53 protein-coding genes (2 of these 53 cut by a window edge) are annotated in these 57,671 nt (G+C 48.9%); 21 read left to right on the forward strand and 32 right to left on the reverse strand.

Annotated elements, in window-relative coordinates:
- The 8 genes from B0I18_RS02470 to B0I18_RS02505 all read right to left on the reverse strand — a co-directional run.
- A protein-coding gene (locus B0I18_RS02470; protein WP_106521055.1) for a hypothetical protein crosses the window boundary here: on the reverse strand, positions 1-1,959 show its 5' portion. Its footprint begins 69 nt before the window's first position; 1,959 of the gene's 2,028 nt are visible here — the first part of the coding sequence; the start codon lies at positions 1,957-1,959; the stop codon falls past the left edge of the window.
- A gap of 5 nt (positions 1,960-1,964) precedes the next feature.
- A complete protein-coding gene (locus B0I18_RS02475) occupies positions 1,965-2,642 on the reverse strand; it encodes a hypothetical protein (protein ID WP_106521056.1) in 678 nt (225 codons plus the stop codon).
- A 137-nt stretch (positions 2,643-2,779) separates the two neighbouring features.
- Positions 2,780-3,886 (reverse strand): AAA family ATPase, encoded by a 1,107-nt coding sequence (locus B0I18_RS02480; RefSeq protein WP_106521057.1) that lies wholly within the window; start codon positions 3,884-3,886, stop codon positions 2,780-2,782.
- Positions 3,883-4,584, reverse strand: coding sequence for an RNA ligase family protein (locus B0I18_RS02485; RefSeq protein WP_106521058.1), 702 nt, complete (start codon positions 4,582-4,584; stop codon positions 3,883-3,885). The genes B0I18_RS02480 and B0I18_RS02485 overlap by 4 nt, the downstream gene beginning before the upstream one ends.
- Positions 4,585-4,605: 21 nt before the next feature.
- Positions 4,606-5,223, reverse strand: a complete 618-nt coding sequence (gene prfH / locus B0I18_RS02490; protein ID WP_106521059.1) for a peptide chain release factor H — start codon at positions 5,221-5,223, stop codon at positions 4,606-4,608.
- Positions 5,224-5,233: 10 nt separating this feature from the next.
- On the reverse strand, positions 5,234-6,634 hold the full coding sequence (locus B0I18_RS02495) for an RtcB family protein (protein WP_106521060.1): 1,401 nt from the start codon (positions 6,632-6,634) through the stop codon (positions 5,234-5,236).
- On the reverse strand, positions 6,621-7,385 hold the full coding sequence (locus tag B0I18_RS02500; RefSeq protein ID WP_106521061.1) for a hypothetical protein: 765 nt from the start codon (positions 7,383-7,385) through the stop codon (positions 6,621-6,623). Before B0I18_RS02500 ends, B0I18_RS02495 begins: the two co-directional genes overlap by 14 nt.
- Before the next feature lie 392 nt (positions 7,386-7,777).
- Positions 7,778-8,158: a ribosomal maturation YjgA family protein gene (locus B0I18_RS02505; RefSeq protein ID WP_106521062.1), complete on the reverse strand. Its 381-nt coding sequence runs from the start codon at positions 8,156-8,158 to the stop codon at positions 7,778-7,780.
- 203 nt (positions 8,159-8,361) lie between these two features.
- Here B0I18_RS02505 and B0I18_RS02510 point away from each other — a divergent pair, with 203 nt between their 5' ends.
- The gene (locus tag B0I18_RS02510) at positions 8,362-10,920 is read left to right on the forward strand and encodes a YCF48-related protein (RefSeq protein WP_106521063.1); all 2,559 of its coding nucleotides are present in this window, start codon (positions 8,362-8,364) and stop codon (positions 10,918-10,920) included.
- A 281-nt stretch (positions 10,921-11,201) separates the two neighbouring features.
- Here B0I18_RS02510 and B0I18_RS02515 read toward each other — a convergent pair whose 3' ends face one another.
- The 5 genes from B0I18_RS02515 to B0I18_RS02535 form a co-directional block, all read right to left on the reverse strand.
- Positions 11,202-12,749, reverse strand: a complete 1,548-nt coding sequence (locus B0I18_RS02515) for a serine hydrolase (RefSeq protein ID WP_106521064.1) — start codon at positions 12,747-12,749, stop codon at positions 11,202-11,204.
- 168 nt (positions 12,750-12,917) lie between these two features.
- Positions 12,918-13,280 carry a hypothetical protein gene (locus B0I18_RS02520; RefSeq protein WP_106521065.1) on the reverse strand — a complete coding sequence of 121 codons (363 nt, stop codon included), beginning with the start codon at positions 13,278-13,280 and terminating at the stop codon, positions 12,918-12,920.
- A 51-nt stretch (positions 13,281-13,331) separates the two neighbouring features.
- A complete protein-coding gene (locus B0I18_RS02525) occupies positions 13,332-13,865 on the reverse strand; it encodes a hypothetical protein (protein WP_106521066.1) in 534 nt (177 codons plus the stop codon).
- A gap of 187 nt (positions 13,866-14,052) precedes the next feature.
- Positions 14,053-14,361: a thioredoxin family protein gene (locus B0I18_RS02530; RefSeq protein WP_106521067.1), complete on the reverse strand. Its 309-nt coding sequence runs from the start codon at positions 14,359-14,361 to the stop codon at positions 14,053-14,055.
- A 170-nt stretch (positions 14,362-14,531) separates the two neighbouring features.
- Positions 14,532-15,440 (reverse strand): NAD(P)/FAD-dependent oxidoreductase, encoded by a 909-nt coding sequence (locus B0I18_RS02535; RefSeq protein WP_106521068.1) that lies wholly within the window; start codon positions 15,438-15,440, stop codon positions 14,532-14,534.
- 183 nt (positions 15,441-15,623) lie between these two features.
- On the opposite strand from B0I18_RS02535, the gene B0I18_RS02540 reads away from it, so the two are divergent.
- From B0I18_RS02540 to B0I18_RS02550, 3 genes are read left to right on the forward strand one after another with little or no spacing between them, the layout of a single operon-like run.
- Positions 15,624-16,607 carry a hypothetical protein gene (locus tag B0I18_RS02540; protein WP_106521069.1) on the forward strand — a complete coding sequence of 328 codons (984 nt, stop codon included), beginning with the start codon at positions 15,624-15,626 and terminating at the stop codon, positions 16,605-16,607.
- A 30-nt stretch (positions 16,608-16,637) separates the two neighbouring features.
- Positions 16,638-17,387, forward strand: coding sequence for a BlaB/IND/MUS family subclass B1 metallo-beta-lactamase (gene bla / locus B0I18_RS02545; protein ID WP_106521070.1), 750 nt, complete (start codon positions 16,638-16,640; stop codon positions 17,385-17,387).
- A gap of 5 nt (positions 17,388-17,392) precedes the next feature.
- Positions 17,393-17,923 (forward strand): GNAT family N-acetyltransferase, encoded by a 531-nt coding sequence (locus tag B0I18_RS02550; RefSeq protein WP_219905899.1) that lies wholly within the window; start codon positions 17,393-17,395, stop codon positions 17,921-17,923.
- Between the two features lie 30 nt (positions 17,924-17,953).
- On the opposite strand, the gene B0I18_RS02555 is transcribed toward B0I18_RS02550, so the two are convergent.
- Together B0I18_RS02555 and mnmG are read right to left on the reverse strand one after the other, a co-directional pair.
- Entirely contained in the window at positions 17,954-18,244 is a 291-nt protein-coding gene (locus B0I18_RS02555) for a hypothetical protein (protein ID WP_106521072.1), read from the reverse strand.
- Positions 18,245-18,819: 575 nt separating this feature from the next.
- A complete protein-coding gene (gene mnmG / locus B0I18_RS02560) occupies positions 18,820-20,688 on the reverse strand; it encodes a tRNA uridine-5-carboxymethylaminomethyl(34) synthesis enzyme MnmG (protein ID WP_106521073.1) in 1,869 nt (622 codons plus the stop codon).
- 130 nt (positions 20,689-20,818) lie between these two features.
- Here mnmG and B0I18_RS02565 point away from each other — a divergent pair, with 130 nt between their 5' ends.
- The 11 genes from B0I18_RS02565 (at position 20,819) to B0I18_RS02615 (ending at position 34,208) form a co-directional block, all read left to right on the forward strand.
- The gene (locus B0I18_RS02565) at positions 20,819-21,490 is read left to right on the forward strand and encodes a hypothetical protein (RefSeq protein WP_106521074.1); all 672 of its coding nucleotides are present in this window, start codon (positions 20,819-20,821) and stop codon (positions 21,488-21,490) included.
- Positions 21,491-21,906: 416 nt separating this feature from the next.
- Positions 21,907-22,581 (forward strand): hypothetical protein, encoded by a 675-nt coding sequence (locus tag B0I18_RS24895; RefSeq protein ID WP_146146632.1) that lies wholly within the window; start codon positions 21,907-21,909, stop codon positions 22,579-22,581.
- Between the two features lie 1,223 nt (positions 22,582-23,804).
- Positions 23,805-24,857 (forward strand): agmatinase family protein, encoded by a 1,053-nt coding sequence (locus B0I18_RS02575; protein ID WP_106521076.1) that lies wholly within the window; start codon positions 23,805-23,807, stop codon positions 24,855-24,857.
- A 21-nt stretch (positions 24,858-24,878) separates the two neighbouring features.
- The gene (locus tag B0I18_RS02580) at positions 24,879-25,559 is read left to right on the forward strand and encodes a hypothetical protein (RefSeq protein ID WP_106521077.1); all 681 of its coding nucleotides are present in this window, start codon (positions 24,879-24,881) and stop codon (positions 25,557-25,559) included.
- Positions 25,560-25,716: 157 nt separating this feature from the next.
- Complete coding sequence (gene phaC, locus B0I18_RS02585) at positions 25,717-26,772, forward strand: class III poly(R)-hydroxyalkanoic acid synthase subunit PhaC (RefSeq protein WP_106521078.1); 1,056 nt, start codon at positions 25,717-25,719, stop codon at positions 26,770-26,772.
- A 621-nt stretch (positions 26,773-27,393) separates the two neighbouring features.
- Positions 27,394-28,989 carry a dipeptide ABC transporter ATP-binding protein gene (locus B0I18_RS02590; RefSeq protein WP_245882033.1) on the forward strand — a complete coding sequence of 532 codons (1,596 nt, stop codon included), beginning with the start codon at positions 27,394-27,396 and terminating at the stop codon, positions 28,987-28,989.
- A 1,138-nt stretch (positions 28,990-30,127) separates the two neighbouring features.
- A complete protein-coding gene (locus B0I18_RS02595) occupies positions 30,128-30,715 on the forward strand; it encodes a TetR/AcrR family transcriptional regulator (protein WP_106521080.1) in 588 nt (195 codons plus the stop codon).
- 48 nt (positions 30,716-30,763) lie between these two features.
- Positions 30,764-31,123, forward strand: a complete 360-nt coding sequence (locus B0I18_RS02600) for a VOC family protein (protein WP_106521081.1) — start codon at positions 30,764-30,766, stop codon at positions 31,121-31,123.
- A gap of 184 nt (positions 31,124-31,307) precedes the next feature.
- Positions 31,308-31,889, forward strand: coding sequence for an LOG family protein (locus B0I18_RS02605; protein WP_106521082.1), 582 nt, complete (start codon positions 31,308-31,310; stop codon positions 31,887-31,889).
- A gap of 52 nt (positions 31,890-31,941) precedes the next feature.
- A complete protein-coding gene (locus B0I18_RS02610; RefSeq protein ID WP_106521083.1) occupies positions 31,942-33,333 on the forward strand; it encodes a hypothetical protein in 1,392 nt (463 codons plus the stop codon).
- A gap of 44 nt (positions 33,334-33,377) precedes the next feature.
- The gene (locus B0I18_RS02615; RefSeq protein ID WP_106521084.1) at positions 33,378-34,208 is read left to right on the forward strand and encodes a tetratricopeptide repeat protein; all 831 of its coding nucleotides are present in this window, start codon (positions 33,378-33,380) and stop codon (positions 34,206-34,208) included.
- On the opposite strand, the gene B0I18_RS02620 is transcribed toward B0I18_RS02615, so the two are convergent.
- The 5 genes from B0I18_RS02620 to B0I18_RS02640 all read right to left on the reverse strand — a co-directional run bounded on the left by B0I18_RS02620 (position 34,196) and on the right by B0I18_RS02640 (position 39,419).
- The gene (locus B0I18_RS02620) at positions 34,196-35,419 is read right to left on the reverse strand and encodes an MFS transporter (RefSeq protein ID WP_106521085.1); all 1,224 of its coding nucleotides are present in this window, start codon (positions 35,417-35,419) and stop codon (positions 34,196-34,198) included. The two genes, B0I18_RS02615 and B0I18_RS02620, sit on opposite strands and share 13 nt — an antisense overlap.
- Positions 35,420-35,510: 91 nt before the next feature.
- Positions 35,511-36,245, reverse strand: a complete 735-nt coding sequence (locus tag B0I18_RS02625; RefSeq protein ID WP_106521086.1) for a phytanoyl-CoA dioxygenase family protein — start codon at positions 36,243-36,245, stop codon at positions 35,511-35,513.
- An 11-nt stretch (positions 36,246-36,256) separates the two neighbouring features.
- Positions 36,257-36,760: a hypothetical protein gene (locus tag B0I18_RS02630; protein WP_106521087.1), complete on the reverse strand. Its 504-nt coding sequence runs from the start codon at positions 36,758-36,760 to the stop codon at positions 36,257-36,259.
- 20 nt (positions 36,761-36,780) lie between these two features.
- Positions 36,781-37,485 carry an adenine nucleotide alpha hydrolase gene (locus B0I18_RS02635; protein ID WP_181358307.1) on the reverse strand — a complete coding sequence of 235 codons (705 nt, stop codon included), beginning with the start codon at positions 37,483-37,485 and terminating at the stop codon, positions 36,781-36,783.
- Between the two features lie 80 nt (positions 37,486-37,565).
- A complete protein-coding gene (locus B0I18_RS02640) occupies positions 37,566-39,419 on the reverse strand; it encodes a BamA/TamA family outer membrane protein (protein ID WP_146146633.1) in 1,854 nt (617 codons plus the stop codon).
- Positions 39,420-39,516: 97 nt separating this feature from the next.
- Here B0I18_RS02640 and B0I18_RS02645 point away from each other — a divergent pair, with 97 nt between their 5' ends.
- Positions 39,517-40,221 (forward strand): SDR family oxidoreductase, encoded by a 705-nt coding sequence (locus B0I18_RS02645; protein ID WP_106521090.1) that lies wholly within the window; start codon positions 39,517-39,519, stop codon positions 40,219-40,221.
- Here the strand turns inward: B0I18_RS02645 and B0I18_RS02650 are convergent.
- Positions 40,218-40,685 (reverse strand): HAD domain-containing protein, encoded by a 468-nt coding sequence (locus B0I18_RS02650; protein ID WP_106521091.1) that lies wholly within the window; start codon positions 40,683-40,685, stop codon positions 40,218-40,220. The genes B0I18_RS02645 and B0I18_RS02650 overlap by 4 nt on opposite strands.
- Before the next feature lie 334 nt (positions 40,686-41,019).
- Between B0I18_RS02650 and B0I18_RS02655 the strand changes: the two genes are divergently transcribed.
- Positions 41,020-42,702, forward strand: coding sequence for a T9SS type B sorting domain-containing protein (locus B0I18_RS02655; protein ID WP_181358308.1), 1,683 nt, complete (start codon positions 41,020-41,022; stop codon positions 42,700-42,702).
- A 160-nt stretch (positions 42,703-42,862) separates the two neighbouring features.
- Here B0I18_RS02655 and dapA read toward each other — a convergent pair whose 3' ends face one another.
- The 4 genes from dapA to B0I18_RS02675 are packed head-to-tail and all read right to left on the reverse strand — an operon-like array spanning position 42,863 to position 46,666.
- Positions 42,863-43,732 carry a 4-hydroxy-tetrahydrodipicolinate synthase gene (gene dapA, locus B0I18_RS02660; protein WP_106521093.1) on the reverse strand — a complete coding sequence of 290 codons (870 nt, stop codon included), beginning with the start codon at positions 43,730-43,732 and terminating at the stop codon, positions 42,863-42,865.
- 22 nt (positions 43,733-43,754) lie between these two features.
- Complete coding sequence (gene def / locus B0I18_RS02665; protein WP_181358309.1) at positions 43,755-44,360, reverse strand: peptide deformylase; 606 nt, start codon at positions 44,358-44,360, stop codon at positions 43,755-43,757.
- A gap of 12 nt (positions 44,361-44,372) precedes the next feature.
- Positions 44,373-45,323, reverse strand: a complete 951-nt coding sequence (locus tag B0I18_RS02670) for an acetyl-CoA carboxylase carboxyltransferase subunit alpha (RefSeq protein ID WP_181358310.1) — start codon at positions 45,321-45,323, stop codon at positions 44,373-44,375.
- 56 nt (positions 45,324-45,379) lie between these two features.
- A complete protein-coding gene (locus B0I18_RS02675) occupies positions 45,380-46,666 on the reverse strand; it encodes a M16 family metallopeptidase (protein ID WP_106521095.1) in 1,287 nt (428 codons plus the stop codon).
- Positions 46,667-46,770: 104 nt separating this feature from the next.
- Between B0I18_RS02675 and B0I18_RS02680 the strand changes: the two genes are divergently transcribed.
- Both B0I18_RS02680 and dgt read left to right on the forward strand, forming a co-directional pair.
- Positions 46,771-47,538, forward strand: a complete 768-nt coding sequence (locus tag B0I18_RS02680; protein WP_106521096.1) for a phosphosulfolactate synthase — start codon at positions 46,771-46,773, stop codon at positions 47,536-47,538.
- A gap of 125 nt (positions 47,539-47,663) precedes the next feature.
- Positions 47,664-49,064, forward strand: coding sequence for a dGTP triphosphohydrolase (dgt, locus tag B0I18_RS02685; RefSeq protein ID WP_245882035.1), 1,401 nt, complete (start codon positions 47,664-47,666; stop codon positions 49,062-49,064).
- Positions 49,065-49,145: 81 nt separating this feature from the next.
- Here the strand turns inward: dgt and B0I18_RS02690 are convergent, their stop codons facing one another.
- The 4 genes from B0I18_RS02690 to B0I18_RS02705 all read right to left on the reverse strand — a co-directional run bounded on the left by B0I18_RS02690 (position 49,146) and on the right by B0I18_RS02705 (position 52,451).
- The gene (locus tag B0I18_RS02690; RefSeq protein WP_181358311.1) at positions 49,146-50,528 is read right to left on the reverse strand and encodes a zinc-dependent metalloprotease; all 1,383 of its coding nucleotides are present in this window, start codon (positions 50,526-50,528) and stop codon (positions 49,146-49,148) included.
- Positions 50,529-50,573: 45 nt separating this feature from the next.
- Positions 50,574-50,789, reverse strand: a complete 216-nt coding sequence (locus B0I18_RS02695) for a hypothetical protein (RefSeq protein WP_146146634.1) — start codon at positions 50,787-50,789, stop codon at positions 50,574-50,576.
- Positions 50,790-51,164: 375 nt separating this feature from the next.
- On the reverse strand, positions 51,165-51,803 hold the full coding sequence (locus tag B0I18_RS02700) for a SanA/YdcF family protein (protein ID WP_106521099.1): 639 nt from the start codon (positions 51,801-51,803) through the stop codon (positions 51,165-51,167).
- A gap of 27 nt (positions 51,804-51,830) precedes the next feature.
- Positions 51,831-52,451 carry a polysaccharide deacetylase family protein gene (locus B0I18_RS02705; protein ID WP_106521100.1) on the reverse strand — a complete coding sequence of 207 codons (621 nt, stop codon included), beginning with the start codon at positions 52,449-52,451 and terminating at the stop codon, positions 51,831-51,833.
- A gap of 129 nt (positions 52,452-52,580) precedes the next feature.
- Between B0I18_RS02705 and B0I18_RS02710 the strand changes: the two genes are divergently transcribed.
- Together B0I18_RS02710 and B0I18_RS02715 are read left to right on the forward strand one after the other, a co-directional pair.
- Complete coding sequence (locus tag B0I18_RS02710; RefSeq protein WP_146146635.1) at positions 52,581-53,489, forward strand: DUF6263 family protein; 909 nt, start codon at positions 52,581-52,583, stop codon at positions 53,487-53,489.
- Between the two features lie 169 nt (positions 53,490-53,658).
- Positions 53,659-54,351, forward strand: coding sequence for a cell division ATP-binding protein FtsE (locus B0I18_RS02715; protein ID WP_106521102.1), 693 nt, complete (start codon positions 53,659-53,661; stop codon positions 54,349-54,351).
- Here B0I18_RS02715 and B0I18_RS02720 read toward each other — a convergent pair.
- From B0I18_RS02720 to B0I18_RS02730, 3 genes are all read right to left on the reverse strand, one after another.
- Complete coding sequence (locus tag B0I18_RS02720) at positions 54,329-55,447, reverse strand: glycosyltransferase (RefSeq protein ID WP_106521103.1); 1,119 nt, start codon at positions 55,445-55,447, stop codon at positions 54,329-54,331. The two genes, B0I18_RS02715 and B0I18_RS02720, sit on opposite strands and share 23 nt — an antisense overlap.
- 12 nt (positions 55,448-55,459) lie before the next feature.
- Positions 55,460-56,575, reverse strand: coding sequence for a glycosyltransferase (locus tag B0I18_RS02725; RefSeq protein WP_245882036.1), 1,116 nt, complete (start codon positions 56,573-56,575; stop codon positions 55,460-55,462).
- 114 nt (positions 56,576-56,689) lie between these two features.
- Positions 56,690-57,671: the 3' portion of a peptidylprolyl isomerase gene (locus tag B0I18_RS02730; RefSeq protein ID WP_106521104.1), read on the reverse strand. The gene runs 1,142 nt beyond the window's last position; 982 of the gene's 2,124 nt are visible here — the last part of the coding sequence; its start codon lies beyond the right edge, outside the window; it ends in the stop codon at positions 56,690-56,692.

Consider the following 57,671-nt stretch of genomic DNA (forward strand, 5'->3'; position numbering starts at 1 on the left):
TACCTCTGCGATCAGCTCCCCGGAAATACGATCGCCCTTCATCCCGGTGGTCCTGCCATAAAATTTGCCGGTACTGGTCATCCAATGGTTAAACATATTCAACTTGCGGGTGCTGTTAAATTCTTCACGCGGTATCTTGCCGGCCAGCTTGTTCGGATCGAAGAAGGCGGTCATATTGTTTTTAGTCATGAGCTTTTTATGCTCCTTGCTGATATTGCCCTGGAAGCGGTCCAGGCTTATGTTTTCGATATCTTTATAAGAAGTGCCGCAGAATACGATACCGTCTTTGATCAGCAAATGGATATCCAGCGGGCTTTTGGATACATCGCGGTCCAGGGTGTAAATACCGGCTTTTTCTTTTACCACACCTTTGTGCATGCCATAGTTCAGCAGCCGTTTTATTATATAGCTATCGTCTGAAGAAACCATCAGCAGGAATTCGGGCAGGGTTTCCTTCCTGGTACGCATTACATCCTTCTTTTCCCAGTCGTCGTTATACTCATAGGTCTTGTAAGTATATTCTTTCTGCACAATATCTGTAACCAGGAAGAGGGCATCGCCTTTGATCACTTTGGCAATGGCCTTTTCGTCCAGCATAATAGACAACAGCTCCGAAGCGATATCCAGCTCTTCGGTATACTTATGCATATAACCGCCATAAGCATAGTTGAGCATAGCAGGCAGTTCTTTCAGGTATTCTTCGGTATCGAACGAGTAGGAGAGGAAGCCGATCAGCTTATCGCTGTTTACATACTTTGCAAACTTGCTGTTGAGCTTGTGGCTGTAAAGTTTTTTATAAGCGGATGCTTTCTTTTCGTCGACCATCATTTCGCTGGTCATGCGCATCTGCTCTTTGCCCAGGTACAATTGAGCATTCATCCCTTTAAAGCCGGCGAAGGTGCGCCCGAAATAACGATAAGAGAAATACGAGAAGATACCGCGGTACAGGTTGCCGATATCGGCGAGGTACAGCGTTGCACTGGCTTCTTTATCCTGTGCGGCTATAAATTCTTTTTTACCAAGGATGGAAGGCGCGCCGGGCTGGCGGTTAAACACAGCGTTGGCAAAAGTACCGGTCCAGGTCTTTCTCAGCTTCTGGCGGATCTCCCAATTGTCGTTATAAACCCGGCTGCGATAGGCCTCTTCCTCGGAGACCTGCTCCTGGGTATAGGCAACAGGCGGCGCCTCTACCACCTGGACCATTGGCGGTGGTGGTGCATCGATGGGTATGTCTTCGTATGCAGGCGGCTCCATCGTACTGGTTTTTTCTACCGGTTCCTCATCTTCGGCACGTGCAGGCGCGGCGGCGGCTACATCGGCGGCGGCATCCTGTTCGTAAGCGGGCGCGGCAACGGCATAATCGACAGCGGCGGCAGAATCTACAGCAACAGCGGCCACATCCGCCACAATAGTATCGGCGGTTACGGCATAGCTATCATTGTATACGTTTTCTTTAATACCGTAACGGGCAGCTACGGTCGAATCGTCGAAATAACCGCTTTTAAGTTCGCTGATCACCATGCTGGCCATTTCGTTGTTCCAGGTCATACAGGCCTTATCCGAACCGGAAAGGATCTGTCGCGTATCGCCCTGGCGGGTAATCTCCTGGTCGTTATCAAACAGGTGCGCAAACTTGTCCGCGTCGCGTATCGGCAACAACACGCCGTGGTAACTTACACTATCTGTTTGTACATAATAATAATAGCTATTGCCGGCCAGGTTAATGCCCAGGTCTTCGATCCCGGCTATTTTTCCGTCTCTTTTACGCGACAATTCTTTGATCATTTTCTTCCCGATCTCCGAGTTGTTGAATTCGCTTGCAGAAAGCAGTTCCAGCAATTTGTTACCGCGCAGGGTAACAACGGCCCCGGCTTCCTGGGGTATTTTATAGGCCATATCCTGCTGGGCGGTGGCAGATAAAGCGGGTAACAGGCCCAGGGATAAAAACAGTGGTTTCATGGTTCTCATTTTGCTAATTGTATTTGGTTGGATACAGATACCCTGCCATTGATCAGGTCGAGCACACTGCATTTCTGCATAATGGCCTTCTGGCTTTTAGATACTTTTGCCAGTGTATTGCTGTGCCGGCTTATGGCCGCCGGGAAGCGGCAGATGCTGGTATAGGTTGCTGTCTGGAAAATCTCTTTATCTTCTTTCTTTAACTTGTTGTATTCTGCCTTTGCGCTGGCATAGTATTTATAATCGCGGGCAAATGTCGCCGTGCTTTTATTATAAGTATAGGTAGACACATTGGTCGCTTTTACTTTCTGGGCTTCGAGTATGTTTTTGGTAATGTTGTTTACATTGGCCACTTCTTTAAAGGAGAAGCTGATGCTGGCGATATAGTTATTGAAATCGGTTGTACTCTTTACATTACTGATACCGGGCATTTTTTTAAGCCGGGCAACGGCTTCGTCTATTTCGCGCTGTATGGTCTTACGGTCGGGTACCTTATAGCCGTTTATACTATCCATAAGTAATATGGAAGCTACTTTGGTTTTGCTCTGGCTTAAATTAACGGTAAGCACCATATCTCCGCTGCCGTCGGCCTTCATAGTGATCTCCTCGATGATTTCGAAACAGGAAGAGCATAAAAGCGGGATGCAAAGCAGCAGGATGAAGAGCCGGATCTTTTTGAGCATGCGGGTTTTGGTTTGATGAAGTAAAACGTCAAAATTTCGCCCTGCGAAGATAGGCAAGGTTTTTAATCGGGCTTCTACTGGATTTCAGGGATTATTAAAAAGCAGGGAACGCGGCATAATCCGCGTTCCTTCTGCATTTATCCGCATAGGTAAGTTACCCCGTGGGCTTCCGAAAGCTGCGGCACTTCCAGTTTACGCAGCATTTTCTCCAGCACGGCAGCCGGTACTGCGGCCGTGCGCGCGGCATTCTGTTGTTCCCAGCTTGCGCGGGGCCGTTCGATATAAACCAGTTCCACCCTTGCGCCGTAGCTTACAAACAGGTCTACCAGCTGGTTCCGCATCTGCCGGGTTATATTGGTGGCATTCCATACAAAGTCGCGGCCCGCCCTCAGGTTTACCCTCGCCTGCTCTTTGGCCTGCTGGGCCACCCATCCGTTGGCCGAGCGGTCCTCGGGTTTAAGCCGGTGTTGCCGCCTGATCGCATCAGGACATACCTGTGGCCAGTCTTTACAGGTTTTCTGGATATAGTTGTCTTTACCCATACCCGGCAAGCCGCAAAGCACGATCACCGTACAGGTGGTATCGTCGTAAGGCTGGTATTGTGGCGATGCGCTGTTTTGCTGCCGGAAATACCGGAACCGGGCCAGGCCGCTGCTAAAGCTATAGGCCTTAGCCCAGCAATCCTGTTCGATACAATAGGCTTTGAAAAACTCTATCCGTTCCAGCATTTCGCTCTGGTCGGCACAGATCCTGCCCAGTACATCGGCCTGGGCCAGCAGGTACAACAATTCGGTATTTACATGCAAACTGGCTTCCAGTAAGGCTTTCTGCGGATCGGGCTTATGCATTACCCATAAAGGCAAGCCATGGTAACGCACCAGGTTCACGATCTGTTCGCGCATAGTAAAGCCGGTACCGAATTGCGCATACAACAGGTAACGCGCAGTCAGGGCGCCTTTGCGGGCATGGCCCGGCGATACGATACTGCCATCGGGCTCCGTAAACGTCGTACTTCGCTTTTCTACATCGTGCAGCAGGGCTGCCGTCCAGAGTATTTCCTGTGCTTCGGCAGGCAGGGCCTGGTAAGCAGGCAGACTCCTAAGCGCAGCCAGTACCATTTGGGTATGGGTGGCCACATCGCCCTCTGCATGATGAACCGGGCTTTGCGGCACGCCATCCATATCGGCCACCCAGCTGTATTGCCGGCGCAGCGTATCCCAGTCTTTATCTTTTATAATGTTCATGTCTCTTTGTTTTTGTGTTCATAAATCAGCTTTGCGCGTTTCCAGTTGCGGGTCCAGTGTTCATCGGTCTTTACATGTCCTTTGCGTACATATTTAAAAACATTGGCGCCCAGCTCTGTTACCGCAAAGCCATTGCTGTTCCTGGTTACGACACCTTCGAGGGTGCAGGGTTCGCCGCTTATCGCATCCACCGAGCCAAAACCGCTTTCCCGGCGGGTAAAGGCCAGTACCGTATCGCGGAAGGCGGGCTCGTCCTTACCGGGTGCAGCAATATCCAGCACCGGCACGGTAGGCAGGCCGAAGGCGGCCGCATAAAAGCAAACCTCCTCCCAGCTGAGCCACTGGTCGCGGTAACGTACCGCAAACAGGTAGAAGTAATCTTCTATACGCCGGTAGCTTATGGAGTGAATGGCGTATATGTTTTCGCCAAACAGTTCCAGCTCGCCCAGATCGTTTTTTATAAGCGCCCAACGCTGCCGCAGGTGGCTGGTCCAGGCCGATGCGGCCGGCGCTGCATGCGACCGGGCAAATACGCCCAGCCGGTTGAGGCAGTTGTTTTCGCCATCCAGTTTTTCGGTATGGATCACCTGGCTCATCTGTTGCACATAAGCCCAGTAGTCGTATTGTATCCTGTCGTCACTTGTGGTCCCCGGCGAAAAAGGGAAATGATAGGTTCGCCCGTATTTTCTTGCATCCATCGTTTTTTATTTTTTTCAGGTTTAAGTTAAAGGCGCCACGATCGTTCTTACCGGGCTGCCCCTTTCGAGTACATTATGTTCCTGCCAGCGTTGCTGCTGTTCCTTTATCGCCTGTGTCGCCTGCCAGGCCAGCACTTTAGCCTTCAGCCTTTCGATACTGTATTTCCTGTTTTGCAATTGCGGCCGGCTGTCCATGGCCAGCACCTGTATACCCGAGGGCAGGTGCGTGGCCCGCACTGCAGTTTCCACCTTGTTTACGTTTTGGCCGCCGGGCCCCGATGCCCTGCAGGTTTCCAGCTTTATTTCCTTATCGTTCCAAATGGCTTTACCGGGTACGGGAAACAAGGCCACGCCTACGAACCAGTTTTGGCGTTTATGCATTTTGCGGTAAGGGCTTTGTGCAATCCATTGCACGGTACCATTCCAGGTCCTTGCAAAGGCTTCCAGGTCGCGGCCTCCGGCAATTAAGGTAGCCGAGAGCAGGGTACCGTTTATTACGCCCTTTTCCTGTGTGGCTACCTGTATGGTTATCCCCGCCGCACGGGCTTCGCGCAGCATCAGTTCCAGCACTTTGGCCACCGCCCTGCAACACTCTGCCGGACCGCGGCCCGAGGTAATCTGTATGATCATCTTGTCCATATTCTTCCTTTTATTCTTTGTACATACGCACTACTTTGGGCCAGAACTTTCCCTGTACGTCCACCAGGTCCTGCTGCGCCGCTATTACTTTTTCGATATCCTTGTAAGCGCCCGGGAACTCTTCCACGCTACCACCCAGCAGGCTTACACCCGCCGCGGCCAGCATTTTTTTAAGCCCGGATACCGTCATACTTTCCCGTGCACGCTTACGGCTCATGGCCCTGCCCGCGCCATGCGAGGCGGAATAGAGCGAGCCAGGTTCGCCTTTCCCACAAACGATATAAGCCGGCGTGGTCATGCTACCGGGTATAATACCCGTTTCGCCTTTATGCGCGGGTGTTGCGCCTTTACGGTGCAGCACCACTTCACGGCCATCGGGCAGGGTATCGAGCCAGGCGAAATTGTGATGGTTCTCTATCTTGGCGATACTTTGGAGGCCCAGGGCCCGTAACAGGTTAAGGTGTATCCGGTCGTGGCAGGCCTGTGCATATGCTCCCGCAAGGTTCATACTCAGCCAGTACTCGCGGCCGGCCTCGCTGTTCATATCAAGCCAGGCCAGTTGTTGCGCATTACGGGGCAGTTTGCAGGTATCCATGGCAATGGCCGTATAATGCTGTGCAATATTGGCGCCGAGTCCGCGGCTGCCCGAATGCGTAAGCAGGCCGGTGTATTTGCGGGCCGGCAGCCCGAATACGTTATCCTCCCTTAATTCGACCAGGCCAAACTCTACAAAGTGATTGCCACCACCCGAGGTACCCAGTTGCCGTACCGCTTTGGGCTGCAGTTTACGCAGCAGGGTAGTAGCCCGGAAATCGGGGTGGTCCAGTACTTCATGCTCCTGCGGCCGATCCAGGCCACCCTCCATACCGAAATGAGTATGGTCGCCCAGCGCTTTTTTCATATGCCAGGTATGGGTTTCCAGGTAGCGTTCACCTTCGTCTATAATAGATAAGGCCATGCGGCAACCGATATCCACGCCTACAGCATAAGGCACCACTGCCTGTTGCGTAGCCAGCACACCGCCGATCGGCAAACCGTAACCGGTATGCGCATCGGGCATCAGCGCACCCTGCAGGGTTACCGGCAGCGACATCGCCAGCTCCATCTGGCGTTTGGCCGATGCTTCTATCTGTTTCGACCCGTAGAGTTTAAGCGGACCAGTGTGTTGCAGCAGGTCGAAAGACCGTACGCCTGTTTCTTTTTCTGTTGTTATAAAGGCGGCAGCCAGCCTGCCCAGTTGTTCGTCGTTTACATAAGCTTCAGGGTTGTTTTTAAGGTTAGTCAATAAGGCCAGGCATTCCGCTTTGCTGCTGTGTTTATAATATTTGGCAAGCGTAGTAATGGCCAGGCTGCGGGCTACATCATCGGTATAGCCTATTTTACTCAGTTCTTTTGTTTTAAAATTGCTCATCTTCTTCGTTGTCTGCTGTTATACACAGATCCATGATCCGGTGTACGGGTTGTTTAAAAAGTTCCAGCCGGTATTTCAGGTTATAGTCCCGGTGCCGCCAGCTGGTGTAGCAGGAGCCGTCTACCAGCTTGTTCATTTTCGGATTAAGGTGATGGCTTTCGATATAATTGTCGAGTTGCTGTATCTCCTGTTCCAATACTTCATCCACCATTTTTCGATGGGTGATCATATGCGGTTTTACCTGCAGGCGGTAACGCCAGGCTTCGGCAAATACATACCGGATACCGGCCGGCTGGCCTTTCCGGTTTACAAACTCCCTGGGATAGAACAACCGCCGTTCGGCTTCGGTAAGTTTATTGCGCGTGCTGTTCCATTCATAAGTCAGGAATGCGCGCAGCTCCTGCGGGGTATCTACCAGTATCCGTTTGCGTTTTTTCTTTGTACTGATTTTAAAATGTTTGTCGTGGTGGTACATCACCGTGTTGATCTTATCGAGCAGGGCCCGGAAAAAGGGGGCATGCCGGCTGCGTGCAACATCATCGCGTAATACGAAGCTGCGCTTCCAGCCTTTCTGATAAGGCTCGTCGAGGGGTACCAGGGGCAGGTTGTATTGCTTTGTGGCTAAGTCTTCGCGGCGGCGATACAGTTGTAGTACCTGTTTTTCGAAATCTTTCTTTTGCAGCCGTTTCTTTTGTCTTGCCGTTTTTATTTTGCAATAGCCTTCCCCGAACGACCAGGAATTGGTGTCCATAAGACCTTAGTTGAGGTCGTAAAAAATTTTTGTTGGAATCCGGTATTCGTCCTTACGCAAAGGATATATCCCCTGTGGTGATCATCGCGGTGGTAAAAGCATAGGTGTCCCGTTTGCCGTAACGCTTATTGGTTAAGGCATTGGGCCTGTTGCCGACGTACAGATGCCGGGCGGTAAAGGCAGACGGATAGCTATGGCTTACATGGTAAGCATGTTCCGGTTAGCGTATAAAAATGAATAAGGGAACAGCAACGCCCGCCTGTATCAGGCTGCGATGAAAGAGGATGATATGTAGAAACGTTCAGTCATGGGTATTGTGTATTTAAGCAGTTACACAATAAATTTTTGCGTTGCAAAGGTATAGCTATTTTTTAAAGAACAAAATTTAGTCCCTATTTTTTATTTTTTTTAATAACCAGTTTGTAATCGATCAACAGCCCGAAAGCCACGCCCAGCACATAAGCCGGCAGGTCGCTCCAAAGGAATCCTTGTCCCAGCACCAGCCTGCCGGGCAGGGTAGACCTTATCGCATCGATCCAGGGTGCATGGTAAGCCTGGCTCGCTTCCACGGCAAAACAGAGCAACACGCTGAAGAGTGCCGTCCGCTTTATGGGTTGCTGCGGCATAAGACAACGCAGTATAAAATAGATCATCGTTGCCCATAAAGCATCACCTGTAGCCAGTGGTATAACCGCTATCTTACGCGACAGTAAACCAACTCCTATAATAACGATAACCAGTATCGCATAAAGCAACCGTGTTCTTTTTATCATATCCCTCTTTTCTGTTTGCTAAGATAAAGCGAACAGCGCTTTCTTGATTTTTATCAGGAGTATGTTTTTTAAAATAATACATGCGGCCTGAAATGCTTGCCAGATAAGCCTTTTGACACAAAAATGACACAAGTATTACGCTGCGCTGACAAAGCGGAAAAAAGTGCGGTAGAACTTTGCAGTTCTAATTTTTAACCAAGTTTATGAAGCGTAAAGCAATACTTATGGGCCTCGGCATCTTGTCGCAGGTAACCGTCATGGCGCAGACCAACAGGCATAACAACCTGGGAGCACAGGAGCATTTATGGAAAATGAAAAAAATATCGGCGCACGAATTTATCGGTGTAGGCAATAGCGGCTCGGTTGTAAAATACAATGACAGTTGTAACGATTGGCTGCCCCTGCCCGCCGGCACCAGTAACGATGACTTCAGGAATATCTCTTTCCCCACCGGCAGTACCGGTTACATAAGCGGGCCGGCCAATGCATTTTATAAGACCACGAATGGCGGCACCAGCTGGACGGCAATACCAGCAAGCATTACAGGGCTTACTAATGCCAGCATACAATGTGTACACTTCCGTACCGCCACTACCGGTTTTATTGCAGGTAGCCAGATCGGCGTAAGCGGCGGCGGCCGGTTTATTAAAAAAACGACCGATGGTGGTCTTACCTGGACAACCGTTACACCGGCTGCAGGCATGGGCACCAGCACGGTATACGATATGGCTTTTTTTGCGGCTGATACCGGTATCGCCGTTGCCACCAATAACCAGGCCTTCCGCACTACAGATAATGGTAATACCTGGACAGCAGTAGCCACACCCGCCACGGTATATTCGGTAGCGGTAGCCGGCGCCAATACGGCAATAGCGGTTGCTAACGGTAATATCATCAGGAGTACAGACCGGGGCCTTACCTGGGCGTCTGTAAGCGGCGCGGCAACGGGCATGCAAGGGGTACATTTCTACGATGATACGCATGGTATGATTACGGGTTCGGCAGGCGCAGTATTATATACCAGCGACGCAGGCCTTACCTGGACGGCAATACCCACGCTGCTGAGCCAGAAGCTGTACGATGTGCAGATGACCAGCGCCACCACCGCCGTAGCCGTAGGCGCCGAAGGCCAGGCCCTGAGCATCGATATCAATCAACCTTTTCATCGCCTGTTCGAAGAACATTTCTGTCATCCTACCGATAGCATGACGTATACCCGCTATACCAACACGGACAACAGTCTTGCAGCGCCTGCCCGGAAATGGTTCTTCACCAATGTCAACGAAAGCGAGAACGGTCTTGAAGCCGCCGGATGGTTCCCCGGTAAGTTTGCGATCTACGATGCTTACTATTATGAAGAAGTACGGGCGCAACATCACAGCGACAGCGCCTTTATCGAAACCCGCAGCCTTAACCTTGCCGGTACAACACAGTTGTCACTCGACTGGAACGAGGCCTTCTATACCCATCCCGACGGGCTTACCCGTACCCGTGTACAAGGTTTTAACGGCACCGACTGGATTACCTTATACCAGAGCAATGGTCTCGATATGGGCGATGGCGTAGCCTCCGCCGTATTTCCCGATCATAAAAGAGCCATCGATATTTCGGCGCTGGCCGGTGTGGCCAATGCGAAGCTCCGTTTCTCCTATGCTGCACCCAATACCAACGACGGTCTGAAAAACTTCTGGGCCGTAAGCGATATCGTGATCAGTAACCGCAGTGTGGCATTACAGCTGGATAGCTTAAACGCTGCAGGCAATGGTAATGTAACGGAATGCCTGCCGATCGCGGCCCAGGATATTAAAGTAAAAATGAGCAATACCGGCAACCTCGGCGTATTCCCCGTAGAACTCGGCTGGAGCAGCAGCGACGGACAGGCCGGTAAAACAGGTACCTATGGTGAACTGGCAGCTACCAGCAGTGCGAATTATGTACTGATCGACAACTTTACACCCCCTGCAGCCGGCGGTGCGATAACCATTAAAGCCTGGATCCGCAATATGCCGAACCAGAATGCTGTTAATGATACCATCACCAAAACATTTTATTTTACACCGGATGCCGGTACTACAGCACTGCTGGGCAATGATACCGCGATCTGCCCCGGTGGTAGCTATACGCTGCATGCACCCGCTACCCTCAACAGCCCCTTGTGGTCTGACGGCAGTAATGCTGCAAGTTATACCGTTAATGGTGCAGGCACCTACTGGTTACAGGGGGTATATGGTACTACCTGTGCAGTAAGCGATACGATTCATATCACGCTGATCAATGTACCGGTGCCTGTTATTACCGCTACGGGCGACCTGCTCCAGGTGGGTTCCAATGTGTATGCTTCCTACCAATGGTTCCGTAATAACGTGGCCCTGCCCAATAGCAACAGTGCCCAGATCGTGGTAACACAGGCCGGCTCTTATACCGTAAAAGCGATTACCGCTGCCGGTTGTGAAGTTATTTCCACCGCTTATATTTATAATCCTGGCGGTACCGGCACAAAAGATTTGCAAATAGAAAAAGGAATGCTTATCTTGTTTCCTAACCCGGCGTTAACGGAAATAACAGCATATACCGGCGACGAATCGGGCGGAAAATACCAGGTTACCATTATTGATATTATTGGAAAAAATATATTGAACAGTGTATTTCATTCAAAAACAAATAGTATTACATTTGATGTCAGTAATTTGTCCCCCGGTGTTTACCAGGTTATCCTTAGCAATGAAAAGCAAAACCGGACAGGCCGGTTTGTGAAGAAATAGTTTTTTTGTTTTTTGAAAAAGAGGGTCGCTGTTTTCAGCGCCCTTTATTTTTTATACAAAACAGCGGAAAAGCAAGGCGATAAAATTCATTTTCCCCACAGCAGGCACAGTGTGGCAGCGGGATTATAAAACAGCAGCCGCAAGACAACGAAGAACAAAAAACGTAAGGTATAGCAGTATGCTCCAAACGGCACTGCTGATCCGCTTTTCACCATAAAAAAAGAAAGGGGAAAGACCAGTGGTCTTTCCCGTTTCTTATAAAAGCTTTCTTAAGCAGTGTATCAAGGCGCTTTCCGCTCCAGGTCCAGGTCCTGGAAATCGTAACTGAAATCAGTCATCGGCGAAACAGGCTTCATCCGTATGCGCGCCGCCTTACCGTTTTCATCAAGACTAAACATCACGTAAGCATCTGCATCCATACTGCGGTCATCCCATTTCACGATAAAGGTATTGGCTTTATAATACAGCAAGGATCCGCATAAACGCGGCGAGCGTACCGAACGCAGGCGCAGGCCGTCCTTGTTTTTTTCGATTACTACATTACCAAACCAGTTGTCGGTATAAGTGCCCATATAGGCAGCCGTATCCGGCGCTGCTTTGCTGCTTGCTGCCGACGTTGCCGCCCATATTTCTTTGGTGATCTTATCGGCTTCCGCCTGTTCTTTATCCACGCGTTCTTTGGCTTCTTTAATACGGTCCATGCCTTTTATGCCCAGGTAACCATCTTTGATCTGGTTGCTCAGCGAGGTAAATGCTGCGCCCGACTGCTGGTTGGTCAATACGATAATACCCAGCTTCAGTTCGGGGAATAGCGTAACCTGGGTAACCATCCCGGCGAGGCCGCCCGTATGCATCACCTGTTTATAACCGCCCACATCGCTCAGCATCCAACCCAGGCCATAACTTAGAAAATGATTACGGTAGGAGCCACCGCCGCGTGTCGGTATAATGGTTTGCGGCATCCACATAGCTTCCTGCACATCCTTGCTGAACAGGCGTTGCTCCTTGCCGTAAGTGCCGCCATCCAGCTGCATGATCACCCATTTGGACAGGTCTGTGATATTGGTATAAATACCGCCGGCAGCATCCATCAAGGGGTTTACGTCGGGCTGGATCTGTTGTACTTTACCCGCTACAGGCGCATGAGGTGCTGCTACATTGGTGGTATCCTTCAGGCGTAAAAGGTCGGCGGCACTCTCCTGCATACCGAGGGGTTTCATAATCCTGGTTTCGATAAACTCCTGCCAGCTTTTACCGGATACCCGCGTTACCACCTCCCCCGCGACAATGTACAACAGGTTATCGTAGTCGAACTTGCTGCGGAAGCTGGACACCGCTTTAAGATAACGCAGGTTGTGAATAATATCTTTTAAGTTAAAATCGGATCCATCGGGAAAGATCATCAGGTCGCCGGCGCCCAGGCCCAGGCCGCTGCGGTGCGTCAGCAAATCCCTTACGGTAAACTCGCCGGTTACATAGGCATCGGCCAGTTTAAATTCGGGAATATAGTCGGTTACTTTATCGTCCCAGTGCAGTTTACCTTCGTCGACCAGTATGCCCAATGCCGCAGCAGTAAAGGCTTTGCTGTTGGAGGCAATACCGAAAAGCGTATGCTCATCGGTTTTCTTTCCGTTATTAAGCGCGCGTATGCCATACCCTTTAGCATGGATCAGCTTACCATCTTTTACCACGCCGATGGCGATGCCCGGTACATCAAACGCTTTTAAAGCGCGTTCGGCAAGCCGGTCTATATCGGAAGAGGAAAGCGGCTGTGCAGCAGCCAGCAAGGCATAGGACATGCCGAACAACAGGAGTGCAATTTTTTTCATGAGGCGGATCGGTAACGTTTAGATCCGCTAAGATACGGCAAAGCATTTGTCCCGGGAAGAGGGGGGAAGCGCTGCATACCGGCCGTAAGCCTTACTGGCCTCATAAAACAAAAGAGGGGTGCCCGCGTTGCAAACGGGCGCCCCTCCCGGGTATAACAGCGGTCCCTGCTACCCCTCGCTATGGCCGGTATCTGCCTTACCGGCTTTTTTCTTTTTGCGGATATAAACCACCAGGGCAATCGCACCCAATACCACGTAGATAGCGCCTTTTGCCAGCAATTTACGCGTTCTCAGTTCGTTGCCTTTATCCGTAGTTGCCGCAAGGTTTTCATGCGATTGCTGCAATACCCGTTTTATGTTTTCCCGGTCTTTCTGGCGCGCTGCTTCATAAGCGGCGCTATCTTCCTGCGGTGTTCCCCGGCTGGCACGGCCGCCGGCCGTTACCGGCGCATGCGGCGCCTGGCCCTGTACGGTGACGCCCGACAACAAGGTTGCCAGCAATAAGGCCAGGAAGCGATTTATGATTTTCATGGTTAAGGGTTGAAAGGGCTGTTGGGTGTGGGTTATAGGGACTGTAACTGCTTAGGCTTTTTCGATGGTCACATCAATTATTTTATAACTGTAATCGTTGCCGTCTCCTTCTTCTTCCCGCTCTTTCACTTTAGGGATTTTTATAGTCGATGCAGGCGCCCGTTTTTTAGGCCCTTTTGCCAGATAGGTTACCTTACCGGTAATTTTTACTTTATCGGTCAATGCAAGCCTGGTGCCGTTTTTATCATACAAGGCTACATCTGTTTCTTTAAACTCTTTAGCATCGGGTGCCACGTTTATAATAACGGAATTGGCCCCAGTGCCATAGCTAACGATAATGTCCGATACGCTTTCCATACGGGTATTATCCAGCGCCGAACTACAGGTCAGGTTGAGATCGAGGGTTTTCCGGTCTGTACCGCCCCATACCATAAAACTGGTCGACAGGCGGCCTTCGAGCGTCACGGTTTGTCCATCGTACTTATAACTGGTATTGATGTCTTTGGCCACATCCATCGATTTATTGCTGCAGGAGGCGAAGAAGAACGTAAGCGCTGCGATAAACACAGGGATAAGTCTTTTCATGATTATTCGTTTTATGCTTTGTCAAACAAACTTATAACACCGGGGCAAGGTCATCCTGCCAAAATCTTTATCCGCAAGCCCTTTTTCGTTTTTTGCATAGCCATTGTGCGAAAGCGTACGATCTGTAAATACAAAAAAGGACGGCTCCTCCAGGGAGCCGTCCTTGAAAAGCGTATTGCAGAGATATTTATAATTTTACAGACGCAGCATATTCTATTTCCCGCTTTAGTTCTACGGGCGACATCAGGCCTGTAAAACCCCATACCTCTGCACCATCTTTAAGCATAACCATAGTAGGTACCGAGCTGATCTCGAATTCGGCCACGATCTCGGGGCTGGTGTCTATATTAATACGGTGCACGATGATCTGGCCTTTGGCCCGGTCTTCGATCATATCGATCATCGGCGACAAGGCCTTACAAGGCATACACCAGTCTGCATAAAACTGCAGCAATACCGGTTTCTCTTCCCGGCTGAAGTCTTCCAGGTAACTCATATCTTCTCCTGTTTTTATGGATTATTTTTTTATCTTTTTTAAATAACAACTCTGGCACACAAGGCCTTTTCCCAGGTCCTGAAAAAAACCTGCTGCAGACTTGTAATCCACAGGCGAAAAGGCTTCCGGGTTCATAGCTACTATAGCAACCCTGTTACTGTTTACTACTTTTAAAAATCTTCGTCGATCATTTCTTTATTCAAAGCACTGCCGGCCATGGCTCCCGCTGCTACGGCACTGGCTACGGAGCGCATCATGGTGGTACAGTCGCCGGCCGCATAGATGCCCGCTACGGTAGTTTGTTTCATTTCGTTGCTGAACAGGTAACCCAGTTCATCATGTTCGCAGCCCAGCGCTTCGGGTATCGTACAATGCTGGCTAAAGGGAATACGGGCAAATAGTGCATCCTGGGCATAGGTGCTGCCATCCTGCAGGCGTACCGCCGACATATAACCATCCTTATGTTCCAGGGCCGCCAGCGCACCGGGCACTACTTCGATCTGGTGCTCCTTCAGCTTGTCCAGCTGCTCCGCACTGAATTCCGGCGTACCATCGGTAAATATACGCAGGTCTTTACTCCAGTGCTGGATAAGCATAGCCAGGTGGAAGCCCATATCGCCATTGCCCCGTATGGCGAGCCGTTTATGGCTTACTTCATATCCGTGGCAGTAGGGGCAATGTAATACCGAAATGCCCCAACACGCAGCAAAGCCATCAAGCTCAGGCATATGATCGGTTATACCGGTTGCAAATAGTAATTTTCGTGCTATAACCTTTTTGCCACCGGCCGTCGTAGCTTCGAAGCCTTGTTCCTGTTTAACGATACCGGTAACCGTATCGTCGAGCCAGCTTACGGTAGGGTAATGCAATACCTGTTCTTTGCCCAGGGCAGCGATAGCTGCGGGTGTTTCGCCATCGCGTGTAAGGAAGTTATGCGAATGGGGCGTTTGCCGGTTACAGGGTTTACCTGCATCTACAACCAGCACCCGGCGCAGCGAACGGCCCAGGGTCATAGCCGCGGCCAGGCCGGCATAACTGCCGCCGATAATTAATACTTCTATTGTTTCCAGATCATTCATAGCTTGATTTTTTAAATAGGCAAGGCGCCTGAACAGCAGCAAAGCTAAGCAAAATTATTAAAATGCAACTTTGTTGCATTTGGTTTTTATCTTTTATAACGAAAAAAGAAATTATATTTAAGGTTAAGCACGATTTCAACATGCTGATCCGGACCGTTAAACCGCGGTTTAATTTTCACTACCATGAAACAACTCTTATTCCTGCTGCTGCTATCGGGATTCCCAGCCTATAGCCAGGACAACATTGCCGGTATTAAACCGGGACAAAAATTAGCGGTACTTAATGACAGGGCCAGTTTCCTGTTCCCGGCAGGGGCAACCAATACAGCCCGCCAGGCCGATATCATGTCTGCCGCTCCTAATGCGGAACGAGAAACCCGCATCATTACCGACTTCGGCAACAAAAGACTGGTGTTCTTTGCAGAAGAACTATATGCGCGGGCCGGCGATAACCTCGCTGCCGGTTTGCGGGCCAACCTCGCTAAAAAATATACCGTTACCGAAAATAAACGGCCCGATGGCCTGGTTACCGTACTTTGCAGGCCTTTAGCCTACGATTCTACACAAAACGCGATACTGATCTATAGCCTTATCGTAAAAACACCGGATAACCTGGTTTTCCGTATGAATGCCTATATCAATCCCATGGCATTTGCCGACCGGGCTGCATTTCAACAGCTATCGGAACGCGTATTCAACAGCCTGGAAAAAGGTAAAAGAAAGCTAAATACAACAGCACGGAAAGAGAACATCGCTATATTAGGCGGACAGAAAAAATGCACGGTACAATTGCCTGAAGGATATATCGTAAGCCGGGATGCACAGTACGATTTCGAGGTATTGCGCTTCCGGAAGATCAGGGACTATTTCGATACCGGTTGGCAAAGCCTGACGGTTTACCTGGGTCACCATCCTTCCGCCTTTTTCCCGAATTATTCCTTTTCGGAAAACCAGCAGGAAAAAGCTGCGGGACCCTTCCTGGGTAAGGACCGCAACTGGATGTTGTTTAAAAACGAACAGGAGCCGGTATTCGTCAAGGAACAGCAATTCCCGGCCGATGACCTGGAAAAACAGCTCGTGATCCATATCGGCATAGCTGCCGACCAGGTGAAAACCATAGAGGAGCTCAGCGGTATCGTAGCAACAATTAAATTTGCAGATCAGTAAAAACAAAGGACTTATTATATGCCCACGAGGATGATAAAAACAATGGCCTTATTGCTCGGTATAAGCGCCACTACCCTGGCTTCGGCTACAGAAAACAAGCCGGCCCTGGAGATCAAACAGCTTACCGGCGATTTCTACATCTTTACCACCTACCAGGTTTATAACAACCAACCCGTGCCTGCCAATGGTATGTATGTGGTTACGGATAAAGGTGTGGTGATGCTCGACGGCGCCTGGGATCCTACGCAGAACCAACCCCTGCTTGATAGTATCGAAGCCCGCCACCATAAAAAAGTGGTGCTGGAAATAGGTACGCACTACCACAGCGATCGCAGCGGCGCTTTCGACTTTTTGCGGAAAAAAGGGGTGAAAACTTATTCCTCGCTGAAGACACTCGAATTGTGCAAAGAATTTAAAGAACACGAGGCGGAATTCTATTTTACAAAAGATACCACCTTTCATGTGGGCAAATTGGAATTTGAAACCTATTACGCAGGTCCCGGGCATACCAAGGACAATATCGTGATCTGGTTTCCAAAAGCCAAAGTGCTCTACGGCGGATGCCTGATTAAAAGCGCCGATGCTACAGACCTGGGCAATGTACAGGATGCCAACCTGAAGCAATGGCCCGAAACGCTGAAAAAACTACAGCAACGCTTTCCCGAACCGGCTTATATCATACCCGGCCACGGCGACTGGAGCAGCCGCAGGGCCTTGATCCATACGCTGGAATTGCTGCAGCGCGATAAAAGGAACAGGAACGAAACAGGAAAAAAATAATATTTATGCTCTCCGTACGCGAACTCGAACTCCGCGATATACCCGCTATTACCGATTACTGGCTGTTATCCGACAAAGCACACCTGGAGCGAATGGGCGTAAACGTAGAAAAAATGCTGAGCCGGGAAAAATGGGAAAAAATGCTCTCCGAACAATTGCGCCAGGATTATACCAAAAAGAGTTCCTATTGTATGATCTGGGAACTGGATGGAAAAGCCATCGGCCACAGCAACGTGAATATGATCGTATACGGCGACAAGGCCTATATGCATCTCCATATCTGGGATCAAACACTCCGCTTACAGGGCAGGGGGCTCGAACTGGTAAAAATGAGCCTGCCGTATTTTTTTAAAAACCTGGAGCTGAAAGAGATCTATTGCGAACCCAATGCCTTGAACGAGGCGCCCAATAAGACTTTGGAGCGGGTTGGCTTTACCCTGGTAAAAGAATATACAACCAAACCCGGCTACTTGAGCGACGAACAGCCGGTAAAGCTCTGGCGGCTCGGTTTGGCCGAATTCAATGAATTATATTAATATATAATTTTATTTAATATAATAAATTTACTACCCGATATCGGCCTGCACACATACCCAGAGCAACAAACCGGAGCTGAGCAGGGTAATACCGGTATACACCAGGAAAAGGGTTAGAAAGGAACGGAGATTCTTGCGGGCATGAATAAAAGCCAGCACAGCATTTATCGATAAAAACGATAAAATAAGTACCGTTTTACTGTAATTATGGCAAAGGTCGGCTATCAGGAACACCAGGGGGATAATGAAAAAAATACCCCAAAAAGCACCGATTATCGCTATTTTTTGCTGTTTTACTATCGTTTTTGCCCTATAAATCATCTATTTTCAGTTGTTTCGGTTAAAATGCTTCCCTCTTGATTAACTGCTAAACAGGCCTTTTTAGTATATTACTTTCTATTTTCTTTGAAAGGGAAATACAAAAACCGGCTATTTTCCAACTACATTTTAGCAAGTTTTTTTGTAAAAGAAAAATAAGATGAAAACAAGTGGAACCCGATGCTTTTCATTAGTCAAAAAAGTTCATTTTTTTGAGCCGATTTTCAATCATTCATAGCTCTGCTTTCCAAACGAATTCCAACTTTTTTAAAAGGCTCCTATTTGTTTTTCAGGCATAATGGCACCCTTTTGTGGAAGTAAGAAAAACACAGGGATAACCTGGAATTGCAGGATGGCTTAATTTAAAAAATTGGAGAGATTAAAAAATCGCAGTTTCTATAAAACCCTTTTTTTATTTTGAACAGGGCAGTAGTCCCGGCTTTTGGTAAAACAGCTGGTGTTCCGTTTTTCGATTTCCAGGAAAATCACATTTCTGGAAAAATAGAATTTTCAGAATCTCATAAAAAAGCCGTAGTGCAAAAATGCAACTACGGCTTTTTTAAAAATATATTTTTTTCCTACCTGCCCATATAGACCAGGAGAATTTGCACATCGCTCGGGTTAACGCCCGAAATCCGGCTGGCCTGTCCTAAAGTGTGCGGACGGATGCGGGTCAGTTTCTGCCGGGCTTCGGTACTGAGTGCCTGCAGTTTTTCATAATTAAAATTATCCGGAATTTTAAGATCTTCCATGGCACTCATTTTTTGTACCATTTCTTTTTCCTTTTCGATATAGGTATCGTACTTGATCTGGATCTCAACCTGCTCTAAATCCTCCTTTTTAAAGCCGCCCAGTTTTTCCTGTAGTGAGGGCAGGGCCAGGATCATTTCTTCCAGCGTAATGTCGGGTCTTAAGAGCAATTTTTGCACTTTTTGACGCTCTTTTATGGTCGAAATGCCCTTATTTTCTAAAAATGTATTGATTTCAGCAGGCTCTACCGGTAATTCGGCCAAAAGTTTCTTCAAACCGGTAACAGCTTCTTTTTTCTGGTTCAGCCGCTGCATCCTTTCTTCAGAAGCAAGACCCATACCATAACTGATTTCTGTAAGCCGGAGATCGGCATTATCCTGGCGCATCAAAGTCCGGAATTCGGCGCGACTGGTAAACATCCGGTAGGGTTCGTCGGTACCTTTATTGATCAGGTCGTCGATCAGTACGCCGATATAGGCATCATTTCTTTTGAGTACAAATGGATCTTTACCCTGTACGTTCTGGTGTGCATTGATACCAGCGATCAATCCCTGGCAGGCAGCCTCTTCATAACCTGTAGTTCCGTTGATCTGTCCGGCGAAGAAAAGATTTTTGATCAGTTTAGTTTCGAGCGTAAACTGCAATTGGGTTGGTGGAAAATAGTCGTATTCGATCGCATAACCCGGACGGAAAAACTTACAGTTTTCGAAACCCGGCACCAGGCGCAGGGCATTGTACTGTACCTCTTCGGGCAGGGAAGTGCTAAAACCATTCACATAAATCTCTACCGTATTCCAACCTTCGGGTTCTACAAATAACTGGTGACGGTCTTTATCTGCAAAACGGTTGATCTTATCTTCGATACTCGGGCAATACCTTGGACCACTACCTTGTATCCGGCCCTGGTACATGGGCGACTTATCGAATCCGGTGCGCAACATATCGTGCACCTGCTCGGAGGTATAAGTAATCCAGCAATGACGTTGTTCCTTTGGTTGTATCCGGTTTACATCAGCATAAGAGAAACCGACAATCTCTTCATCTCCATCCTGGATCTCCATTTTAGAATAATCGAGGCTTCTGCCATCTATACGGGGTGGGGTGCCGGTCTTCAAACGGTCGCTTTCAAAGCCATGTTCAACCAATTGTTCGGTAATACCGGTCGCTCCTTTTTCGCCCATACGGCCTCCGCCAAACTGTTTTTCGCCCACGTGGATCACGCCATTCAGGAAGGTACCATTGGTCAGTACTACAGCTTTTGCCCTTATTTCCTGGCCCATACCGGTTACTATTCCTTCTATTGTTCCACGTGAAACAATCAGTCCTTTAACCATATCCTGCCAGAAATCCAGGTTAGGCGTTTGCTCCAGCATCTCTCGCCAGGTAGTAGCGAACACCATACGGTCGTTTTGGGTACGCGGGCTCCACATGGCAGGTCCTTTACTCTTATTGAGCATACGGAACTGGATCATGCTTTTATCGCTTACGATACCACTGTAGCCGCCCATGGCATCGATTTCTCTTACAATCTGGCCCTTACCGATACCACCCATAGCCGGGTTACAGCTCATCTGGGCGATGGTCTGCATATTCATCGTAACCAATAATACTTTACTACCCATATTCGCAGCAGCGGCAGCAGCTTCGCAACCTGCATGCCCGGCGCCTACAACAATTACATCATATTCAGGAAACATCTTTATTCGCTTATGTATTATGAAGAAGGGCACAAAGGTACAAAAGAAAAAGGATAGGGCAGGGCCGGCTATGGACCTATAGCCGTACACTGGAGGCACAATTTAACGATACGTACAGCGTTATAAAGCCATGAAAACCCTAAGCATCCTAATCAAAACAGCAGGCCTTTTCCCGCTCCTCCTCTTCACCGGGACCATCCATGCACAATCCTCGTTAGCCTGTTACTCTTCTGCACCCAAAAAGATTGATTGGTCCATTGGATTCCGCACCGGTATAAGCCGGGAATACGACCACACCTATAGTATTGACGACCTGCCTAACAAATACCTAAGCTGGAACCAACAGGTATTTATACAAAACCATTTAAGTAAAAACCTCGTACTGGAATTCCAAACCACGCATCAGAACTATAGCAACGACTATATCCATAACGTAAGCAGCCCGGATAAAAAGTACAGTATGGCGCTTAGAAAGAGCCACCGCTTACACAACAACATCTTGCTTAGCTACTATATGTATACCGATACGGAAGAAAAGATACGACTGGGTCTTGGGGTGGGAATGGGTGTACTAACAAGTTTTGATAAGACAATGGAACACTACACCCTTAATACCGGGGAGGCAAAAGAGGTAAATCATGCCGCCATTTTGGTCAGTGCACCCAATCTCATCATAGCCATGACCAGTATCTGCCAACTCAAAAAGGACATCTACAGCACTGTACAATTCAATTATTCCAACAACCCCAATATTACCCTCGAACATCTTACCGTAAACATCGGTCTGGAATACTGGTTCTAAGCGCCAGGGTGTAGCGCCTACCCCGCTACGCAGAACAAAGAACGTTTCACGTGAAACATCACTCCATAGCGTTACAACAAAGGAGTAATACGCCCCAAAACACACACCATCTCAAGTTTAAAGAAAGACAAACACACTTCTACCCTGGCATAAGTTTGTGCCAGCATCGCGCCAGGGGTAGCAACAAACACTACACAGTCATTTTGGGTACATATCCAGATCCTTTGCTCGTATTGAGGACCCGGAACTGGGAGGTTCTTCTATCACTTACAACACCGTTGCAACCATCCATAACACCAATTTCCATAACAATCCGACCCCAGACAGTACCTGCCATAGCGATAGTTAATACGCTCAAGCAACACAGAACCCCGTAAATACAAGCAATTAAATAATACCCCTAGCGTTATACAGGCATGAAAACCTATCCCCTCACCATACTATCTGGTGTATTAATAAGCTTATCTACACTATACACCTCTCCCGGCAACGCGCAATCCTCGCTGGCCTGCTATTCATCCCAACCCAAAAACCTGACCTGGGCTATAGGTATACGCACAGGTATAGCCGCGGAGTACGACCGCAGTTATTCGACCAACAATGAAAGCAGGCGACTGGATCAGAGTCAGCAAGTCTTCTTACAAAGCTACCTTAGCAAGCACTTTGTATTGGAATTGCATAGCCTACGTCAAACTTCAACGAAGGACAACCGCTCCTTTATAAGCCAGCCCGGACGGCATTATAGTCTGGCTACACGTAAAAGCCAGCATCTCCATAACAATATATCACTCAATTACCTGTTACCAGCATTTAACGAACGGGTCCAATTCGGGATGGGATTAGGTGCAGGCTTCCTGGCCAGCTTCGATCAGGTGCGGGAGATCTATACTACAACCGCATCCACCGAACCTATTGAGAACCATTCAAACGCTTTCCATGCAGATGCACCCAACCTAATATTCAACATCAGCAGCAATTTTAAAATCAATCGTAACCTATTCGCTAGCGCCCAGGCGCTCTATTCAAACAATCCTACTACAGAACTGGAGCATATTACTTTTAATATTGGGGTAGGATACTACTTCTATTAAAGCAATACCATAAATAAGAAACACCGTAAGAGATACCTAATCACACTAAATCATCCTGGATGTTCCACGTGAAACATATTCCAAGTGTGGTTAACAAAGATCAAAACAGATGCGATCAAGAATGTTCCACGTGAAACATCTCCACAAATAACACATCAAGCAGCAACCCAACTCCTAATCAAATCTTCAAAGCAGAAGAAGCAACCTACTGGACCATCGAAACTATCCGGAGCTCAAACCGGTATAGTCGGCATATATAAAAGGAGTAAGTTCCACGTGGAACATTATTATCAAGTTCGGCAAGTAAGCCTTAAAGCATTCTGACTTTAACAACACCTAACCTGAGAAGTAAGCCGCGCAGGTATAAACTAGTCGTCTGGAGGAGGAGGAATATAATTAAACCCTATGGCCGTAATCTATAGACAGTGATTATACCACTTGATGTATATCGTTCCACGTGGAACATAAACAAGGTAGCAGAGTCAGAGTACTTCGTTATTAAACAGTCCAGGAGTTAAAGCATTGAACGAAACAAATCAGGCCGACTAAGATAGACACCTGCACCCGGTGAACTAATATCGGCACAAACCAGTCCAGGTGTTTTTATAGACTACAACTCATCTAGCGTCAACAACCCCACTTCCTTTCATGGACCAGAAGCGGAACCAAAACATCACGCGCTGAGCATGCGAACATCTCTACAGAAACCCAGGCCGAACCATACCGCGGTACAAAGGGTAGGGTAGCCTATAGGATACAAGCAAAAACAGGTAACAGTAATGTAGATCAGAAGGTAGCTTAAGTTGGGGCTGATAAATATGGGCGACCATATAGCCGTGCCCAAAGGTGCCAGAACTTCTAAGTGTACAGGCGAGTGATGGGTCTGATCTGTTCATCTATTCCTGCGGACAGCAACAATTTAAGTTTCAAGAAATCAAGCAAAGAGCATACCGCTGCCCGGAATAGAGATACCTTGAGAATCCGTATCGCTCCCGGTCGGCATAGGTCAACAATCTTCAATAGCCCTGAATAGGCAATATGCCAATGGTGAATAAAGCGATAGGGACGCGGCTGCCACCTACTAAATATCCTGGCACACTCAGCAAATTCAACCAGGCCAGGTCACACAGATATAATCCGATACAATACTACTATTGAGGCCAGGAGGGGTGGCCCTAAAGATTATTTAGTTACCTTTGCAGACCAAAAAAGGAATATTAAAAATGTCTTCTGCCCTTGATAATTTTGATCCCAACTCACCGGGATTAAAATCAAACAACATCTTCGGACTTCCGTTCAGTGAAGAAGAATCCAAGCTCATTATTATACCCGTACCCTGGGAAGTAACGGTAAGCTACCGGCCCGGAACCTCGAGGGGACCGGAAGAAGTATTCGACGCTTCCATGCAGGTTGACCTCTACGACCCCGATGCTGTAGACGCCTGGAAGAAAGGTATCCACATGCTGCCGATCGATAAAAACATCCGTGCTAAAAGCGATTACCTCCGGGGTTGTGCCGAACTCATTATCGGTTGCCTCTCTGACGGTAACCCGATCAACTGCAGTAACCAGCTCATCACCAAACTGGCCGAAGTAAACGAAGGCGGTAAAATGATGCACGACTGGATCCACGAGCTCAGCGCCCGTTACCTGAAGGAAGGAAAAAAAGTTGCCCTGCTTGGTGGCGACCACAGTACACCACTGGGTTATATAAAAGCACTCGGCGGACAATACGAATCTTTCGGTATCCTGCAGATCGATGCTCACGCCGACCTTCGCGAAGCCTATGAAGGATTCCGGTATTCGCACGCCTCGATCATGTTCAATGTGCTGAAAGAAATTCCACAGGTCAGCAAACTGGTACAAGTAGGCATCCGCGATTATTGCGACGAAGAGCTGGAGATCATTACCCGAGAAAAAGAAAGGGTTACCACCTTCTTCGATAAAAACATTAAAGAACAACTGTACGAAGGCAAAACCTGGAAAGACATCTGCGACGAGATCGTAACCACACTACCGCAGCATGTATACATCAGTTTCGATATCGACGGTCTCGATCCCAAACTTTGTCCGAATACCGGCACACCGGTTCCCGGCGGTTTCGAACTCGAACAGGTATTCTACCTGTTTAATAAAGTAAGGGCAGCGGGTAAAAAGATCGTCGGTTTCGACCTGAATGAAATTTCATCAGGTTCGCATGGCCAGGATTGTATCGACCCGATCGTAGGCGCAAGGGCTTTGTACAAACTCTGTAACTATATGCTCGCCGACGCTTAAACAAACAACAGCTATTTTTTAATGAAACTTATGGATTTGAGCAACAGCACACAAGCACAGGAAATAAACTATACCCTGCCTGTAGAAGGCAGCCGCGTAAAAAGAAACCAGGTAACCGGCATGCACCTTATGGCAGGATTGCTCCTGGTCGTAATGGGCTTACTTACCTGGGCAGTACCCAACCAGGTAAAACAGGCAGAGTTTGCCTTCCTTAACCAGGCCGGTATTGCCTATGCCATTTTCGGTGTACTGCTGCTGATCATTACTATATTTTTCAATAAGAAAATAGTGCAGACAAAAGCGGGCCTGGTTTTGCGCATTATAGAAATACTGGCGCTATTGCCTATTTTTATTTATGCCCTGCAAAATAAATGGTACCTGCCGGCAACCTATTCCGGTGCAACTTTAGCCGGTATTTTGTTTGCCTATTTCTGGGAAAAAAGCGGTACGAAACCAAGGTATATTTTCATCGATAAAAACGGCATCAATTTACAACAGTTTGCCGGCAGCAAAAAAATAGCCTGGCCCGATGTAACACGGGTGTTGCTCCGTCACCATATCCTGACGATCGACTGCCGCGACAACCGGCTGATGCAGTACAAAGTATTGCCGGAACAGCTGAGCATCGAAAAAGAAAGTTTCGAGCAAAATTGTGCCCAATTGATCCGGGACCATGAACACCTGCACCAGAAAGACTGGTAACAATTACGGTATAACCGCTTAACAATAACATATTACAAAAGGCAGACAAATACCGTCTGCCTTTTTCACATATATGCAGCAATTTTATTTAATTTTGCATTTCTATTGAAAAAGTGTTATCTTAGGTTTAGATTAGTTAATTAAATATTTTTCATATATGACATTTAACCCCACCAGCATTTTAGAAGAACTGAACGCCAACACGCTGAAACTTGCCAAAGGTTACGAAACCCTGCAGGGCATAAAATCGGTAGAAGTAGCTACTACACCTAAAGAACTGGTGTGGCAGCGCGATAAAGTAAAATTGTATCACTACCTGCGCGATACACCGGCCAAAAGTAAAATCCCCGTACTCGTTTCGTTCGCCATGCTGAACCGCCACGACGTACTGGATCTGCAACCCGATCGCAGCCTGATGAAAAAGCTGATCGAAGAAGGACTGGATATCTATATCATGGATTGGGGATATCCTACCCAGGCCGATAAGTACCTGACCATGGAAGACTATATCGACGGGTATATGAATGATGCGGTAGACTTTATACGCCGCAAACATAAAATACCAAAGATCCACAAACAAGGCATCTGCCAGGCAGGTACCTATTCTATGATCTATGCCAGCCGATACCCCGGAAAGCTGCAGACCCTGACTACCTATGTTGCCCCGTTCGACTTTGGGGATAACGACAATATGCTGTACAAATGGGCAAAACACATCGATGTAGATGCCATGGTGGATAATGTCGGTACGATATCCGGTGAAATGATCGATTCTGCATTCAGCATGCTGAAACCTTCGATGAATATCAGCAAATACATCGGTGTAATGGATTCGCTGGAAGACGAAGAGAAACTGCTCAATTTCCTGCGTATGGAACACTGGAAATCAGACCTGCCTGCTATTGCCGGCGAAATGTACCGCAAGTATATCAAAGACCTCTTCCGCGACAACCTGCTGATCAAAGGTAAACTGGAACTGGGCGGTAAGCTCGTAGACCTGAAAAATATGACGGTACCTTACCTGAATATCTATGCTACCAGTGATAACATTATCCCCAACGAAAGCACCAAAGCCGTAATGAACGTGATCGGTTCGAAAGACAAACAGGAAATACCTTTCCCCGGTGGTCATATCGGTGTATTCGTAGGTGGAAAATCGCAGAAAGAACTGGCGCCTGCAGTAGCCAAGTGGACTGTAGAAAGAAGTAAATAACCGTAATACACAAGGTTATCCACATAGGGTGCATCATTCGTGGTGCACCTTCTTTTTTTACCGGGGCAAAAAGAAGAACAAAGATCGTTTATACCCGGTCCCGTATTAAGTCAGTGTTAACAGCTATCCCGGCTTTATCCACAATAAACGGGAATAACTGCTTAATTTTCACTTAGTTTCTGCAAGTCCCCGATTTGAAAATTTCTGCCGGGTTTTTATACACAATAAGATGTCAAAAGTTGTTGGGAAACCGTTAAAAGGGAAGAACAAGTCGTGTACAGAATCGGAAAAATTTTGTGACGGCGTTTTGATAATAATTTGTTCACGCAGATTTCATACTTCGTTTATAGGATATCCATATTTCACAGGGATAAACTTATTCTTCCCCGAAGTTATTCCACGAAATGGGATAACCCCTGAAAGCCCAGTAAAATCAATACTTTCCTAAAATAATATCCTGTGGATAAACTGGGAGCTATAACAAGAACCGTAAAAACAACTGTGTATTTCAAAAAGTTATCCGCATATCCACACTCCTAATAATAGTAAGTCTTTTTTTAAAAAAGAATAATTTACTAATACTACCGATGTTGAAATCCTCAGTTGCCGAAAAAAAACGATTTGATTTTTAAAAGCCCAAAAGCCCCTACTTTTGAATCCATGTTCAGCGCCCCGCAAAATATCGTTCGTGTACAACAGCTCCGCATCAGCTTCCCGGGCAACCCGCCTTTCGAAGCCGTACAGGACGTTTCGTTCGAGATCGGGGCCGGCCGTACGCTGGCCCTCGTAGGCCAGTCGGGATCCGGTAAGTCGCTGACATCGCTGGCCTTAATGGGCCTGTTGCCCGCAAAAGCCGTTGTAAGCGGTATGGTAAGCCTGCCTGGCAGTGCCGATAACCTGCTGGAGCGCGATGCGGCCGGCTGGCAGCAGGTACGTGGCAGGCAGGTGGGCATGATCTTCCAGGAGCCCATGAGCGCCCTGAACCCCGTTAAGACCTGTGGCGCCCAGCTGGTGGAAAGTATCCGTACGCATAGCGACATGTCGCTCAAACAGGCGCAGGACGAGGCTTTGGCATGGTTTAAACGCGTAAAGCTGCCCCGGCCCGAGACTTTGCTGCAACGTTATCCACACCAGCTGTCCGGCGGACAAAAACAGCGGGTAATGATCGCGATGGCCATGTGCCATCACCCGGCGCTGCTCATTGCCGACGAGCCCACTACAGCGCTTGATGTGACTGTACAGCTGGAAATCATAGCGCTGATGCAGGAGCTGCAGCAGGCATACGGCACCGCCATCCTGTTTATAACCCACGACCTGGCTTTGGCCCGTACTATTGCCGATGCCTTCCTGGTGCTCGAAAAAGGAAAAGTGGTAAGCGGTACACCGGGTTATCCACATTTCCCGGAAGCCGGGCCTGCCTATGCACATCAACAGGAAGTGCCTTTATTAAAAGTCGACCAGTTAAAAGTGTATTATCCCGAAGCGGTGAATTGGCTGGGGAAAACTACCCGTTCGTTTAAAGCGGTGGATAATGTGAGTTTCGATTTATACAAAGGCGAAACCCTGGGCCTGGTCGGAGAGTCGGGATGTGGAAAAAGTACACTGAGTAAAAGTATACTGGGTCTGCAGCAGGTTACTTCGGGCGCCATTTTTTTCGAGGGTAAGGATATAACGGCGTATAACCGCGAACAGTGGCGCCTGCTGCGGCGCGATATACAGATCATATTCCAGGACCCCTATGCATCGCTGAACCCAAGAATCAGGACGGGCGATGCCCTGGCCGAGCCGATAACCGTACATGGCCTGGCCCGGGGTAAAGATGTGGATAAGATGGTGAATAACCTGTTGGAAATGGTGCAACTGCCCCAGGCTTCGCGGCACAAGTACCCGCACGAATTCAGCGGCGGCCAGCGGCAACGTATCTGTATAGCCCGGGCATTAGCCGTTCAGCCTAAACTGGTTATCTGCGACGAGAGCGTATCGGCGCTCGATATCCGCATCCAGGCGCAGATCCTGGAGTTATTAACATCGCTGCAGCAACAGCAGCAACTCACCTACCTGTTTATAACCCACGACCTCAATGTGGTAAAAAGCATCAGTAACCGGCTGATGGTGATGGAGCAGGGGCGTATCGTAGAAAGCGGTCCTACGGCGGAGGTAATGCAGCAACCCCGCGAGGCCTATACCCGTAAACTACTGGCGGCGGTGCCCCATTGATATTTTCCGGCAGGGTTATCCACAGCTTTTTTACAATTTTACCTGACTCCTTATTAAATTGTACTAATTCTTTGATAAGAAAAAACCGCTCAACTGAGCGGTTTTTTTAAAATCTTAAAAAGATTTTGGTGGATTCGTTTCAAAAAATTATACTTGTTGAAAGCTCGGCTTACTTACACAATGTGTAGAAAAATTTAGAAACGTGTTTTTATTTAAGTTAAAAATATAGCGACATTTGTAAAAAAAAATCCTGCGGTATATTTCTACCCACAGGATCATTTTCTTGAATTTACTTCGACGGCTTGGTGGTCAAGATTCCCCAAAAAACCTATGACTTAATGATTTTTCTATGTGGATCACTAAGTCGAGAGTCTCAAAGGGATGTAAAATCCTAGAGACCGCGGTTAATTTAGTAGTTATTCTACTTCCTATTTTGGGATTTCGCTTGTCTACAGAGTTGCAGCTCTGGCTACAAGTTTTTAGAATCTTCCTTAGGGCAGTAAGAATAATTATTCATTAATCGTTCGAAGCCGGAACCCTCTAAAGAAAACAATAGAGGTAATCCCAAATTCAATTTTGTTTTCAACTCAGTCGCCTATTCTTGGGCGACTTCCCTTTTTATCTTATTAATTAGATAACATTATAAGAGATAAACAACTTACGAGATAAGCGTCACAAAGTACTTCATTAAGTACCTATGCAAAGGTATATCGCCTACTTAAATTTACCAAATTTGATTCATTCATTCATTCAATATCCATTTTATTGACTATCAAATATTTAAGATGTAATTATGATGTATTAATGTTCATTTTTTGTATTTTATTTGGGCAAATCCGGGCAAATCAAGGCACTAATTTTTAATGGAAAATAGAGTTTCAATTAATTAAACTTTGACAAGAAAGCCACCTTAACGGGGTGATTTTATTTTGGTAATATGTGATTAATTAACTTGTTCAGGACAACATAATTAATTCTATAGTTATTCTCTGATACTTCCGTTATAAAACTATTTCATTAAATGGATTATTCTATACAACTACTTATTATAATGCAACGGCAAAACCAATTTCGGTTATAAAGCAATTTCAAAAATTTTTCCTTAAAAGAACGAACATTCGTTTATCTTTGCAATTCTATGCGTGCCCGCGACGAAAATAAAGAAAGAACTATTAAGCTCGAAGCCATATCCATGATCGTAAAGGAAGGCTTCGATGGGCTGAGTATGCAGAAGCTTGCGCGTGCTGCGGGTATTTCGCCCTCGACCATTTATATTTATTTCGAAAGCCGCGAGGATCTCCTGAATAAACTGTACCTGGAAGTAGACGAGGCTTTTACCGATGCCAGCCTGAAAAATTTCGACCCCGCTATGTCCTTCCGCGACGGCTTGTGGCTGCAGTGGAATAACCGTTATAAACATATTGTGCGTAACCCCCTGCATTTTCATTTCGCTGAGCAGTTCCGGAATTCACCCCTAATACAACTCAGCACGATCAGGACCAATCCCTTTCGCAAAGCCATGCAGGCCTTTGGGGAAAACGCCATGAAAAACGGTGAGCTCGTACGGGTATCCCCGGAAGTATTCTGGTCGCTGGCCTACGGACCTTTTTATACCCTTGTCAAATTTCACCTGCAGCAGGCCAATATGGCCGGCCGGCCTTTTAAGTTGAGCAATACCGACCTCCAAACCACTTTTGATCTTGTCATTAAAGGGTTAACGCCCTAACCTATTTTTTTTACCTTTTAAAAGAACGAATGTTCGTTTATTATTAATATGCAATTGAATCATTTAAATCTCCCGATGTCGCGCATACCCGAAGCGATTACTTTTTTCGAAACTCATTTCGGTTTTACCTGTGTAGAAGTAAAAGGCGATGCCGCCCTGGCGGTACTAAGAGGCGCAGACGGTTTTATACTCGTACTGATGCGGGCCAAAGAGCAACCGCTTTATCCTAAGTTTTTCCACATTGGTTTCCTGCAGCAGGATGCCGCCGCCGTGGACTATATTTTTGAACAGCTTAACAACGACCCGGCATTGCAACCCGAAAAACCCGGTAAAATACGGGATACCTATGGGTTTTATTTTTACTTCGATACCCTGATGATCGAGATCAGTTGCCCGCAGCCGGTATAACAAAGTAAATAAAAAACAATGCCGCTGTTTCCTGCAACGAAAAGGCAGGTTGCTGCAGGCTATGGACACTGCGGTGAAAAGAAGCGCCGGCACGATAATAATAAGATGATCCATGGCGTTACCTTTCGTGTTGGTTTATAATCGTAAATTGCCTGGTATAACCAAGATTTAAAACCAGATCATTATGAAAAGTATCGTTGTGTTTTGCGGATCTTCTTATGGCAACCAGCCCGTTTACGAAGAACAGGCAGTCGTACTGGGCCAGACACTGGCACGGAACGGGATCAGGCTGATCTATGGCGGCGCCAGTGTCGGGCTTATGGGCGCAGTGGCCAATGCCGCGCTGCAAGCGGGCGGCACCGTGATCGGCGTGATACCCAGGTTCCTGAACAGCCGGGAGATTGCCCATATCGGTCTGAGTGAGCTGATACTGGTGGAAAGCATGCATGAACGCAAGGCTAAGATGAATGAGCTTTGCGACGGCGTGATCACCCTGCCCGGCGGCTTCGGTACTATGGAGGAATTGTTTGAAATGCTGACCTGGTCGCAACTGGGCCTTCATACCAAACCTATAGGCCTGCTAAATACCGCGGGATATTACGACCCGCTTAACTATATGGTAAAAACAATGGAAGAACAGGGCTTCCTGAAACCGGTATACCGCGAGATGCTGCTGACGGATGAAAACGTAGATGTGCTGCTTGCCAAAATGAAGTCCTATACAGCGCCCGAGGTGCCGAAATGGATCTCGAAAGAAACAACATGATATACGGAACCAGCGCCCTTTTTATACTATAACCCACCGGAATAAAAAATCCATGAAAAGAAAATCGGTTTTTACCTTTTTACTCGCCCTGATCAGTACTGCTGTATGGGCACAGACAACGCCCAAGATAGCCCTGAAATACTCCAGGCTGTTTGCCACTTACGAGTTTGTAAAAAAACTGTCGGGCAATTACCCCGAGACGATTTATAAAGAAATCTTCAATAAATCGAAATACCATACAGCAGCTTACCAGCAGTTGATCGCGCAGCTGGACGCACTGAATCTGTATTATGAATTTTCCTACCCCGGTTATCCGGTTGCGCAGAAATTGTCGGTAGGCACTACATCGATCATACAACGTAACCTTATTTACAGTACCTCGCTGAATGAGTTTAAGAAAAATACTTTCGGCCTGATACCCGCAGGCGACCTGTTCCAATTTGCCGGTATCCTGGAAAAGTTTGAACCGGTATACGACAGCCTGGTATACCTGCCGAATAAAGATAAATTTGACCGCAAATTTGAAGCGCTCGAGGCGTTTGTGCACAAAGTGCCGCTGGGCCAGTATTTTCAGAATGGTATTATTTTATACAATGCGCCCTGGGACTATTCCATACCCATCGATATCGCGGTTATACCCAGTATAGATGAGGATGGGTTTACCGGCACCGCTTTTTTCAACAATATCATTACCGAGGTGCCGCTTAACTTTAATGATAACGATGCCCTGTTCAGTGTATTGATGCACGAGATCTATCATACCCTTTATAATGAACAATCGCTGGCTTTTAAAAACGAGCTCAACGGATACTTTTACAGCAATGCTTCGCCCAACAGTCAATACGCCAACCTGCTGCTCAACGAAGCGCTGGCTACTGCAATGGGCAACGGCTACGTGTTTGAGCAGATCAATGGCAAGCCGGACCCCGAACCCTGGTACAATGTAAAGTATATCGCGGAGATGAGCCGCAGGATGTACCCGCTGGTAAAGCAATACCTGGCTGCTAAAAAGCCTATGGATAAACAATTCGTGGACGAATATATCCGGCTTTACGATCAAAACTTCAGTGCCTGGACCACGGAGCCCGCACATCTTTTCACTTACCGGAATGTATTGACCGGTGATGAAAACGATTTTAAATTTTTGCGTAAACAATACCGCAGGGCCAACTATTATGAAAATGAAACCGGCGTTACGCCGGCTGCTTTACAGCGCCAGTCGCAGTCGGCGGTGACTAAAGTCGTTATTATTTCGGCGAATAATAAACAACAACTGAAATGGGTGCAGGAGACCTATCCCGAATTAAAAACCTGGAAGTACAACCCGGCACAGGAGTTTATGTATACCGTATTGCTTAAAGACCGGACAAAATTATTCGTGGTGAATAAGCTGAAATCCACGACAGAAGCCATCTTTACTAAAAACCTGCCTGCAACAAAATAGTTATTGCCCACAGGCACTCCAATTTAAACCGAATACCCTAAGTATTGAAATACATCGTTCCCTTTATAATCCTGCTGCTGGCCGGCAGCACCATTTATGCCCGGTCCGGTGCGTCAACCGATGACCGGCAGCAAACTATTGTTCATCAATACCTGGAAAACGGCGCCTATAAATACCACTACACCTTACCCGGCTGGGACGACTGTATCAATAAAGCATTACAGCAGGATTCGACCATGGCCCTGCTCTGGCAGCTGAAAGCGCTTCCCTACTGGAAAACGAAGAAGTATGAACTGGCGGTGGCCTGTTATGATAAAGCAGTGTTGTACGACCGGCGCAATTACCTTTCAAGGCGCGGCTTTCTGAAATGCATTTTTCAAAAAAACTACCGGTCGGCTTTGGCAGACCTGGAAGCGGCGGAGCAGGAATTTGGCATCGAATACCAGAACGATCATTCCTGCCGCTTCTATATGGCGCTTTGCCACCTGCAATTGGGCCATTACCAGCAGGCGGAAAACTTGTTGAAAACCGATTTCGATAAAACCACCGCAACCCGCGGTGAAAGCTGGATCCCTTTCCTGGAGCTGTTTTATATGGGTATTATCCAATATGAACAGCGGGATTATAAAAGTGCAATACACTACCTGGATAAGGCCATAGCCCAATACCCGCAGTTTTCGGATGCTGGTTATTACAAAGGCCTTTGTTACCTGCAAAACGGGGATACCGCACAGGCAAAGGTTTTAATGTTGGCCGCAAAAGCGGATCATAAAAAGGGATACAGCATCAACGAAGACGATTCGTTTTACGAAACCTATCCCTACCAGGTAAACTGGCATATGGCCAAATGGACCATACCCGGTTATACCGAATGATCCGGAACGGGTTCGGGTTGTTCCTCCGTTTTTGCAACGCGTTTCCTTCCGGAATACAACAAGTGAAATATTAATGCCAATACGGTAAAACAGCCGCCCAGTACGGATACACCGATCCATTGCGCCTTGTGCCAGGCCAGGCTGCCGAGGAATGTACCCGTGGCCCCTCCTATAAAATAGGTAACCATATAAACCGTGTTGAGCCGGTTGCGGGCTTCGGGATAAAGTGCGAAAATGATAGTCTGATTGGTAATGTGCGTGGCCTGCAGACCCAGGTCCAGCAAGAGTATACCCAATACCAGGCCGGCGATGCTGGCGCCCGAAAACCCGAATACGACCCAGGACAGGATCATCAGGGAGATGGTGATGAGGATAATTTTATTGGGTACGATACGATTGCTCAGGCGGCCGGCCAATGACGCGGCTATAGCTCCGCCTGCCCCTACAAGACCAAATGCCCCGGCCACGTCGCTGCCTTTAAAAAACGGCGGTCCTTCCATCAAAAAAACGAGGGTAGTCCAGAAAGCGCTGAAACTCGCAAAGCCCAATGCACCGCGTATTGCAGCCAGTCTTAACTGGGGTGTGCTTTTGGTATAATGGATCAGCGACTTCATCAGGTTGCTATAGCTACCCTTGTAATGGATCTGCAACTCGGGCAGGAACCGCCACAGGGCAATACCATTCAACAGCATGATGCCAGCTGCGATATAATACATTTCGCGCCAGCCCAGGTGTTGGCCGATGTAACCACTGATGGTACGCGAACAGAGAATACCGATCAATAAGCCGCTCATAACCGTGCCGATCGCTTTGCCCCTTTGCTGGTCGGTAGCCAGCTGGGCAGCCATAGGTACAAAAAGTTGCGGTACTACCGAGGTAAAACCGATAAGAAAGGAAACACCAATAAGCGCGTAGATATTACGGAACAAGGCCATAGCCAGCAGCGACAGGATAATAAATACAAAGTCGACGAGGATCAGTTTTTTGCGTTGCAGCATATCGCCCAGCGGTACGATAAAGAGCAGGCCGGCAGCATAACCGATCTGGGTCATGGTAGCAATACTGCTCACGGTTGTTTCCGTAACTTTAAACTCTGCTGCAATTTTACCCAGCATAGGCTGGCAGTAATAGATATTGGCCACTACCAACCCGGCACTTATCGTCATCAGCCATAAATTAAAACGGCTCAATACCGGCGTCGCATTTTCCATAGATCGATCATTTTTCGGCTTAGGGGCTGCAAATTACGTTGTTCCGGGCTGGCAACAGCAAAGCAAATTATAATATTGACATAAGTCCAGCTTATGCCTGTGCGCCGAGCGGCTGGTATTCCGACCATTGCAGCGCTTGCGGTAAAATAGTCCGGCTGCATTCGATATGGATCACCCTTCTTTTAAAGGATGCCTGGCTGCGGCCGGAGGCGTGCAACAGCAAGGGTTTCATGATCATTACCGCGGCCCGTTCTACCTTACATAAAGTTTCTGTTTCCTCCTGCCAGTTAATGGTTTCGGGCCGGTATATGCCTTTACGGTGCGAGCCGGCAATTACTTTCAGGGCGCCGTTGCTCTCGTCGGTATGATCCAGGTGTACCCGCAATGTAAAATTATCTTCAAGCAAAGCTACCGGGGGCTGAACGGCTACCTGGGCGGGTTTCAGGGTCCAGGGACCATAACCCGGAAGCTCCGCTTTCCGGTCTACGGAGATCATCAGGTCCTGGTGATACGGAACAAACCAGTTAGAGTTTTCCGGTTTGTCGAAGTAAATTGATTTGACGATAAAATAATCCATTCCGAAAACCCCTTGCACCAATGCTTTCAACTTAGCGGTTAAAACAAGCGGCGCCAGTTGCGGTAGCGATGTAAATAAATGCCGGATGGCGAAGAGGTCTTTGCTTGCCTGAACGCCTTGCCCTTCCTGGTTTGCAAGCGCTATCTCCCGGATTATGGCTTCAATTTCGTTATTGGAAAAAAGGGGTTCTGTAATGGCAAAGCCATCGCGGGCAACCTGTTCTTTTATGGTTTCGTACTTATTGTTCATAACAGGACTACTTACAAAATTTCTGCTTCCAGCAAGGCTTTGAGCAGGTTTTTAGATTTACGGCTTTCGTATTTGAAGCCTGCAGTGGCCATTACATAAGCAGCTACAAGCATAAATAAGCATATGGGTAACATGGGAAACGGTACCGCGGCATTGGCCGTGTTATAAAATCCTGTTGCGGCCAGTATGGCGGATAGACCGATAGCGCCCATCCAGATACAGCAAAAAATAAGTACGCCCGTGTGCATACGCATCCGGATGTCGAGCTCGGTACCGGGGTAGCCGCTTAGTGTACCCGTTATAACCGGAGCAAAAGAGTTGCGGTACCCGATGATCCGGGTTATTTTGAAATCCGTACCGGAAACCGTACCCCGGAAAGGCCTGTTAGGGTCTGAGGAGAAAGCAGACGAACGGCCGCTCCCGAAGGTAACAACGGCTTTTTCCAGTTTATCGGCTGCCGCTTCGGGGCTAAGCCTGCTGCGCAGCACAAAATTCTCGTAGGGTGAAAATTTCATGATTGTTCTTTATAAGGTATTTAGGGTGCAGGTTGTACATCCAGGAAGTAAAACCCGGTATGCCAGGCGGCATCGGCCTCATCGGCGGCTTTGTATTTTTTATAAACGGTTTCGCCTTTATGTACAGCAATCGGTTCGCTGAAAAAGGGTGCATCGATCACTACGGTATGGTACTCGCCGTTTTCGCCGCAGGGATCTACACCCGGTGGCAGATCGTTAAGCAAGCCGCGGTTTATAAAACGTCCCAGGAATTCTTTGCCCAGGAACTTGTCATGCACACAAATGATCATCGCTTTGATACCGCTGTCTTCTACAGCCGCTACGAGTTCGGCGGTATTGCGCTTCCAGAGCGGGAAAATGGCATTTGCACCGGCCTGTGCCAGCTGGCTTTCGCGGTAGGTCCTGAGGTCTTCGAGAAAAATATCGCCGAAGGCGAAGGTGTTGATACCAACGGCCTGCAGGTCGCTTACGGCTGTCTGCATGATCGTGTTGTAGGATGCCATATCTGCGTTTTCGGGTAGCCGTACCTGTTTTAATGGCAATTGCATGCGTTGTGCCTGGCATTCGAGCAAGGCGGCGGGTGTGCCATGCATACTTACCCTGTTGTATCCTTCCGAAAGACTGGTCAGTAACGTTTTTACGCGGTAGCCGGGGCTGTGCTGCAATTGGTAAAAGGCCATAGCGGCATCTTTACCGCTGCTCCAGTTAAGGGCGATGTCCTGCATAGGCATGGTATTAAAAAAAAGTAAGCCGGTTAAGGCGCAGCAAATGTATTGGCTTTGTTGCAAACAATGCAGGCGGGCGGTTAATAAATATCGCCGGTAACATCGCTGTTCAGTTCCACAATGTCGGGTTTGCTTACATAACTGCTGTTGTACCGGAACTGCAGGTTTACGGCCAGGCTGATCTTGAAACGGTTGTCGCCCGGCAGCCTGCGGGGCAGGAAGATGCCTCTCAGTTCAAAAGTACCGAATTCAAGGTTTTCGTTGCGGACCCGGATACCGCCGCCCAGCCCGGCAAACAGCCCGTATTCGTCGGTGCCCGTCTTGCTGTTGGACAACCAGGTAAGATCGCCGGCAGCAAAGGGCGCCAGGCGGAAACCAAAATATTTTTGCTCGAGGAAGATAAAGGTTTCGCTACGCAAAGCCAGGCGCGTATTGCCCGAGGCAAGATCGGAATCGAAATTGCGGATGCCCAGCGAGTTATTGATGCGCAGCGGGTTGAGCGCAACCCGGTTGACGATAGAGGAATAACTGCCCCTGAAATACTGGCGTACCCTGGCATTGCCGATATGCATGATCCTGCTGAAAATGCTGGCGCCAGCTATGATGCCCACATCCTCCAGCGAACCGTTATGCAGGAATGCGCCCGAACGAACAAACATACCTGCGATATCGCTCTTATTGGAAATCCAATACCGGTACAGGTCTACACCGGCATAGGGTCGCGACAGGTCGAGCTGTTTGTACCAGCCTGCTGTAAGCGAAACATTGAAACCGGCCGGCACGTCTTCCGTAATACCGAAACCATAGATATACCTTGTTTTGTAATAATACTGGCGGAACAAGGTAAGGCTGGCCAGTATACCCTGCCGCGAATTAAAACGCTGGTCGTACTTGGTAGCCTCTACCTGGTAAGGCGTTTCGAAAAAGTGGTAATTGAAGTAGCGCATGGCCACGAACTTTTTGACGTGGAGCACATGATCGTTCAGGTATTTGCGGGCGCCGAGGTTATAACCGCCCCAGGCATCGACCATACCATATTCGTAACGGTAAAAGTCGCCGCCGTAAAAATTGGGATAACGGTTGAGCGACCGGGCCTTACCTACCGACAAGCCGCCTGCAAAACGCTTGTACTGCGATACCAGCGGCCGGGTAAAATCCAGCAGGAAAGATTCTTCATCCTCCCTGCGGTCGTAGATATTATTGGATATCTTGCCGAAGTTTAAAGCGCCGTTTACAAAGGATCCGCCGATATTGTTATAGGCATAACCCGCTTCGAAACCGAAGCCCGGGTCGCGACGCGTATCGTGCAACATGGCGAAAGAAAGGCGCTGGCCCGTACCGCTGAAGTTGATATTGGTAAGGCCGAACTGTTGCCGGGAGGGGCCTAAGCCGCCGATAGAAGGCGAGTAGGCAAAAAGGTCCTTGGTTACGATGATAATATCAACCGAATCTTTACCGCTCGAAGAGGAATCTACCAGGATACGGCTATCCTGGATAAAGCCGATGGTACGGAAAAAACGTTCGTTATCGGCAGCCAGGTAAGGATTGAAGGGTTCGCCTTCTTTAAGGTACACATTGCGCAGGATCGTCTTGTCCCGCGATTTTACGTGTACGGCGTTGAGCATACGCGTACCGAAGTAGATAATATTATTGGAAGAGTCGGAAATACTCCGTTCAAAACCCAGCTGTTCCGTTTTTATATGACGGATGATCTTGCCTTCGTAAGGTAACAGGGTTTTTGTATTCAGCACCGTTACGCTTTCGCGCCGGCCCGAGGTATCGCGTCCGAAACTGGTTTTTAAACCATAAAATAGTTTCCCCAGGAAGGTACGTTTCGGAGCAGTACTGTCCTGTTGTGCATATAACCTGCAGGGACACGAAAAGGTGAACCCCGCAAGCAGCAGGCACATGAGATATATGTTCCGGGCTGGCATAGGTAAAGCAATTTAAGCAATGAGGCGTTAATAAAAGAGAAAAGTTATTTTTGCCTTCAGCGCCTTATTGCGACGCCCTCATTACAAACCAAGAATTATGCCAACTGCTGTTGTTACCGGCGCTACCAAAGGTATTGGAAGAGCCATTGCTGAAAAGCTGTTACAGGAAGGATTTGACCTGGCCGTATGCGCCCGTACCGATGCGGATCTGCAGGCCTGCAAAACATTATGGGCCCAGCAATATCCCGCTTGCCGGGTATGGACCCGGGCTACCGATATGCGCGATCAGCAAGAGGTTAAAGACTTCGCCGCAATGGTACTGGAAACCGGCTCTGCAATAAGTATACTGGTAAATAATGCGGGATTATATTTTCCGGGCAACCTGGCCACCGAACCCGAAGGGCAGCTGGAAGGCTTGCTCGCTACCAACCTGCTGAGCGCTTATCACCTTACCCGTGGCTTATTGCCGGTGATGAAAGCCCAAAAGTCCGGTCATATTTTCAACATGTGTTCGGTAGCATCGTTACAGGCTTATCCCAATGGCGGGGCCTACAGTATTACCAAGTATGCCTTGCTGGGTTTTTCCGATAACCTGCGTTACGAGCTCAAAGACGAAGGCATCAAGGTAACGGCGATCAGCCCCGGTGCGGTATGGAGCAATAGCTGGAGCGGCAGCGGCGTACCGCCCGAAAGGATCATGAAAGCCGAAGATATAGCCGACCTGCTCTGGACCACCTATAACCTTTCGGCACAGGCTACGGTTGAGCATATCGTATTGCGGCCGCAGCTGGGCGATCTTTAAACAGGAGCTTGCAACAGCGACAAGGCTTTTAGGTAAGCGGCTTCATCCAGCCCGGTCATCAGGTTTGTCTTTACCCAACGGGCCTGCCCGTGTGCCGGCAGGTCGTGCAAGGAAGCATCGTCGTCGATAATCACAAACCACGGATCGTAAGCCGGGCTTTCCATCCATTGTATAATTTCTGTCAGCCGGCTCAGGCCCGGCTGCAGCGGGTTACCGGTATTTATTTTAGAAAACCGGGTGATGTCCAATCCCCTGTTGCGCAACAAGGCAACCCAATCCTGTTCGCTATAACGGATACGGTGGGTGCTGGTGAGTACGATAGCCGCCTGTGTTGCGGAAAGCAGGAGGGACAGGTAATGTAATGCCGTTTTATCAAAGGCCATAAAACCATCGGCAGCCTGGGGTACAGGCCGCCAGGAAGGCGTGGTTACCAGCACACCGTCAATATCCAGCAGCAGGGTCATGTAAAACGTGATTTTTTGCGCCCTTGTAACACCTACATATTAGGAGGGGACGTCACCTACAAATATACGCGGCAATTGCTGCATTTTCCTATAAAACCGCTTTGCTTCTATAACACGAAAGCCGCTGTACCAGGGGCTTTTATGCATAAATCATCTGCCGGCCGGTTGCGGTCCGTTATTTTGTAAAAGCCCGATAATCGCGCTGGCGGTAACATATTTATGTAGGAATATTCATCTTACGTGTTAGATAAATTTGATGTCTTACAACCAAATACAGCAATGTACCTCATCACCGGTAACATTCTTTTTTGTAAACCATCATATTAAATGTAACATGTACCGAACGTTATCCTGCCTGCTTGTCTTCCTGTCCTGTTTGTTATTGCCCGGTTTGCTGGGCGCGCAAAACCTGGTTCAAAACGGCAGCTTTACCGGTTCCGGAGCCAACTGGACTTTTTTTGCACCGGCCACGGGTACCGAGGCCTACCTGCCCGAATCGTCGTATGGCGGACCATCGACGACCAATATCATTGCCGAGATCGATGCCGGCGCTAACCTGCGCCAGGCCAATATAGCCGTGGTTCCAGGAACTACCTATTACCTCTCGTTCCGCAGGGTAAGACGGCAGAACGGTGCACCGGCTACTACGGGTATCCGGGTAAAAGTGTACAACGGCGCCTCCTCCTTTCTCAGCCAGGATATACTCAGCACCGATCTCAGCTGGAACTGGCATTGCGAGGTATTGCAATTCACACCTTCGACAAGTACGGTAACACTCGATTTCGAAAATACGGTTACCACCACCACGCTCGGCACCATGATCGACGATGTAACCATTACGCCGGTGGGCCAGGTGATTACCCTGAGCGGTATTGCCTGCCAGGGCGGAACGGTAACGCTGAACGCCCCGTTTTTCCCCGGCGATCCCAATGCACAATATACCAACCATAGCTGGACCGGGCCAAACGGTTATAGCGCCACCGGCGCCACTATAACGCTTACCAATGCCCAGCCCGCACAGAGCGGCAGCTATACCTGCACCATGACCCTGAACGGCTGCCTGGAGGTAAGCGGCGTTTACCAGCTTACGGTAGTGCCTACGGAGGAAACGGTAAACAAGGATATCTGCGCAGGCGAGACCTATGACTTTTATGGAAAAACCGTATTTGCAACCGGTACCTACGACACGCTGATACCCGGTAACGGCGGTTGCGACCGGAAGATAACACTGCAACTGAATGTAAAGCCGGCGCCGGATATGACCCTGGGCAACCCGGGACCATTGTCGATCTGTACCGGCGAAAAGATACTGGTCGAACTGGCTCACCCGGCCAATACGGCAACTTATCAATGGCTTAATCCATCGGCTGCCATAAACGGGGAGACCGGGCCCCAATATACGGCCACGAGTGCAGGCGACTTCAGGGTACAGGGCACGCAAAACGGCTGTACGGCGCTGTCGGAAACGGTTACGGTTATCGAAAACCCTTTACCGCAGGCCCGGATCATAAATGAAAACCCGGAGCTCTGCGCCCAGCTGGATACGGCATTGCTTTCGGCCGCCGGCAACTATTTCAGTTATCGCTGGTCGCCCGAAAAGCCTTTCCGGGGCATTACCGGCGCCGAGGGTATGGAAGTGCGTGGTGTGTTTACGGCGTCTACACCTGTGGTGCTTACTGTGTTCAGCGAAGCCGGTTGTATGGCTACGGATACCACGCAGATCTTTACAAAGCCGTGTTGCATGCTGCTTACGCCTTCAGCATTTTCGCCCAATAACGACGGACTCAACGATATTTTTATGCCCCAGTTAAAGCCGGGCCAGCTGTTGCTGCAATTCCTGGTGTATAACCGTTACGGCAACCTTTTGTACCAGCTCGCCGACGACCGTAAAGGATGGCGCGGCGCCGTTAAGGAGGGTACACAGGCCGATGCGGGCACTTACATGTACTATATGAAGTATACCTGTACCGATGGCAAGGTGTATGAGCATAAAGGCGACGTTATCCTGATCCGTTAAGTACAAGTGCAGGCAGCAGGCATTGGATAAGCCGGACCCTCTTCTTCAATCGACAAAAAAAAACAACTGTTGCCCCTGCAACGATGCGATACGGATAACGCTAAAAGCAAAGCCGGCTGTACTATACAGCCGGCTTTTAATATTTTTACAGGGTCGTTTATTACGCCTGTGGCATGCTTGCCTTGATTTGTTTTTCGAGTTCGCTACTGGCCGGGATCAGTGGCAGGCGCAGTACATTTTCGCACAGTCCCTGGAGATGCAGGGCATACTTTACACCGGTGGGATTGCCTTCGGCAAACAACAGGTTAATGGGTTGCAGCAGCTTGTAATGCAAGCTGCGGGCGGCATCCATTTCATTATGCAATGCATGGTTTACCATGGCGCAAAAATCTTTGGCATAACAATTGGCCGCAACCGAGATAACGCCTTTCATACCGATAGCGGCCTGTGCGAGGATCAGGTTATCGTCGCCGCTCAGTACGCTGAAGCTTTCGGGCGCTTTCTGCACCAGCTCCATACATTGCGGAATATTGCCGCTTGCCTCTTTGATGGCTACAATGTTCTTAAAATCCTGCGCCAGCCGTACTACCGTATCGGGCAGGATATTGGTAACCGTACGACCGGGGACGTTATAGAGAATAATGGGTTTATCCGTTGCTTCGGCCAGGGCCTTAAAGTGGCGGTATATGCCTTCCTGCGAAGGTTTGTTGTAATAAGGCGCTACGCTCAGGATACCATCCACACGATCCATAGGATAGGCCTGAAGCGTATCCAACATGGCTTGTGTACTATAATCGCCGATACCCACTACTACCGGTACGCGCTTCGCGGTATGATCGAGGATAAATTCAAGCACTGCCTTTTTCTCTTCTTTGGAGAGTGTAGGCGTTTCGCCGGTGGTACCCAGCGCTACAAGAAAATCGACGCCACCTGCTATCGTAGCGTCTACGATTTTGCCCAGTGCCGGGTAGTCTACGGAATTATCGGTTGTGAATGGAGTAACCAGCGCTACTCCTGTACCATTGAACATGTGCGGAATTATTGTATAATGATTAACTGGTTTTGTCGGCAAAAAGCATCGGGTACCGGGCACTTTCCTTTCCGTCTGCAATACGCTGCAGCCGTTTTTTCAGGGCGGCCTGTTTGCGTTTGTTCAGGTAGTCGAGATACAGGATACCTTCTATATGATCGTATTCGTGTTGTATCATCCGGGCGGTAAGACCATGAAATGTTTTTACCTGTTCTTCCAGGCGGCCATCCAGGTAACTGATGGTAATGCTCCAGGGCCGTTCTACCTCGCCAGCCAGGTTGGGTATACTCAGGCAACCTTCCTCATCGGTCCAGGTACGGGCGCCGCGGTCGATGATGCGGGCATTGATAAACGTATCCTGGATACCTTCGTCGCCGTCAAACAGGTCTTCACGTTCCCCGTCTTCCAGTAATTCGAAGGTATGGCGGCTGTCTACCAGGAATATTCTTACCGGTACATTGACCTGTGGTGCAGCAAGGCCGCAGCCGCCGGCATTGTACATGGTATACCACATGTTCATCACAAGCTCGTAGAGCCCGGGATAGGCAAGGGCATCGATATCCGTGCATTTCTGGCGCAGTACCGGGTGTCCGTAAGCAACAATAGGCAGTTCCGTGGCTTCTGTCAAACTGGAAAAATTTTAGTCCTGGTAAAAGCCCATATTGGAGAACTTCTCGATCCGCTGTTCGATCCTTTTGTCGGCATTGATCTTTTTCAGCTCGGCTATCGTTTTTACGATATAAGCTTTAAGCGTACCGGCCATAGCTTCCGGCTGGCTATGCGCGCCGCCGATGGGTTCGGGGATAACGCCGTCTACCAGTCCGAAGCCCGACATGTCTTTGGAGGTCAGCTTCAGCTGTTCAGCTGCCTGTACCTTAAAGTCCCAGCTGCGCCACAGGATGGTAGAGCAGTTTTCGGGAGAGATAACGGTATACCAGGTATTTTCCAGCATCACCACGCGGTCGCCGATACCGATACCGAGCGCACCGCCGCTGGCGCCTTCGCCGATAATGATGCAGATAACGGGTACTTTCAGGTTGACCATCTCGAACAGGTTACGGGCAATGGCTTCGCCTTGTCCGCGCTCTTCGGCTTCCAGGCCGGGATAAGCGCCCGGGGTGTCGATGAGGGTAACGATAGGACGGTTGAATTTCTCGGCCAGTTTCATCAGGCGCAGCGCTTTGCGGTAGCCTTCGGGGTTGGCCATACCGAAATTGCGCAGCTGGCGCATTTTGGTATTGGTGCCTTTCTGGTGGCCGATAATCATTACCGGGTCGCCGTCGATCTCTGCAAAACCACCTACGATCGCTTTATCGTCGCCCACATTACGGTCGCCAAACAGCTCGGTGAATTTATTACAGATACGGCTGATATAATAATTGGTATAAGGTCTTTCGGGGTGCCTGCTCAACTGAACCCGCTGCCAGGGCGTAAGGTTCTGGTAGATATGTGTGCGGGTCTGTACCAGCGAGGCTTCCAGCTCTTTGATCGAGGCCGACATGTCCACATGGTTCTTCTCCGCGATGCCTTTAATTTTATCCAACTGGGCTGTAAGGTCCTCTAATGGTTTTTCGAAATCTAAAAACTGCATGATTGCTATGTTATAAATAATAATGTAAAGATAGTTCTTTCGCCGGAAATCGTTTTTTAGACCACGACCAGTTCGTAGTAGTCTTCCTTGCGCAGGTATTTTTGGGCAAGCTCCTGTAATCGGGCAGGGGTTATCGATTTGTAGATGGCGATGTTCTGCTCAAACTGGTCTTCGGGCAGCTCGTTGAGTATGATGTTTTTCCAGCGTTGCATGATGGAGAAGGGTCCGTCGAGATCGCCGAGTATGGAACCGAGCAGGTAATTTTTTACCAGCAGCAACTCTTCTTCATCGACGGGTACATTACACAGCAGGTCCATTTCCTTGTATACTTCGGCCACGGTCTGTTCGCATACTTCCTTGCCGGCTTCGGTGGCAATGAGCAATGCGCCCTCGTTGCGGTAGTTATAGATCTGGGAGGAGATGCCATAGGTAAATCCTTTTTCTTCCCGGATATTGGCCATAAGCCGCGAACCGAAATAACCGCCGAAAATGGTATTCAGCACGATCATCGGGGAGAAGTCGGGATGTTTGCGGTTGGGGAAATCGCGGGCAATGCGCACAGCGCCCTGTACCCCGTTTTCGTCGTTGGTAACCCGGTAGTGGTGTTCTGCAGCGGGCTGGCTTTCGTAACGGGGTTCGGCCGGTGTTGCATCCGTAGCGCCCCAGGCCGTTTTACCAAAAAAGTCGTCGATCAGCGCTATATGGCTCTCGTCTATGCGGCCGGCAACCAGCATAATGCAGTTGGCCGAGCGGTAGTAATCGCTATGAAACTTGCGCAGGGCTTCCCGGTTCAGGGCCAGTATATCGGTAGCTTCGGTGTATTTACCATAAGGGTGCTGCCTGCCGAAAAGGTAAGCATCGATATGACGGTTGGCCACGAAATCGCATTTGCGCAGGTTGAGGTTAAGCCGTTGCTGCGCATTTTGCTTATAGATGGCCAGCTCCTCTTCGGGGAAGGCGGCTTCCGTAATAATCTCTTTCAATACGGGCAATAATGCCGGCAGGTGCCGGGTAAGCGTATGCAGGCTGATTACCGTATAGTCGTTGTTGGCAGAAACGTGGAAGGATGCGCCGTATAGTTCCAGGGCTTCATTCAGCTGCAGGGCGCTGTAGTTTTTACTGCCGTTCTTAAGCAGTGCGGCTGCAGCCTGGGCCAGCGCGGTTTGCGGTTCCTGCCACAGCCCGGCTTTAAATATCCATTCGATCTGTACGACGTCCTGGGTGCCGGCGTTGAGCCAGTAGAGGGGTATGCCGTTAGCGCTGGTTACCTTGTTACAGGGTTGCAGGGAAAACGAAAAACTTACCGCATCATGGATGGGCGGTGCTACAGTTCTGTTCAACATAGCTGCGAAATTACGGGATGGACTGTAATAAAATGATTATACCTTACTTTTGTGCGCTAAATAATTTCTTTAATCAAAAATTATAACATTAATACATACGAGATATGAACTTCCCGCTAAAGCAGATCCCGGAACGCACCCTGGCGCCGCGTAGTTATGGATTAACGATGGTTATGGATAAAGGAATGGGTATTGTCGACGTAAAAAACTTCCTGTCGGTCGCAGCACCTTATGTAGATATTGTAAAACTGGGCTTCGGAACTGCTTATGTGACCAACAACCTGAAGGAAAAGCTGGCTATATACAAGGAGAATAATATTCCCGTTTATTTTGGGGGTACGCTTTTCGAGGCCTTCCTGGTGCGTAACCAGCTCGACGATTATATCGCCGCGATGAAGGAATACGGGGTAGACCTGGTAGAAGTATCGGACGGTTCGATCTCGATCGACCATGCCGAAAAATGCCGCCATATCGAACGGCTGGTGAAAGAGGGTTTTAAAGTACTGTCGGAGGTGGGTTCTAAAGATGCCTCGCATGTAATGCCGCCCTACAAATGGATCGAACAGATGTCGGCCGAATTGAGCGCCGGCTCTACTTATGTGATAGCAGAAGCCCGCGAGGCCGGTAATATCGGTATTTACCGCGGTACCGGCGAAGTACGCGAAGGACTGGTACAGGAGATACTGACGAAGATACCCGCCGAACAGATCCTGTGGGAAGCCCCGCAAAAAGCGCAGCAGCTCTACTTCCTGGAGTTGCTGGGTTGTAATGTGAACCTGGGCAATATCGCACCGGCGGAGATCATACCGCTGGAAGCAATGCGTATCGGTCTGCGTGGCGATACCTTCGACCTGTATCTCGATAAAAAATAAGAACAGGCTTATCCCTGTACATTATGGGCATTATCGCCGCAGTGTATCCTGTGGCGTAATGCCCTTTGCTGTTGAAAACAGGGGACTTATCCCGAAAATTCAATTTTTGAACTACCTTCGCCCCTATGCAACAGACCATGCAATGGGCAACGCTTTACAGTGCTAAACGCAGCGGCGATGCCAGGGATAAAGTAGATAATCCCGATCGTTTAAGAACTTCTTTCCTGCGTGATTACGACCGTATTATATTTTCGTCGGCTTTTCGCAGGCTGCAGAATAAAACGCAGGTATTCCCTTTGCCCGGTCCGGTATTTGTACACAACCGGCTTACGCATAGCCTGGAGGTGGCCTCGGTTGGCCGTTCGCTGGGTCGCGAAGTAGGCGTTAAAATCGCCGATAAATATAAAGATGCCGGCACTGCTTTCCAGGAGTTTTACCGGTACGAGCTGGCTACGGTCATCTCCGCAGCCTGTCTCTCGCATGATATCGGCAATCCTCCCTTTGGCCATTCGGGCGAAGATGCCATCCGGGCTTACTTTTCAGACCTCGAAGGCGAACAGCTTAAAATACTGGAAGATAACCTCAGCGCCAACCAGCTGCAGGATTTCCGCAAGTTCGAAGGCAACAGTAATGCGTTCCGTATCCTGACGCATAGCTTTAACGAACCCATATCGGGCGGTTATAACCTTACCCATACCACGCTGGCCTCGATCGTCAAATATCCGTGTACCTCGGTGGAGGGCTTCAATAAAAAGACCGGCCTGATCAGTTGTAAGAAATCAGGATTTTTCGATTCGGAAATAGCGACCTATACCGCCATTGCCGAGAACCTGGGCCTGTTAAAAAAAGGCGGCTATGACTATGTGTATGCCCGGCATCCCTACGTATACCTGACCGAGGCCGCCGACGATATCTGTTACCGCATTATCGATCTCGAAGATGCACATCGCCTCGGTATTACCTCGCTGGAAAAGATACAGGAGCTCTTCCTGCCGTTTTTTAAAGAAGAAAGCGGTTATAACAATTATGAAACCGTAACCCGGAAGCTGCAGGAGATCAATGATCCCAACCAGAAGGTGCAATATATCCGGGCTATCTGGATCGGCCTGATGGTAAACAAGCTTACGGCCTTGTTTATGGAACACGAAACGGCTATCCTGGCGGGCAACCTGCAGGAATCGCTGATGGACCTGCTGCCCCCGGCCTACCTCGACCTGTTGGAGGCGGTAAACCAGTATTCCTATAAACATGTGTATAACTATAAGCCGGTAGTGCAGATCGAGATAGCGGGCTTCCATATTATCGGCGCCCTGCTTAAAGAGTTTAACGGCGCTGTACTGCGGCCCGATAAAGCCAAGTCGGGCAAATTGCTCAAGTTGATTTCGCAGCAGTTTCCCATTAAAAAGGGAGCGGAGCACCTGTACGAAAACCTGCAATCGGTGGTTGACTATATTTCGGGGATGACCGACCTGTACGCGATCGACCTGTACCGCAAAATAACCGGTATCAATGTAACGGGACTGTAAATAGAGCAAGACAACAACAATCGATAAAACGGAAGCCCCTGTTACCAGGAGCTTCCGTTGCCGTATAAAGATAGTTCCTGACTATCGCTCGATTACCAGTTTACGGATGATGGATTGGTTGGTATTTTTCAGGCTGCATTTTACGATATAGATACCAGTGCCGAGGCTTTTAATGTTCAATGCCAGGTCGGGAACTGTTTTCTGAACCGTAAATTGTTGCTGTACCTGGCCGATAAGGTTTACAACCGATACTCCGGAGATGTACTGCGGTTTTTCAAAAACCAGGTTTACTCTTGTTACGGCCGGGTTAGGGTACAGGGTAAAGGATGCACCCTCGGGCAATTTGTCGATGCCGGTTCCCTGTTGGGTAAGCGGGTACCGGCCACCATTGGGATCCAGCTGGATGTGGGAACGGTCGACCTGGCCTTTGCTGAACATACATTGCGACAGTTCGTTGGCATAATCCATATAGTTCATAAACATAATACCGGGCGAATTGGGCGAGCAGGCATCCGTTTTGGGAAAGGTGGGTGATGTGCCTGGCGTCATATCTGCCTGTAGCGGCGTATCGCTTACACCATCGTCGTCGCCACAGCCCGGGTTGCCGCCCCATACATGGAACAGGTCAAAAAAATGGCCCGTTTCGTGTACGAGGGTTCTGCCTTCCTCCCCGGCGGGCAGGAAATACTGGCTGGCAGCAGTCCGTTTACCAAATGCACCATAATGGATTACCGCACCCTGCTCGACTACGGGAAACTGGTCCCAGGGCGGGTAACGCGGCGGAGTGGCAAACCCGGCGACAATACCGCCACCACCGCCCGCGTTGATATTTACTACCCATACATTATAATATTTATCGGGATCCCAGGCATCGGCGCCGCCGTTGGAGGCATACTTGGCATCAGAAAAGATATTGGATCCCCGGTTGCCGCCGGTCATGCTGGAACTGGCCTTTGTGGTCGTAATGATCTCGTAACCCGGGGTAGACTGCCCGTCTGGTTTTTTGGTAGCCAGCCGGAACCTTACGTTCATATTGCCGAATAGGGGCTTGAAGGGCACAGGAATATTGACGCTATCGGCATTTTGCGCATTCCAGTCGCGGTTGAGCACTTCCATCTGCGAGTTTACCCGGGCCTGTATACCGCTTTCCCCGCCCAGTTGGCTGATCTGCGCTGCGTTTAAAACGAAGTGGAAAACTACATTAACCGTATAGGGCCCGGTACCGGTGGGTTTTTTCAGCGTATTATCCTGTTCTTTCCGGTTGAGTTGCTGTTGTACCCGGTCTTCGTGCAGCTGCAGCTGCTGATCAAAGCCAGGGTTTGTTTCTTTCAGGAGCTTACGGACAATATCCTGTCCGCAGGTTAGCATGTGCTCTTCCTGCCCCGCCTGAGCATATATCCTGCTGCCCGTCCACAACGACACGGCCATCAGGATACAGCTTCCTATTGTTCTTATCGATCTCATAACAGTTCTTTTTTCAAAACTAGCCCTCATGCGAGGTTTTAACTGTTAATTTACCCAAAGTGAACGCTGCACGATTGCAAATTTATTTAAATTACTTTTTTTAGAATTACGCAGGTCAAACATTACTACTGCTTCATCTTTTTCTTCTTTTTCCTGATCCGGATGGCTTACTGCTCTTTTTCGAACCGGCGGCCCTGGCTTTTTCTTTTCCGGCAAGTGTTCGCTGCAGGGCTTGCTCATGCTCCTGCTGTTGTTGATCAAAACCGGGGTTTTGTTCCCGTAGCATTTTTTGTACCCTATCATTGCCGCAGCGCAATACGGTATCGCCGCGCTTTTGCGGAACCAGGGCCTTCGCGGTTACCCATGTTGCGATCGTTATTGCTGTTACTATACATAAACAACACCATATGAACCTCATTTTAGGAGATGTATTGACCATAACATCGCTTTTACCCAAAAATAAAATGACTGGTGGAATGGCGCCCGTTAATGTGTGTAAACAAACAAAAGCAACCCAGTGCATTGTGCTCCGGGTAAAAAGGAGGTAACCGTAACAGGCGGGAGCGTAAATAAAAAAACCGGGGCAATGCTGTGCCCCGGCTGGTTCGAATTTTTTGGTAACCCGGTTTTCAGCGCTTAACCGATCGGGATCTTGTCGCCATAAAATTTAGCTTCTTTGCCAAAAGCCAGGTCCAGCAACATTTTTACACGAGCAAACTTTTCGCGCAACTGCGTGCGGAAACCGCTGCTGATCTGTACATCTGCTGCATTAAAGGCAACCGCCGTCAATCCTTTATGGTTGGCAATAAACAGGGAACGCTGGTTGTGGAACAGCTGTGAAATAACCGTGATGCGGCTTTCCCCAAAAACTTCTTTACAACGTAAAATGCTATCCAGTGTGCGGAAGCCGGCATAGTCCATAAATATCTTCTCTTTGGGAATACCGGCTGCAATAAGATCGGCCTGCATGGCAGAGGTTTCGTCGTATGCTACACGGCCATTATCGCCGCTTACCAGCAGGAAGTCTACCTTGCCGGCCTTGTAAAGCGCGATGGCTGCATTGATCCGGTACTGGTAATAAAGGTTCACACTGCCGTCTTTAAGGGTTTTGGCAGTACCCAGCAGCAAGCCTACTTTGTTGTGCGGTATAGCCGCCACATCGTTATACACCTGGCTGCGTGTAGAGCGGCTTACCCAGGCATCGGTAGCAAACACGAGCCCGGCAACGAGTATAACCAGCAGCAGTAGGACGCGCAATATTTTTTTCTTTTTCATGAAGTGGGGTATAGGATATTCAGGGTATTACAGGCCTTTCAGCGCCCAACGGTTCTTTTTGCAGTGTTCCAGTATGCGGGGTAGCACATAACTCATCCTGTCCCAGGCCTTGGTACTGTCATGCAACACTACGATATGGCCCGGCTTCAGGTTAAAGACCACGTTTTCGAGACAGCGTTGCGGACTGAGGCCGGTGTCGAAATCGCCGCTGAGCAGGCTCCACATGATGAGGCGATAGCCCGCTTCGTGCAGCCGCACAGCCTGCATGCGTTTGATGCGGCCATAGGGCGGCCGGAAAAGTTTGCTGTTGATAAACCGCGATGCGGTCATCGTGTCTTCGATATACGCTTTGGTATTGGTACGCCAGCCTTTCAGGTGATTGTGCGTATGGTTGCCGGTACTATGACCCGCCGCAAGAACCTGGTCGTACAGGTCGGGGTATTCCACCACGTTTTTACCCACGCAAAAGAAAGTGGCCTGCGCTTCATAGCGCGCCAGCTGCTCCAGGGCAAATGGCGTAGCGACAGGATGCGGACCATCGTCGAAGGTAAGGTATACGGCCGGCTCGCTTGCAGCCACGGGCATCTCCCATTCCGCAAAGGAGGGAGACAGGGCGCGCAGCAATTTGGGTGTTTGGAGCAGATACATGTTGGTCCTTCAAAAATAGGAAAATCTATTTCCCCTAAAAAAAATAAACCATATAAAATATAAGCTGTTTTTATATAACCTGCCGGAAAACCCGGAATGGCTATATTTGCGCAACACAAAACCAAAAACATGAGAAAAACAAGATTAATGTTTTCTGCCCTGGTGACTGCTATGGCCCTATTCGTAGCGTTGAGCTCCTGTGGATCGGGTAAGTCGGGCGGCAGCGGCGAACAGGCCGAGCTGAAGCTTAACTTCAAGCCCGGTGATAAATACCTGTACTCCACCGACGTGAGCCAGACCATCAATACCATGGGTATGAGCGGTATGCAGCAAAAGGTGGTGATGGATATGATCTATGAGGTAACCGCTTCGGAAGCAGAGAACAAGAAACTGTCGATCACTTACGATCATATACAGATGAAAAGTACCACCCCTATGGGTGCTATGGAATACGATTCCCGCTCCGGTAAAAAGGGGGAGAACATGCTTTCCTTTATGGATAGCCTGATCGGCAAATCTTTCAGCATTACCCTGGCGCCCGATGGCAGTATTGTAAAGGTCGAAAACCTGGGCGAGATGATGAGCGCGCTCCCGGGCGACGCGGCTACCAAAGCCGAACTGCAGAAGCAATTCAGCGATACGGCGATCCGCCAGATGATGCAGAACTCCTTTGATATGTACCCGGGTAAACCCGTTAAGGTAGGCGAAAGCTGGCATAAGCAAAGCAAGATGGGCGTTTCGGGCTTTAACATCAATATGGACAATACCTATACCCTGAAATCGATTACCAATGGTAAAGCGACCGTAGCCGTAGTTTCAGAAATGAAACTGCCCGCGACCGAAATGAACCAGGGCGGTATGCAGATGAAAATGGAGATGACCGGTAAGCAGGATGGTAATATGGAAGTGGATATAGCCACAGGCCAGATTATATCGGGTAAAACCCACCAGGTAATCAATGGTAAGATCAATGTGGGCGGACAGGAAATGCCGATGGATATAGCCGGAGATATCATTATCTCGAGCAAGAAACTATAAACAATACGATTGACCCGGACAGGCCGCATACCTGCGGCCTGTCTTTTTTTATCCGCCGTTGGTAATAATTCTTAAAAAAATAAACCGGGTCATACGGAATTCCGGCATTCTTCGTTAAGAACCTTTGGTCTTAAAAACCTATTTTTGTAGCCATTAAAAATTTTACTTCATGTCCGAAGCGATACCGGTATCCCTACGTAATGCACAGATATATCAGGGTAAAAGTCTTGTCCTGGGAAATGTAAACCTGGAAGTAAAGAAAGGCGAGTTCGTTTATCTTATCGGTAAAACCGGTACGGGTAAGTCGAGCCTGCTCAAAACCCTGTATGGCGACCTGTTGCTGAAGGAAGGGGAGGGCGATGTAGCCGGCTTCGACCTGAAAAGCCTTAACTGGAAAACCGTGCCCCTGCTGCGTCGTAACCTGGGTATCGTATTCCAGGATTTCCAGTTGCTTACCGACCGTAATGTAAACGACAATCTTGAATTTGTACTAAAGGCAACGGGCTGGAGCGATAAGGTGCTGATCAAGGAAAAGATAGAGAATGTGCTCGATAAGGTGGGCCTGCGCGCCAAAGGGTATAAAATGACTTACGAGATGAGTGGCGGCGAGCAGCAGCGCGTGGATATAGCCCGGGCCCTGCTCAATAATCCCAAGCTGATCCTGGCCGATGAGCCTACGGGTAACCTTGATCCGGAAACCACCGATAAGATTATGCAACTACTGTTCACCATCTGTAAGGATTACCATACGGCCGTAGTGATGGCCACACACGATTATGGCATTATACAGCGGTACCCTGCGCGCGTGGTGCGTATCGAGCAGGGTGCGGTAAACGAAATTACGAGCGAAGGCATGTTATAATACGCTGCGCATTTTTACGGTTATCATACCGTTCCAAGAGCAAGGTCCTCCTGGCACTGATTTCTTTCTCCCCGAAAGGCAGGGCCATGAGGGCTTCTGTTTTTTTACAGAAGTCGGCTGCATCGGCTGCTACATGGCATAATGCGGCAAGTCCCGTGCCCCGTACCATATCGCTGTTGACGATAACATGGCGTCCGTGAAACAGGGCATGCAGCAGTTTCAGTTTAAGCCCGGTAGGCTGGAAGGTAGGCAACAGGTGTACCTGTGCGTTACCCACGAGCGCGGCCATCTCTTCGGGGGCCGGGTTGGCTACCAGGCTGCAGTTATCGAGCCGGGCACAAGCCTGTTGCAGGGTTGGGGAGGGATCCTTGCCCGCAAATACAAAAGATACCGGCGTATGCGGACAAACATTTTGAAGCAGGAAAAGCGCCGCTTCTTCATTTTCCGGGTGGCCCAGGTTGCCATGGTAAAGGCAATAGGTGCCCTGGCCGGGTAATACGGCAATATCGTTATAAGGTTGGAACGAAGGAATGTACTCGTGTTGTTTACCGGGATACAAGGCTTTGAAAAAATCATGATCGTGCTCCGCAACGGTCATAAATACATCGGCAGCCTGCAGCCGGCTTTCGGCACGCTTCAGCAGCCAGGACTCCACCCGGTAATATAGTTTTTTAAACAGGCCCGTACTGCGTTGCGCCAGTAAGCCAAAGTATTCCTGTTCCAGGTTCTGGTTGCGTAATACTTTCCGGCGGCCGGCCAGGGCAGGGTGCCCCAGGTAGTAGGCCGTATGCACGCCTTCGAAAAGAACAGGCGCATCGATACGGACAAGATTTTCGAGCAGTGCTTTGTCGCGGCGCGAATACATCATGTATGGATATAGGAGCGAAAGCCCTTTCCAGCCCGTCTTCCGGGGATAATAGTATACCGCCTCGCAGTACTGTTCCAGCTCGGGCGCCTCGGGTCTGCCGTAGGCATAACAGTGCAGGTAGATCTTTACGCCGGCTTCGCAGAGGTTCCTGATTTTGTAAAAAACATCCACGATACCCCCGTAATCCGGCGGCGCTGGTATATCGAACGAGATAAAATGGAGTTTCATAAATCAGGATTTTTATCGGGCTACAACGGCATTGCCCCAGAGTTTACGGTATACGCCCAGCAAGGTTTTTTCTTCTTCCTGCCAGCAATATTTTTCCCGCGCCTTCAGGGCGTTTTGTTCCAGCCGGTGGTGGTAACTTTCGTCCTGCAGCAGCCGGTTAAGCGCGGCAGCAATGGTTTCGGGGCTGGGTTGGTCGATCAATGCGGCGATTTCAAATTCGGCATTCACCTTTTCATATTCCGGGTAGGCCATGCACAACTGCGGTACCCCGCTGTGCATATAGTCAAAAAACCGGTTGGCCATCGATAGCCGGTTGCTTGGTCCCACGGCCTCGAACAGGGTGATACCGGCCCATGCTTTAAGCGTGTACTCCCTTAACTGCTCCGGCGGAATATAACCATGAAACGTGATTTTATGCTCCAGGCCATATTGGCGGCTCAGGGCCACCGCCTGCTCGTAAAAGTTACCGGCGCCGCAGATAATCAGCGGGGCGTCGACATATTGCATGGCCGGGATGAGGAATTCGAAACAGCGGCCTACATTAACCGCACCCTGGTATAAAATGTATTTTTCTTTTTTTTCAGGTATACTAAGCGGGCGGAGTATGGTGGCATTCCGGACGATGGCATAGTCTACACCATACCGCTCTTTAAATACACCGGCATAACTGGCGCCGATGGTATAACCCACCGGGAAGCGGGGCACGGCAAATTTTTCGATACGGTCCCAGATCTTCTTTTCCCTGGGCCGTGTTACGACTTCCTGCAACTCCGTAAAAAGTTCGTGCGCATCGTATACCCTTTTTGTTCTTTTCAATACCGAAGCCAGGTATACCGGCAAAATGGTATCGAGATCGATCGCACAGATGGCATCGGCTTTTTGCGTCAGCAGGTAAAAAAACAATTTGATCCAGAAAATAAGATACATCAGCTTCCCGTCCTGCGGGCCTACCGGGAGCCTTGCCTGCCGGAAGGCTTTATCCTGCAGCGGCTTACTGCCTTTATGTTCCCGTCCTACCAGGGTTACGTCATAACCGGCCCCGGCCAGCGATGTGCAAATGCGGATCATGCGCTGGTCGTAGTTAAGATCATTGATGACGGTAAGCACAATCTTCTTTCCTGCTGCCATTACTTTTATTAAACTTGGATCTGCGGTATGGCGAAAGTTGTCCTGTCGCCTCCCGTTTTTTAAAATAGAAAAGGGGCATCCATGGCGCCCCTTTTCCTGATATTCTTATGTTTATTATTGGTAAAAGCTACCCCTCATATCTTTCACCTCTGCTGTTTCCCTGAGGCCGTTGGTAACGATCGCACCGGCGTTGGCTTTCAGGTTGCCCTCCATCATCTGGCGTTCTATCGGTTCGTTGCGTTCAGCAGTAAGTGCTGCACGGCTTCTTACCGTCAGGTAGAATACGCCGTCCTGGCCGGCAATAGCGGGAGACATTGTGTTTTCTTTAAACGCTTTGTTGAAGGCATAACCAACAACTTTCAGCTCCTGGCCTGCATTAGGCAGCATTGCCTGCAGGAAGTTGATAGAATCGGCAACAGCTACCTGCTGGTTTTCGCTGGTGGCGATCGCTTCCAGGCTGCCTTTGCCTTTGCTGCGGTCCATCAGCATTTTTGCTTTCTTAACGCGCTTCACGAATACTTCGAGCTGCGGGCGGGTCTGCGCATTGATCGGGGCAAGACCTGCAGGCATAATGCCGTTCAGCTTGGCTACGATGTAGCGGTCGCCGATAGTAAAGATCTGCGATACATCGCCAACCTTAGCGTCATAAGCCCATTTCACCATCTCGCGGGAAGAACCCAGGCCGTTAACAACGGAGCTGTTTTCGTTCAGGCCATCGGCTGGCGCGGGGTTCAGGCCAAGCGCTTTTGCTTCTTTATCGAAAGCGGCGCCATTGGTGGCTTTGGATGCAAACTGGGAAGCCTGGCTATAAATAGCGTCATATGTATTTTTATCGGCGGTAAGCTGTTTGCTTACAAATGCGATTTTGCTTACCGGGGCAGGTGCTGCCTGTTTCAGGATCTCGATATAGTGGTAACCGCCATAGCTGGGGTTTTCTACTTTTACGATCTTATCGGAACCGGTAGCGCCTTCGAAAATGAAATCGCCGAATTCTTTAGAGATAGAAGCACGCTGTGCCAGCTGGAAGTCGTACTCGCCATGAGTCCCCTTGCTGCCTTCGTCCTGGGAATAACGCTGTACCAGGGTATCGAAAGGA

It is taken from the genome of Taibaiella chishuiensis (genome assembly GCF_003014535.1).
Taxonomy (GTDB): Bacteria; Bacteroidota; Bacteroidia; order Chitinophagales; family Chitinophagaceae; genus Taibaiella; species Taibaiella chishuiensis.

Coding starts and splice junctions, on each gene's coding strand:
- B0I18_RS02620 (WP_106521085.1), bottom strand. CDS start 35,419: ATGGAAAATGCGACGCCGGTATTGAGCCGTTTTAATTTATGGCTGATG.
- B0I18_RS02675 (WP_106521095.1), bottom strand. CDS start 46,666: ATGTTGAACAGAACTGTAGCACCGCCCATCCATGATGCGGTAAGTTTT.
- B0I18_RS02480 (WP_106521057.1), bottom strand. CDS start 3,886: ATGAACATTATAAAAGATAAAGACTGGGATACGCTGCGCCGGCAATAC.
- B0I18_RS02645 (WP_106521090.1), top strand. CDS start 39,517: ATGCCAACTGCTGTTGTTACCGGCGCTACCAAAGGTATTGGAAGAGCC.
- B0I18_RS02505 (WP_106521062.1), bottom strand. CDS start 8,158: ATGATAAAAAGAACACGGTTGCTTTATGCGATACTGGTTATCGTTATT.
- B0I18_RS02650 (WP_106521091.1), bottom strand. CDS start 40,685: ATGACCCTGCTGCTGGATATTGACGGTGTGCTGGTAACCACGCCTTCC.
- B0I18_RS02630 (WP_106521087.1), bottom strand. CDS start 36,760: ATGAAATTTTCACCCTACGAGAATTTTGTGCTGCGCAGCAGGCTTAGC.
- B0I18_RS02725 (WP_245882036.1), bottom strand. CDS start 56,575: ATGGCAGCAGGAAAGAAGATTGTGCTTACCGTCATCAATGATCTTAAC.
- B0I18_RS02500 (WP_106521061.1), bottom strand. CDS start 7,385: ATGGACACCAATTCCTGGTCGTTCGGGGAAGGCTATTGCAAAATAAAA.
- B0I18_RS02605 (WP_106521082.1), top strand. CDS start 31,308: ATGAAAAGTATCGTTGTGTTTTGCGGATCTTCTTATGGCAACCAGCCC.
- B0I18_RS02475 (WP_106521056.1), bottom strand. CDS start 2,642: ATGCTCAAAAAGATCCGGCTCTTCATCCTGCTGCTTTGCATCCCGCTT.
- B0I18_RS02510 (WP_106521063.1), top strand. CDS start 8,362: ATGAAGCGTAAAGCAATACTTATGGGCCTCGGCATCTTGTCGCAGGTA.
- B0I18_RS02720 (WP_106521103.1), bottom strand. CDS start 55,447: ATGAAACTCCATTTTATCTCGTTCGATATACCAGCGCCGCCGGATTAC.
- B0I18_RS02700 (WP_106521099.1), bottom strand. CDS start 51,803: ATGAAAAAGAAAAAAATATTGCGCGTCCTACTGCTGCTGGTTATACTC.
- prfH (WP_106521059.1), bottom strand. CDS start 5,223: ATGGACAAGATGATCATACAGATTACCTCGGGCCGCGGTCCGGCAGAG.
- B0I18_RS02625 (WP_106521086.1), bottom strand. CDS start 36,245: ATGAACAATAAGTACGAAACCATAAAAGAACAGGTTGCCCGCGATGGC.
- B0I18_RS02580 (WP_106521077.1), top strand. CDS start 24,879: ATGAAACTTATGGATTTGAGCAACAGCACACAAGCACAGGAAATAAAC.
- B0I18_RS02520 (WP_106521065.1), bottom strand. CDS start 13,280: ATGAAAATCATAAATCGCTTCCTGGCCTTATTGCTGGCAACCTTGTTG.
- B0I18_RS02635 (WP_181358307.1), bottom strand. CDS start 37,485: ATGCAGGACATCGCCCTTAACTGGAGCAGCGGTAAAGATGCCGCTATG.
- B0I18_RS02530 (WP_106521067.1), bottom strand. CDS start 14,361: ATGAGTTACCTGGAAGACTTCAGCCGGGAAGAGAAACCGGTATTGCTG.
- B0I18_RS02540 (WP_106521069.1), top strand. CDS start 15,624: ATGAAACAACTCTTATTCCTGCTGCTGCTATCGGGATTCCCAGCCTAT.
- mnmG (WP_106521073.1), bottom strand. CDS start 20,688: ATGTTTCCTGAATATGATGTAATTGTTGTAGGCGCCGGGCATGCAGGT.
- B0I18_RS02690 (WP_181358311.1), bottom strand. CDS start 50,528: ATGAGATCGATAAGAACAATAGGAAGCTGTATCCTGATGGCCGTGTCG.
- B0I18_RS02600 (WP_106521081.1), top strand. CDS start 30,764: ATGCAATTGAATCATTTAAATCTCCCGATGTCGCGCATACCCGAAGCG.
- B0I18_RS02515 (WP_106521064.1), bottom strand. CDS start 12,749: ATGAAAAAAATTGCACTCCTGTTGTTCGGCATGTCCTATGCCTTGCTG.
- B0I18_RS02535 (WP_106521068.1), bottom strand. CDS start 15,440: ATGAATGATCTGGAAACAATAGAAGTATTAATTATCGGCGGCAGTTAT.
- B0I18_RS02710 (WP_146146635.1), top strand. CDS start 52,581: ATGAGAAAAACAAGATTAATGTTTTCTGCCCTGGTGACTGCTATGGCC.
- B0I18_RS02595 (WP_106521080.1), top strand. CDS start 30,128: ATGCGTGCCCGCGACGAAAATAAAGAAAGAACTATTAAGCTCGAAGCC.
- B0I18_RS02575 (WP_106521076.1), top strand. CDS start 23,805: ATGTCTTCTGCCCTTGATAATTTTGATCCCAACTCACCGGGATTAAAA.
- dapA (WP_106521093.1), bottom strand. CDS start 43,732: ATGTTCAATGGTACAGGAGTAGCGCTGGTTACTCCATTCACAACCGAT.
- B0I18_RS02715 (WP_106521102.1), top strand. CDS start 53,659: ATGTCCGAAGCGATACCGGTATCCCTACGTAATGCACAGATATATCAG.
- phaC (WP_106521078.1), top strand. CDS start 25,717: ATGACATTTAACCCCACCAGCATTTTAGAAGAACTGAACGCCAACACG.
- B0I18_RS24895 (WP_146146632.1), top strand. CDS start 21,907: ATGAAAACCTATCCCCTCACCATACTATCTGGTGTATTAATAAGCTTA.
- B0I18_RS02525 (WP_106521066.1), bottom strand. CDS start 13,865: ATGAAAAGACTTATCCCTGTGTTTATCGCAGCGCTTACGTTCTTCTTC.
- B0I18_RS02485 (WP_106521058.1), bottom strand. CDS start 4,584: ATGGATGCAAGAAAATACGGGCGAACCTATCATTTCCCTTTTTCGCCG.
- B0I18_RS02640 (WP_146146633.1), bottom strand. CDS start 39,419: ATGCCAGCCCGGAACATATATCTCATGTGCCTGCTGCTTGCGGGGTTC.
- B0I18_RS02495 (WP_106521060.1), bottom strand. CDS start 6,634: ATGAGCAATTTTAAAACAAAAGAACTGAGTAAAATAGGCTATACCGAT.
- B0I18_RS02550 (WP_219905899.1), top strand. CDS start 17,393: ATGCTCTCCGTACGCGAACTCGAACTCCGCGATATACCCGCTATTACC.
- B0I18_RS02610 (WP_106521083.1), top strand. CDS start 31,942: ATGAAAAGAAAATCGGTTTTTACCTTTTTACTCGCCCTGATCAGTACT.
- B0I18_RS02670 (WP_181358310.1), bottom strand. CDS start 45,323: ATGCAGTTTTTAGATTTCGAAAAACCATTAGAGGACCTTACAGCCCAG.
- B0I18_RS02555 (WP_106521072.1), bottom strand. CDS start 18,244: ATGATTTATAGGGCAAAAACGATAGTAAAACAGCAAAAAATAGCGATA.
- B0I18_RS02705 (WP_106521100.1), bottom strand. CDS start 52,451: ATGTATCTGCTCCAAACACCCAAATTGCTGCGCGCCCTGTCTCCCTCC.
- B0I18_RS02655 (WP_181358308.1), top strand. CDS start 41,020: ATGTACCGAACGTTATCCTGCCTGCTTGTCTTCCTGTCCTGTTTGTTA.
- B0I18_RS02565 (WP_106521074.1), top strand. CDS start 20,819: ATGAAAACCCTAAGCATCCTAATCAAAACAGCAGGCCTTTTCCCGCTC.
- B0I18_RS02680 (WP_106521096.1), top strand. CDS start 46,771: ATGAACTTCCCGCTAAAGCAGATCCCGGAACGCACCCTGGCGCCGCGT.
- dgt (WP_245882035.1), top strand. CDS start 47,664: ATGCAACAGACCATGCAATGGGCAACGCTTTACAGTGCTAAACGCAGC.
- bla (WP_106521070.1), top strand. CDS start 16,638: ATGATAAAAACAATGGCCTTATTGCTCGGTATAAGCGCCACTACCCTG.